This window comes from Trichococcus sp. (assembly GCF_049684335.1).
Lineage (GTDB): Bacteria > Bacillota > Bacilli > Lactobacillales > Aerococcaceae > Trichococcus.
The window spans coordinates 1-57,671 of the sequence record NZ_JBAVFV010000053.1; the positions used below are offsets into that span (position 1 = coordinate 1).

54 protein-coding genes, 1 tRNA gene and 4 riboswitches (1 of these 59 running past the window's edge) are annotated in these 57,671 nt (G+C 47.5%); of the genes, 48 read left to right on the forward strand and 7 right to left on the reverse strand.

All coding sequences use genetic code 11. The features are described 5' to 3' along the window. The first annotated feature begins 40 nt into the window (after positions 1-40). From WBM30_RS09525 to dhaM, 17 genes are all read left to right on the forward strand, one after another. A tRNA-Leu gene (locus WBM30_RS09525) sits at positions 41-124 on the forward strand. Positions 125-285: 161 nt separating this feature from the next. Next, entirely contained in the window at positions 286-624 is a 339-nt protein-coding gene (locus WBM30_RS09530) for a winged helix-turn-helix transcriptional regulator (protein ID WP_424900493.1), read from the forward strand. Positions 625-1,022: 398 nt separating this feature from the next. Continuing rightward, positions 1,023-1,313 carry a hypothetical protein gene (locus WBM30_RS09535; protein WP_424900494.1) on the forward strand — a complete coding sequence of 97 codons (291 nt, stop codon included), beginning with the start codon at positions 1,023-1,025 and terminating at the stop codon, positions 1,311-1,313. Between the two features lie 13 nt (positions 1,314-1,326). After that, positions 1,327-1,956, forward strand: coding sequence for an ABC transporter permease (locus WBM30_RS09540; protein ID WP_424900495.1), 630 nt, complete (start codon positions 1,327-1,329; stop codon positions 1,954-1,956). Continuing rightward, the gene (locus WBM30_RS09545; protein ID WP_424900496.1) at positions 1,957-2,856 is read left to right on the forward strand and encodes a glycine betaine ABC transporter substrate-binding protein; all 900 of its coding nucleotides are present in this window, start codon (positions 1,957-1,959) and stop codon (positions 2,854-2,856) included. It abuts the gene before it with no gap. 17 nt (positions 2,857-2,873) lie between these two features. Next, positions 2,874-3,647 (forward strand): ABC transporter ATP-binding protein, encoded by a 774-nt coding sequence (locus WBM30_RS09550; protein ID WP_424900497.1) that lies wholly within the window; start codon positions 2,874-2,876, stop codon positions 3,645-3,647. Then, positions 3,644-4,267: an ABC transporter permease gene (locus tag WBM30_RS09555; protein ID WP_424900498.1), complete on the forward strand. Its 624-nt coding sequence runs from the start codon at positions 3,644-3,646 to the stop codon at positions 4,265-4,267. The genes WBM30_RS09550 and WBM30_RS09555 overlap by 4 nt, the downstream gene beginning before the upstream one ends. A 21-nt stretch (positions 4,268-4,288) precedes the next feature. After that, positions 4,289-5,164: a DUF5131 family protein gene (locus WBM30_RS09560; RefSeq protein WP_424900499.1), complete on the forward strand. Its 876-nt coding sequence runs from the start codon at positions 4,289-4,291 to the stop codon at positions 5,162-5,164. Positions 5,165-5,187: 23 nt separating this feature from the next. After that, complete coding sequence (locus WBM30_RS09565; RefSeq protein ID WP_424900500.1) at positions 5,188-6,171, forward strand: zinc-binding dehydrogenase; 984 nt, start codon at positions 5,188-5,190, stop codon at positions 6,169-6,171. Positions 6,172-6,207: 36 nt separating this feature from the next. Next, positions 6,208-6,310, forward strand: a riboswitch (TPP riboswitch). A gap of 63 nt (positions 6,311-6,373) precedes the next feature. Then, a riboswitch (TPP riboswitch) is annotated at positions 6,374-6,475 on the forward strand. Between the two features lie 128 nt (positions 6,476-6,603). Then, a complete protein-coding gene (gene thiW, locus WBM30_RS09570) occupies positions 6,604-7,095 on the forward strand; it encodes an energy coupling factor transporter S component ThiW (protein ID WP_424900501.1) in 492 nt (163 codons plus the stop codon). Positions 7,096-7,449: 354 nt separating this feature from the next. Then, on the forward strand, positions 7,450-8,262 hold the full coding sequence (locus WBM30_RS09575) for a MurR/RpiR family transcriptional regulator (protein ID WP_424900502.1): 813 nt from the start codon (positions 7,450-7,452) through the stop codon (positions 8,260-8,262). A gap of 74 nt (positions 8,263-8,336) precedes the next feature. Continuing rightward, entirely contained in the window at positions 8,337-9,482 is a 1,146-nt protein-coding gene (gene nagA, locus WBM30_RS09580) for an N-acetylglucosamine-6-phosphate deacetylase (RefSeq protein ID WP_424900503.1), read from the forward strand. A gap of 10 nt (positions 9,483-9,492) precedes the next feature. Further along, positions 9,493-10,200 (forward strand): glucosamine-6-phosphate deaminase, encoded by a 708-nt coding sequence (nagB, locus tag WBM30_RS09585; RefSeq protein ID WP_424900504.1) that lies wholly within the window; start codon positions 9,493-9,495, stop codon positions 10,198-10,200. Between the two features lie 107 nt (positions 10,201-10,307). Next, a riboswitch (M-box (ykoK) riboswitch) is annotated at positions 10,308-10,468 on the forward strand. A 305-nt stretch (positions 10,469-10,773) separates the two neighbouring features. Next, positions 10,774-10,941: a hypothetical protein gene (locus WBM30_RS09590; protein WP_424900505.1), complete on the forward strand. Its 168-nt coding sequence runs from the start codon at positions 10,774-10,776 to the stop codon at positions 10,939-10,941. 57 nt (positions 10,942-10,998) lie between these two features. Further along, positions 10,999-11,946, forward strand: a complete 948-nt coding sequence (corA, locus tag WBM30_RS09595) for a magnesium/cobalt transporter CorA (protein ID WP_424900506.1) — start codon at positions 10,999-11,001, stop codon at positions 11,944-11,946. Positions 11,947-12,194: 248 nt separating this feature from the next. Continuing rightward, positions 12,195-12,782: a dihydroxyacetone kinase subunit DhaL gene (dhaL, locus tag WBM30_RS09600; RefSeq protein ID WP_424900507.1), complete on the forward strand. Its 588-nt coding sequence runs from the start codon at positions 12,195-12,197 to the stop codon at positions 12,780-12,782. Further along, positions 12,772-13,149: a dihydroxyacetone kinase phosphoryl donor subunit DhaM gene (gene dhaM, locus WBM30_RS09605; RefSeq protein ID WP_424900508.1), complete on the forward strand. Its 378-nt coding sequence runs from the start codon at positions 12,772-12,774 to the stop codon at positions 13,147-13,149. Before dhaL ends, dhaM begins: the two co-directional genes overlap by 11 nt. A 249-nt stretch (positions 13,150-13,398) precedes the next feature. Here the strand turns inward: dhaM and WBM30_RS09610 are convergent, their stop codons facing one another. After that, positions 13,399-14,175 (reverse strand): IclR family transcriptional regulator, encoded by a 777-nt coding sequence (locus tag WBM30_RS09610; protein ID WP_424900509.1) that lies wholly within the window; start codon positions 14,173-14,175, stop codon positions 13,399-13,401. A gap of 192 nt (positions 14,176-14,367) precedes the next feature. Here WBM30_RS09610 and WBM30_RS09615 point away from each other — a divergent pair, with 192 nt between their 5' ends. From WBM30_RS09615 to WBM30_RS09630, 4 genes are all read left to right on the forward strand, one after another. After that, complete coding sequence (locus tag WBM30_RS09615) at positions 14,368-16,035, forward strand: thiamine pyrophosphate-dependent enzyme (RefSeq protein WP_424900510.1); 1,668 nt, start codon at positions 14,368-14,370, stop codon at positions 16,033-16,035. A 112-nt stretch (positions 16,036-16,147) separates the two neighbouring features. Then, positions 16,148-17,059 carry a sugar phosphate isomerase/epimerase family protein gene (locus WBM30_RS09620; protein ID WP_424900511.1) on the forward strand — a complete coding sequence of 304 codons (912 nt, stop codon included), beginning with the start codon at positions 16,148-16,150 and terminating at the stop codon, positions 17,057-17,059. 17 nt (positions 17,060-17,076) lie between these two features. After that, a complete protein-coding gene (locus WBM30_RS09625; RefSeq protein WP_424900512.1) occupies positions 17,077-18,033 on the forward strand; it encodes a D-2-hydroxyacid dehydrogenase in 957 nt (318 codons plus the stop codon). A gap of 39 nt (positions 18,034-18,072) precedes the next feature. Beyond that, complete coding sequence (locus WBM30_RS09630; protein WP_424900513.1) at positions 18,073-19,329, forward strand: glycerate kinase type-2 family protein; 1,257 nt, start codon at positions 18,073-18,075, stop codon at positions 19,327-19,329. 63 nt (positions 19,330-19,392) lie between these two features. On the opposite strand, the gene WBM30_RS09635 is transcribed toward WBM30_RS09630, so the two are convergent. Then, the gene (locus WBM30_RS09635; protein WP_424900514.1) at positions 19,393-20,253 is read right to left on the reverse strand and encodes an alpha/beta hydrolase; all 861 of its coding nucleotides are present in this window, start codon (positions 20,251-20,253) and stop codon (positions 19,393-19,395) included. Positions 20,254-20,432: 179 nt separating this feature from the next. Between WBM30_RS09635 and allC the strand changes: the two genes are divergently transcribed. From allC to arcC, 7 genes are read left to right on the forward strand one after another with little or no spacing between them, the layout of a single operon-like run. Next, positions 20,433-21,659, forward strand: a complete 1,227-nt coding sequence (gene allC, locus WBM30_RS09640; protein WP_424900515.1) for an allantoate deiminase — start codon at positions 20,433-20,435, stop codon at positions 21,657-21,659. Positions 21,660-21,690: 31 nt separating this feature from the next. Next, entirely contained in the window at positions 21,691-22,476 is a 786-nt protein-coding gene (gene allE, locus WBM30_RS09645) for a (S)-ureidoglycine aminohydrolase (protein WP_424900516.1), read from the forward strand. Positions 22,477-22,494: 18 nt separating this feature from the next. Then, entirely contained in the window at positions 22,495-23,577 is a 1,083-nt protein-coding gene (allD, locus tag WBM30_RS09650; RefSeq protein WP_424900517.1) for an ureidoglycolate dehydrogenase, read from the forward strand. 58 nt (positions 23,578-23,635) lie between these two features. Continuing rightward, a complete protein-coding gene (gene fdrA, locus WBM30_RS09655; RefSeq protein ID WP_424900518.1) occupies positions 23,636-25,408 on the forward strand; it encodes an acyl-CoA synthetase FdrA in 1,773 nt (590 codons plus the stop codon). 16 nt (positions 25,409-25,424) lie between these two features. Next, the gene (locus WBM30_RS09660) at positions 25,425-26,690 is read left to right on the forward strand and encodes a DUF1116 domain-containing protein (RefSeq protein WP_424900519.1); all 1,266 of its coding nucleotides are present in this window, start codon (positions 25,425-25,427) and stop codon (positions 26,688-26,690) included. A gap of 18 nt (positions 26,691-26,708) precedes the next feature. Then, positions 26,709-27,608, forward strand: coding sequence for a DUF2877 domain-containing protein (locus WBM30_RS09665; protein WP_424900520.1), 900 nt, complete (start codon positions 26,709-26,711; stop codon positions 27,606-27,608). Next, positions 27,581-28,522: a carbamate kinase gene (gene arcC, locus WBM30_RS09670; RefSeq protein WP_424900521.1), complete on the forward strand. Its 942-nt coding sequence runs from the start codon at positions 27,581-27,583 to the stop codon at positions 28,520-28,522. Before WBM30_RS09665 ends, arcC begins: the two co-directional genes overlap by 28 nt. A gap of 176 nt (positions 28,523-28,698) precedes the next feature. On the opposite strand, the gene WBM30_RS09675 is transcribed toward arcC, so the two are convergent. Further along, complete coding sequence (locus tag WBM30_RS09675) at positions 28,699-30,330, reverse strand: PucR family transcriptional regulator (protein ID WP_424900522.1); 1,632 nt, start codon at positions 30,328-30,330, stop codon at positions 28,699-28,701. A 176-nt stretch (positions 30,331-30,506) separates the two neighbouring features. Between WBM30_RS09675 and WBM30_RS09680 the strand changes: the two genes are divergently transcribed. From WBM30_RS09680 to WBM30_RS09695, 4 genes are all read left to right on the forward strand, one after another. Then, a complete protein-coding gene (locus WBM30_RS09680; RefSeq protein WP_424900523.1) occupies positions 30,507-31,718 on the forward strand; it encodes a pyridoxal-phosphate-dependent aminotransferase family protein in 1,212 nt (403 codons plus the stop codon). Positions 31,719-31,979: 261 nt separating this feature from the next. Further along, entirely contained in the window at positions 31,980-33,437 is a 1,458-nt protein-coding gene (gene allW, locus WBM30_RS09685) for an allantoin permease (protein WP_424900550.1), read from the forward strand. 64 nt (positions 33,438-33,501) lie between these two features. Then, positions 33,502-34,872, forward strand: a complete 1,371-nt coding sequence (allB, locus tag WBM30_RS09690; RefSeq protein ID WP_424900524.1) for an allantoinase AllB — start codon at positions 33,502-33,504, stop codon at positions 34,870-34,872. Positions 34,873-35,137: 265 nt separating this feature from the next. After that, positions 35,138-36,397, forward strand: coding sequence for an MFS transporter (locus WBM30_RS09695; protein ID WP_424900525.1), 1,260 nt, complete (start codon positions 35,138-35,140; stop codon positions 36,395-36,397). Positions 36,398-36,562: 165 nt separating this feature from the next. Here the strand turns inward: WBM30_RS09695 and WBM30_RS09700 are convergent, their stop codons facing one another. Next, complete coding sequence (locus WBM30_RS09700; protein WP_424900526.1) at positions 36,563-36,976, reverse strand: cupin domain-containing protein; 414 nt, start codon at positions 36,974-36,976, stop codon at positions 36,563-36,565. Positions 36,977-37,506: 530 nt separating this feature from the next. Between WBM30_RS09700 and WBM30_RS09705 the strand changes: the two genes are divergently transcribed. The 7 genes from WBM30_RS09705 to WBM30_RS09735 all read left to right on the forward strand — a co-directional run bounded on the left by WBM30_RS09705 (position 37,507) and on the right by WBM30_RS09735 (position 44,509). After that, positions 37,507-38,886, forward strand: coding sequence for an oxaloacetate decarboxylase subunit alpha (locus WBM30_RS09705; protein ID WP_424900551.1), 1,380 nt, complete (start codon positions 37,507-37,509; stop codon positions 38,884-38,886). 18 nt (positions 38,887-38,904) lie between these two features. Next, complete coding sequence (locus tag WBM30_RS09710) at positions 38,905-39,201, forward strand: OadG family protein (RefSeq protein ID WP_424900527.1); 297 nt, start codon at positions 38,905-38,907, stop codon at positions 39,199-39,201. A 34-nt stretch (positions 39,202-39,235) separates the two neighbouring features. After that, complete coding sequence (locus WBM30_RS09715; protein ID WP_424900528.1) at positions 39,236-39,583, forward strand: biotin/lipoyl-containing protein; 348 nt, start codon at positions 39,236-39,238, stop codon at positions 39,581-39,583. A 16-nt stretch (positions 39,584-39,599) separates the two neighbouring features. After that, entirely contained in the window at positions 39,600-40,730 is a 1,131-nt protein-coding gene (locus tag WBM30_RS09720; protein WP_424900529.1) for a sodium ion-translocating decarboxylase subunit beta, read from the forward strand. A gap of 151 nt (positions 40,731-40,881) precedes the next feature. Continuing rightward, the gene (locus WBM30_RS09725) at positions 40,882-42,396 is read left to right on the forward strand and encodes a multicopper oxidase family protein (RefSeq protein ID WP_424900530.1); all 1,515 of its coding nucleotides are present in this window, start codon (positions 40,882-40,884) and stop codon (positions 42,394-42,396) included. 32 nt (positions 42,397-42,428) lie between these two features. Further along, positions 42,429-43,112, forward strand: a complete 684-nt coding sequence (locus WBM30_RS09730; protein ID WP_424900531.1) for a response regulator transcription factor — start codon at positions 42,429-42,431, stop codon at positions 43,110-43,112. After that, entirely contained in the window at positions 43,109-44,509 is a 1,401-nt protein-coding gene (locus WBM30_RS09735; protein WP_424900532.1) for a sensor histidine kinase, read from the forward strand. The genes WBM30_RS09730 and WBM30_RS09735 overlap by 4 nt, the downstream gene beginning before the upstream one ends. A 95-nt stretch (positions 44,510-44,604) precedes the next feature. Here the strand turns inward: WBM30_RS09735 and WBM30_RS09740 are convergent, their stop codons facing one another. Together WBM30_RS09740 and WBM30_RS09745 are read right to left on the reverse strand one after the other, a co-directional pair. Further along, positions 44,605-44,799, reverse strand: coding sequence for an SHOCT domain-containing protein (locus WBM30_RS09740; protein WP_424900533.1), 195 nt, complete (start codon positions 44,797-44,799; stop codon positions 44,605-44,607). 142 nt (positions 44,800-44,941) lie between these two features. Continuing rightward, on the reverse strand, positions 44,942-47,161 hold the full coding sequence (locus tag WBM30_RS09745; protein ID WP_424900534.1) for a copper-translocating P-type ATPase: 2,220 nt from the start codon (positions 47,159-47,161) through the stop codon (positions 44,942-44,944). Positions 47,162-47,345: 184 nt separating this feature from the next. On the opposite strand from WBM30_RS09745, the gene WBM30_RS09750 reads away from it, so the two are divergent. The 8 genes from WBM30_RS09750 to topB all read left to right on the forward strand — a co-directional run bounded on the left by WBM30_RS09750 (position 47,346) and on the right by topB (position 56,678). Further along, positions 47,346-47,441, forward strand: coding sequence for a family 1 glycosylhydrolase (locus tag WBM30_RS09750; RefSeq protein ID WP_424900535.1), 96 nt, complete (start codon positions 47,346-47,348; stop codon positions 47,439-47,441). A 115-nt stretch (positions 47,442-47,556) separates the two neighbouring features. Further along, a riboswitch (adenosylcobalamin (AdoCbl) riboswitch) is annotated at positions 47,557-47,713 on the forward strand. Positions 47,714-47,802: 89 nt separating this feature from the next. Beyond that, entirely contained in the window at positions 47,803-48,225 is a 423-nt protein-coding gene (locus WBM30_RS09755) for a DUF4430 domain-containing protein (RefSeq protein ID WP_424900536.1), read from the forward strand. Continuing rightward, the gene (locus WBM30_RS09760; protein WP_424900537.1) at positions 48,204-48,743 is read left to right on the forward strand and encodes an ECF transporter S component; all 540 of its coding nucleotides are present in this window, start codon (positions 48,204-48,206) and stop codon (positions 48,741-48,743) included. The genes WBM30_RS09755 and WBM30_RS09760 overlap by 22 nt, the downstream gene beginning before the upstream one ends. Positions 48,744-49,023: 280 nt before the next feature. Beyond that, positions 49,024-49,911 (forward strand): hypothetical protein, encoded by an 888-nt coding sequence (locus WBM30_RS09765; protein WP_424900538.1) that lies wholly within the window; start codon positions 49,024-49,026, stop codon positions 49,909-49,911. Between the two features lie 274 nt (positions 49,912-50,185). Next, positions 50,186-50,911 (forward strand): ABC transporter ATP-binding protein, encoded by a 726-nt coding sequence (locus WBM30_RS09770; protein ID WP_424900552.1) that lies wholly within the window; start codon positions 50,186-50,188, stop codon positions 50,909-50,911. Further along, the gene (locus tag WBM30_RS09775; protein ID WP_424900539.1) at positions 50,908-52,005 is read left to right on the forward strand and encodes an ABC transporter permease; all 1,098 of its coding nucleotides are present in this window, start codon (positions 50,908-50,910) and stop codon (positions 52,003-52,005) included. The genes WBM30_RS09770 and WBM30_RS09775 overlap by 4 nt, the downstream gene beginning before the upstream one ends. A 148-nt stretch (positions 52,006-52,153) precedes the next feature. Continuing rightward, complete coding sequence (locus tag WBM30_RS09780; RefSeq protein ID WP_424900540.1) at positions 52,154-54,349, forward strand: DNA topoisomerase III; 2,196 nt, start codon at positions 52,154-52,156, stop codon at positions 54,347-54,349. A 154-nt stretch (positions 54,350-54,503) separates the two neighbouring features. After that, positions 54,504-56,678, forward strand: coding sequence for a DNA topoisomerase III (gene topB, locus WBM30_RS09785; protein ID WP_424900541.1), 2,175 nt, complete (start codon positions 54,504-54,506; stop codon positions 56,676-56,678). 51 nt (positions 56,679-56,729) lie between these two features. Here topB and WBM30_RS09790 read toward each other — a convergent pair whose 3' ends face one another. Beyond that, complete coding sequence (locus tag WBM30_RS09790) at positions 56,730-57,071, reverse strand: heavy metal-binding domain-containing protein (RefSeq protein ID WP_086943839.1); 342 nt, start codon at positions 57,069-57,071, stop codon at positions 56,730-56,732. A gap of 220 nt (positions 57,072-57,291) precedes the next feature. On the opposite strand from WBM30_RS09790, the gene WBM30_RS09795 reads away from it, so the two are divergent. Beyond that, positions 57,292-57,671, forward strand: the 5' portion of a protein-coding gene (locus WBM30_RS09795; RefSeq protein ID WP_424900542.1) for a VOC family protein. Its footprint extends 1 nt past the window's final position; only the first 380 of its 381 coding nucleotides appear in the window; its start codon is at positions 57,292-57,294; its stop codon straddles the right edge of the window (only 2 of its three bases are visible, at positions 57,670-57,671).

Genomic DNA, 57,671 nt, shown 5'->3' on the forward strand with positions numbered 1-57,671 from the left:
TAAGTACAAGTAAGATGGAAAATTGCATTCTTCATATCATGCCGGCGTGGCGGAATTGGCAGACGCGCTGGACTCAAAATCCAGTGCCCGCAAGGGCGTGCCGGTTCGACCCCGGCCGCCGGTATCACATAAAATAGGCTCCTGACGATGACACCATCGTTGGGAGCCTGTTTTTTTTACATAGTTATTGACGAACCCGAAAGAAATATTTGAAATCAGCGCTTTTTAAGTATATAATTCGTGGTAACTTACAAAAAGAAACTTACTATCTATGAGGTGAAAAAGTTGCTGACCAAAGAAGAATTGCCATTTTGTCCGGTTGCGACAACCGTGGATCTGATCGGAAATAAATGGAAACTGCTGATAATGCGCGAACTGTTGACAGGAACCAAACGTTTTAACGAGATGCACCGATTGGTTGAGGGCATCAGCCAAAAAGTATTGACTGAAAATCTTCGGAAGATGGAGACTGATGGGATTGTGAAACGGGAAGTATTTCCTGAAGTGCCACCCAGAGTGGAATATTCATTAACCGATCTTGGCGATTCCCTAAGGCCGATCATCAACAGCATGAGTGATTGGGGAACGGATTATATCAAAAATAATCTCTTGGAACAAAAATAAACCTGGATAGGAAGTAGGAAGACGGATTACGAATCCGCTCTTTTCTGTGATCCGATACGGCTGCTAAAAGTTGTATCATTTTCATCCTCCCTTTTGAAGCGTTATAATGCTTCAAAAGGGAGTTTTTTTTGCGTCCCCTTGTTTAAGTATCCTTATAGCTGTAGCTTACAAAAAAGTAAGTACCTGATAAAAAAGTGCGTACTATTGTAAGACAAACTTTAAAGATATAGTAAGAGTATGGAGATCTATCCATAAGTATGGAAAGGGAGAAATATCAGTGACGTGTTAAGCAAATTAGTCTAGCACGAATGCCATTCATGACTATGTTGCTTGTGCGAAGAAGCTGTATCGGCGGTAATTTTCGGTGCGCATGTGTTGAAGGAGGTGGAACGCGGGTAATGATAGATCCTTTATTGGTATTTGCAACAATCTTTGATACGGACATTAAAATTACCATTATGTACCTGTTCCTTTACTATCCGACAATGAGCTGCAATGATATCGTCCGATTGACTGGCGAGAAAAAAGAAAATGTGGTCCGCAGTCTGTGGCGGCTGCAGGTAGACACAATCGTTGTCAATCAGATGGAGGGGGACAGACAGTGCTATTATTCCTTGACGAGTAGCGGCACCAACAGTTTGAAGATATTTAGCGAGGCGGCAAACGTTTCGTATCAATGTTTGAAGTGAAAGGAGGGCCAACATGCTAATTGATGACATACTGCAATACTTTCAAGAGAATTTTGGTCAATATTTGATTTACGTTTATCAGCACCTTGGATTGAGTATCCAAGCGATCGGCATTTCTTGTATGATTGGCATTCCGCTTGGATACATCAGCCACAAGCACCGGAAACTCAGCCAGATGATTACACTCAGTTCCCAAGCCTTGCGGATTATCCCCAGCTTGGCAGTCCTCTTTTTGTTGATCTCCTTCATAGGCGTCGGTAGGGCTCCAGCGTTGATTGCATTGGTGTTGTTGGGTATTCCACCGATATTGGTCAATACAACGGTCGGATTCCTGGAGGTTCCCGCTGTGATGATCGAAACGGGTAAGGGTTTGGGTATGACTGATCGAGAGCTTCTGAAAAGGGTGAAGATTCCACTGGCCTTTCCTTTTGTGATGACCGGTGTGAAGCTCGCGTTGGTGGAAATCATTTCGAGTGCGACGTTGGCTACATACATTGGTGCTGGTGGTTTGGGAACATTGATTTTTACGGGATTGGGTTTGAATAGGATGGATCTGCTTCTCATTGGAGGGGGATCGGTAGCGATGATTGCTTTCACGACAAGCGTCTTTCTTGATTACATAATTAAAAGGAGCTTAAATTAAATGAAAAAAAAGAATATTATCAGTACGATTGCGATGTTGGCTGTAACACTTATCGTCTCGGGTTGTTCAAGTTTGGGTGGCGGAAGCACGGAAGATACAGTCATCCGAGTGGGTTCTAAGGATTTTACCGAAAATTTGGTGGTTTCGGAAATTTATGCGTTGGCTTTGGAAGATGCCGGTTATGAAGTTGAAAGAATCCCGAATATCGCCAGCTCGGTCGTTCACACATCGATCACCAATGATGAAATCGATCTTTATCCGGAGTATACAGGTACAGGTCTGTTGGTAATATTGGAAATGAAGATGGAAACCGACCCACAGAAAGTTTATGACACAATCAAAGCAGAATACGATAAGCAGTTTGATTTGACTTGGTTGGATTATGCGGAAGCCAATGATAGCGCCGGGCTGGTCATCAAAACGAGCGTAGCCGACAAATACGGTATTGAGACCATTTCTGATCTGCAGGAACATGCTACAGAGTTGCGCTTTGCTTCTCAAGGTGAATTCGATCAGCGGGAAGATGGCCTTCCTGGTTTGACGAAAGCATACGGCGAATTCAACTGGAAGAGCTCGACAGTCTACGACAACAGTTTGAAATACGAAGTTTTGAAAAATGATGAAGCGGATGTTGCACCGGCGTATACGACTGAAGGACAACTGACCAATAAAGAAGAATTCACGGTTTTGGTGGATGACAAGAAATTCTGGCCTCCTTACAATTTGGCTCCAGTAATCCGGAATGAAGTACTGGAAGAAAATCCTGAGATTGCAGAAATTTTGAATAATATCAGCAGCACGCTGGATACAGAAACAGTGACCGGATTGAATGCCAAAGTGGATGTCGATGGAGAAGAATATGAAGCGGTAGCGAAAGAGTACTTTGATTCGATAAAATAAGGAGGCGTGGAGGCTGCATGCTGCAAACCGCGATAGAATTCAAAAATGTGACGAAGCTCTACGGAGAAGGGGCCACGAAGGCAGTCGATGATATCTCTTTCGAAATTAAGGAGGGCGAGTTTATCACTGTCCTGGGCTCTTCCGGCTCCGGAAAAACGACCACTTTAAAAATGATCAACCGCTTGATCCGTGAAGATGAAGGACATATCACCTTCTTTGGAGAAGACATCAGTGAAATGAATGAAGTGGATCTTAGGCGGAAAATCGGCTATGTCGTCCAACAGATTGGCCTTTTTCCGCATATGACAGTTGCCCAAAACATTGCGACAGTTCCGGAACTGCTGAAGTGGGATAAGAAGGATATCCAATCCCGCATCAAAGAATTACTGGAACTTGTCCAACTGGATCCGGAAGTGTTTGCCGACAGAAAGCCGAAACAATTATCCGGCGGGCAGCAACAGCGGGTTGGCGTTGCGAGGGCGCTTGCCGCCAATCCGAAAGTGATGCTGTTGGATGAACCGTTTGGAGCGGTTGATGCGATTACGCGTCTGCAGCTGCAAAATGAACTGCAAAAGATCCACAAAGAATTAGGCGACAAAACTTTTGTGCTGGTTACACACGACATCAATGAGGCATTTAAGCTGGGGACGAGAGTGCTGATAATGGACAAAGGCAAGATTTGTCAATTTGATACGTCGCGGGAAATCATGCGCAATCCGAAAACAGAGTTTGTTGCGGATTTGATTGCCACCGTAAAGGAACAAGAGGCATTTTGGAGTGAGCTGAAATGATTGCATACTGGAATACTTACCATGAAAAATTGCTTACCGCCACGATGCAGCATATCGAATTAGTGGGGACGACGCTGATGATCGCCATCCTCATCGCCAGTGGCATCATCCTGGCCTGCATGCATCAGGAACGCGTGATGAACGGCTTGATCTACCTGACTTCCTTGCTTTATTCGATCCCAAGCCTAGCTCTGTTTGCTATCTTGATTCCGTTGACGGGACTGGGAAGGAACACGGCCATCATCGTTTTGGTGATTTATTGCCAATATGTCCTGTTGCGCAGTTTTTCTGCAGGAATCAAGGAAATCGATCCGACAATCATCGAAGCCGCTGTCGGGATGGGCATGACGAGGAATCAAATGTTCAGGAAAGTCCAGCTTCCGTTGGCAATGTCATCCATCATCGCAGGGATACGAATCGCCGCGACCTCCACAATCGGCATCGCAACCATCGCCGCAACGATCAATGCCGGCGGGTTGGGAACCGTCCTTTTCGATGGCTTGCGGACATTCAGCGTCGTAAAACTTTTGTGGGGCACTGTGCTGTCGATGTTGTTGTGTCTGCTTGTTAATGTCGTCTTGTACTTTCTTGAGAATGCATTGCGGCGGAGATACGCTTGATTTTTTCAAAGGAGTGATCGCTTGAGTGATATCTGGAACCCGTGGCATGGCTGCAAAAAGGTCAGCCCGGGATGCCAAAATTGTTATATGTTTCATTTGGACAGTCAACGAGGAAAAGATGGCGCGCTGATTTATAAAGTCCAAAGCAGCTTCGATCGCCCTCTGAAAAGGAACCGGCGCGGCGACTACGTCATACCGCCCGGTTCCACGATACGCGTCTGCATGACTTCGGACTTCTTTTTGGAGGAAGCGGACGAGTGGCGAGGCGAAGTCTGGAAGATGATCGAGAAGCGGTCGGATGTGCTGTTCTACTTGTTGACGAAAAGAATCGAACGCGTGAAAGATTGCCTACCTGAAAATTGGGGAGACGGTTGGGAAAACGTGTGGATGAATGTCTCTGCCGAAAACCAGAAGATGGCCGACAGGCGGATCCCGGTACTCCTGGATCTGCCTTTCAAACACCGAGGCATCATGGCCGCACCGCTGATCGGCGAAATCGACTTGACGCAGCATTTGTCTTCCGGAAAAATCGAACGCGTCATCGTCGGCGGGGAAAACTATGATGGGGCAAGGGAATGCCATTATGAATGGGTGCAGAGGATGCACCAAGATTGCGTGGACCATGGTGTGAACTTCGAATTCATCGAAACCGGGAATCATTTTGTGAAGAACGGACGGAAGTATGAAATTTTGGACAAAAGAAAGCAGCAGGAGCAGGCAAAGAAATCCGGCCTGTTTTATGAAGGGCGTGCGGTTTCGGTACACCTGACGGAAGTTGCTCAGGGCGAATCGGTGCCGCTTTTTCAAACCGATGCCGTCATTTTGTGCGAGTCCTGTGCCTACAAGAAATTTTGCGGTACGCAATCGGGAAGACCCAGCTGCATGCTGACGCTATGAAAACTAGAAAGGATGTCGGAGAAATGAAGGCAGTCGTAGTGCACGAAGCGGGTGGACCGGAAAAACTGGTGCATCAGGAAGTTCCTCTTCCGGAAATGCGGGAAGGATGGTCGCTCGTGAAGGTCATGGGCTTCGGCATCAACCATTCGGAAATCTTTACGCGTGAGGGGAAATCTCCCTCGGTCACGTTTCCCCGTATTTTAGGGATTGAATGTGTAGGGATAGTGGGGCGGACGAGCGATGAGGAGAAATTGCCGCTTGGCCAAAAAGTTGTGTCGATCATGGGCGAGATGGGGAGAGCATTCGACGGGAGTTATGCGGAATATGTTCTGTTGCCGAATGACCAAATCTACCCCATCCACACCGATTTGCCTTGGTCCCAACTGGCGGCCATTCCGGAAACCTACTATACGGCTTTCGGTTCCATGAAGAATCTGCGGATCCAAGCATCCGATCAAATTTTGGTTCGGGGGGCAACGAGCGGTGTGGGGGTTGCCTTTGCCAAGTTGGTCAGGGCCCAATTCCCGGATATTCGAATTTACGGGAGCACGCGGAAAGTCGAAAAGGGCGAGAGATTGAAGAAAGCCGGCTTCACCGACTACGTTGAAGACCGCAACGGCGTGTTGGAGACGGAAGAGACTTTCGACAAGATTCTGGAATTGATCGGTCCTGCGACGATCAAGGACAGCCTTTCCCATATCAACGAGGGCAGCATCGTTTGCAGCACCGGCCAACTGGGCGGGAAATGGTTCCTGGAGGATTTCGATCCCATCATGGAATTGAAGCACAACAGCTACTTGACTACTTTCCATTCGAGTGAAGTATCCGGCGAAAAGTTGAATGAACTGCTGGCTTACATTGAAGGGAAAGGCGTTGCTGTGGAGCCCGAGAAAGTCTTCACGCTCGAAGAGGTTGCGCATGCCCATGCCTTTTTGCAGAGCCAGGACAGTTTCGGAAAAGTCATCGTGCTGGATTCGAGCGTTGTGGGACAGCAAACTTCAGAATAGGGTTGCGTTTCTGCGAATTATTGGTTAGAATCAAATGAGAAACACTGGGGGTGCGCAACTGCGCTGAGACCGACACTGTCGGAACTCTTTGTACCTGATCTAGTTCATGCTAGCGTAGGGAATGTGGCGTTTGACTATTCGCATAAATAGACATCTAAACGTTATATTTTCTGATTTTCGCATCAGATCATATAGCGTTTTTTATTTTCAGTAGGGGTGCGCAACTGCGCTGAGACCGACCGTATCGGAACCCTTCAAACCTGATCCAGTTCGTACTGGCGGAGGGAACTGAGCTTGGTCTGGAGTCCGTACGTATATCCAAGACATCTCAGGGGAGGTGTCTTTTTATTTTCGATCAATTCTGGGAGGGGGAACGGTTCGGAACGATCAGGCTTCAAAAGGAATCAATCAAACTGAAAAGGGGAAAACATTATGAACACAAAAAAATTAGTCACCACTGCCTTGATCATCGCCATGGGGGTGGTCAGCAATAGCATCTTCGTCATTCCAATCGGCATTGCAAAAGTAGCGCCGGTACAGCATCTTTTGAACGTATTGACCGCTGTCTGGTTAGGACCGGGGTATGCCGTACTGCAGGCTTTCAGCGTTTCCTTGCTGCGTAATCTTTTGGGTACAGGAACCGTCTTTGCCTTTCCTGGCAGCATGATCGGGGCTATTTGCGCAGGCCTATTCTATGCCAGAACGCAAAAAATCGGTTACGCGGCACTGGGTGAATGGATAGGCACGGGAATATTTGGCTCATTGGTGAGCACTCTGGTGGCGCAGTTCTTTATGGGCATGAAAGCGGCACTTATGCTCTTCCTGCCGAGTTTTGCAATCAGTTCCGCCATAGGAGCGGGAATGGCATATTTCATCATCCTAGAAATGGAAAAAAGAAGCGTATTGGACCGGAACATAACGTAAGAAAAGGCTGTTATATTAATTAACGAAGAAACAACCGGAAAGCGACCCGGTTGTTTTTTTGCCGTTCTCCAGCGAACGGAGGCTTCGCCGGAGTTAAGCCTGATTGTTACCTGTGTTCTCCGAGCTATAGACGCTTACCGGAGCGGACCACCATTTCCGCTGATCTCCTCCGGTAAGCGGGTGCACACAAAAGCAGGATATCTGAAAAAAATGGTAGAGAAAATAATTTTCATGAAATATTAATTGAAAAAACTATTTTCATGTGTTATTCTATCAGCATAGAGGAAAAGGCGAAGGCAAAAAATGTGGAGCGCGCTTTTGGCGGTTGCGCAAAACAGGAGGAGGTAACGAAAAATGACAATCATCGAAGAAATCCAAAATCAGTATTCCGCTTTTTCCGGGAACGAGAAAAAAATCGCGGATTACATACTGCGGAACAAAGCATCCATCAAAAATATGAACATCAAGGATTTGGCAGCGAATGTGGATACCTCGACGTCCAGCATCACCCGTTTCTGTAAACGCATCAACATCGATGGGTTTGTGGATATGAAGATTGCGTTGCGTTCAGTGACGAACGATCATACGTTAAAAAAAATGCCGACCGTCTATGACGATATTTACGGCTATTATACGCAAGTCATCGATGAAACCAATCAGATGATCGAGGATCAGGCAATCGAAACGGTTGTCGATTGGATCAAAAATGCAAACAAAATAGTCATCTACGGCATTGGCAGTTCCGGATTCACGGCTGCCGAATTGGCGCAACGCCTGATCCGGATGGGGCTGAATGTCACGGGGGTCACGGATTCCCATTTGATGATCATCACCAGCTCGATCATCAAGGAGGACGAGTTGGTGATCGCCATTTCAAATTCGGGCGAAACGCCGGAATTGATTGCATCCTTGGAAATCGCGAAAAAGAAAAAAGCGAAGATCATCGCCCTGACGAGCTTCAAAAACAGTTCGTTGACGAAACTGGCGGACGTCACTTGCTTCGGTTATCACTCGCGTTTCGTCAACAACACGGTGTTCGTCAACACGCAGTTCGGGATGATGTACCTGATCGATGTGATTTCGACTTTCCTGTTGCAGGACGAGGATTTCCAATACAACATGGATCTGACGAGAGCAAATGTGCAGGGTTATTCAAAAAAATCGTAATAACGGGATGTGCCGACTGAATCATGTAAGTGCACAATGAAAATAAAGGTCAGTAATAAAGAGGGGAAACGCAAATGAAAAAAGTGATTATCCATGCGGAAGTGTATACGGGAGAAAACGTCATCGCCGACGGGTATGTCCGGTTCGGAAAAGAAATCAACGCGGTCGGGAACATGTCGGAGTACATTGCCGAACCGGACGAGGAAGTGATCGATGCGGCCGGAAGCAGACTGGTGCCTGGTTTCATTGATGTCCACAGCCATGGCGGCTACGGAATGGACAATATGGACGGCGACGCAGATGGCATCAACAGGATGATTGCGGCGATGCACCGAGAAGGGATCACCAGCTATTTTCCGACGACGATGACGCAATCGACAGAGAGTATCGAAAAGGCGTTGACCGGCATCCGCAAGGCTGCGGAAAATAATCCAGTCATCCAAGGTATCCACCTCGAAGGGCCATTCATTTCCGCAGTATTTAAGGGAGCGCAACCGGAAGAGCACATCAAACTGCCGGATGCATCATTGATGCGCAGGTGGCAGGAGCTGAGCGGCGGGTTGATCCGCTTGGTCACTTATGCGCCTGAGACGAGTGATGCGACTGCTTTCGAAAAGTATTGCCTAGATAGCCGCATCGTGCTTTCGGTAGGGCATTCAAATGCGGTTCGAAGCCAATTGCAACAATCCAAAGCAACGCACATAACTCATCTCTTCAATGCGCAAAGGGGACTTCATCACCGTGAGCCGGGTGTAACCGGACATGCGTTCCTGGAGGAGAATATCTACGTGGAAATGATTGTCGATGGCCTGCATATCAATCCGGAAATGGTGAAGATCGCATTCAAACAAAAAGGCGCAGACCGCATCGAATTGATTACCGATGCTATGCGTGCCAAAGGGATGGGCGATGGCATCAGTGAATTGGGCGGACAGAAAGTCATCGTCAAAGATGGACAAGCCCGTCTGGAAAGCGGAAATCTGGCAGGAAGCGTGCTGGGATTCCAGGAAGCCTTCAGGAACATCATCGTCTTTACCGGCTGCAGCATCTTGGATGCGGTAAAGATGAGCTCGGTCAATCAGGCCCGTGAATTCGATCTGGTACGAAAAGGGGGCATCGCTCCTGGAAAAGATGCCGATATGGTCCTGCTTTCGGAGTCATTTGCGGTCGAGCGGACAATCAGTTATGGACAGACAGTATACAAAAATAACAGAAAGTAGGTTACAGATCATGGAAATAATCATTAAAGCGACTCCTGAAGAGGCAAGCCGTTGCGCATTCGAAAAAATCAGGGAGCAAATGGAAAGCGGGGCGAAAGTGCTGGGGTTGGCAACCGGCAGCACGCCGGTCAGACTGTACCGGATCATGCGGGAAAGTGAGCTTGATTTCTCGGGAATGACATCGATCAACCTGGATGAATACATGGGATTGTCCGAGGACAGTCCGCACAGCTACCATCATTTTATGCATGAACAATTATTCGATGCAAAACCATTCAAGAAAAACTATCTGCTGGATGGAATGGCGGATGAAGTGGAAGAGTGCGCGCAATTCGAAGCCATCATCGCAGCGAATCCAATCGATGTACAGATCCTCGGCATCGGCACGAACGGGCACATCGGTTTCAACGAGCCCGGCACATCCTTTGATTCACGGACCCAGAAAGTGGCGCTATGGCAGTCCACCATCGATTCCAACAAACGTTACTTTGCTGATGAAAAAGATGTCCCACGTTTCGCCTATTCGATGGGGATCCAATCAATCCTCTCGTCAAAACAGATCATCCTGATGGCTTTCGGAAAAGAAAAAGCCGCTGCCGTCAAAGCCGCGCTGGAAGGTCCAATTACGGAAGATATGCCGGCGAGTGTTCTGCAGACCCATAAGCATGTGACTGTGATACTCGATGAAGAAGCGGCACAAATGCTCAGCAAAAAATAGTGAGCCCAACAATCCGGATTATTTTCGCTTTTCTAATCACCAGCAGTCCCTGCCAGATAAAAAAACGATTGACAGTTTAGTATATTAGGAGTACCTTAATGGTAACTGAATATTTCCGGTAGGTAAGGCTACTACAGGGATACGGATTGCTGCCGCGAAATGGTGGAGACACCATGAGAAGGTTTGAACAGGCGATATCGAAACCAAGGTATCATCTAATGCAATTTCATCGCCCTGCAGAGTTAAAGCTCAAACGGTGGCGTCAGTGCAATGAAAAATTTGTGCTGTGTATTTTTATGGATATATCATCCCATACCACTGTTTGCACTTTGGTATGGGATTTTTTATTGTGGAAATATTAAGTGTAATCGAAATAGCGAGGTGAGAAGAATGGATGCGGGAAGTAGTACGGACATAGGGCCGAAAGGGCGAAGTAGAAACAGAAGACACTCGCAGGCAAACTGCATCTGTTCTTCTGACTAAAAACTGAATAGTTAACTGGCTTTGCTCTTTCAACCATGTCTTATCATCCCTAATTGTCTAATCGACAAACAAATATAGGAGGTAAAGACCGTGTTGAAAATGAGAAAACGTGTTCCAAACAAAATGTCTGCCAACAAAACGGCAGAAGCAGATAAAGGGAATAAAGCGATTTACAGAGAAAATAGCGTTATAAAAGTAGATAAGAAGTACCTTTTCAAAAGAATTACAGAACCATCCTATTCTTTTGTGCAGACATAAATCAATAATAAGCTAGATCTTATGTTATTGAAAATACTGCTAAGAAGGTGCTACACTATGATAAAAATTATTGGAATTACGGATGAAAATAAAGTAGATACAGATATTGCTATAAATAATGCGAATTTTGCACAATACAAATGGTTTTGGGTTGACTTTAATGAACCAACGGCTGAAGAAGTGAAACATTTGACCGATACTTTTCACTTTCATCCTCTGGCTGTTGAAGACTGTGTTCAGACACTTCAGCGGCCGAAACTTGATTATTACGATGATTATACATTTTATGTTACTCACAAAATAAGTGAAACAGCAGATGAGGTCATTAAAGAAGAATTGGATTCTTTTGTTGGGGATAATTTTATCGTAACTTTCCATCTTTCCGCCTCAAAGGAAGTGGATCAAATCCGGAATAGGTTATTGTACTGTAAGAACATTGAAGAATGGGACAGCTATTATATACTCTATGAAATTTTAGACAAAATCGTAGATAATTACTTCCCGCTCATCAATAAAATTGAGGATGAGTTATTGGAAATTGAAGATGTTATACAGAACGATTCGACGGATGATGTCATCGACCATTTATTTGATATAAGACATCGGTTGTTGCTCTTCAGGCAAACGGTTAATCCGATGCGGGATTTGCTTTATCGGATGTTGAATTCCCGACATTTGGGTGGCATAAAAAGCAGGAGAGAATATTTTTCCGATATTCATGACAATTTACTGAAGGTAACGGAGTTGATCACATCTAATCGAGAAGTCACCACCGATATGAGGGACAGTTACCTTTCGATGGTGTCGCATCAATCAAACAATTTGATGAAAACTCTCACGATCATGACTTCTATTTTTTCTCCATTAACATTGATTTCCGGGATATACGGAATGAATTTTAAGCATATGGCGATATTGCAATGGGAATATGGTTATTATGCTGTGATGGGATTGATGCTGATTATTGGGGTATTGATGTATCTTTGGATAAAGAGAAAAGATTAAGGTAATAATCAATACCTGTATGAAAGATACGTAACCTATTTGCAGTACAAAATACAAAACTTTTAAACTGGTGCAATAAGATAGATCAGTTTAAAAGTTTTTTTCCGATTTTTCCGAATTGGCGGGTGCAACATGTTTTGTTGACACTTCGAAAGTCTCCGGATTGTCGTTTTTTGTTAAAACGTTTACAATGGAGGCAGAGGAAGCATGGAAAGCATGTGATCCAGGAATCCAAGGCGGTGATGGAAATGTTGACTGTCGAGACGGCCAGAACATGGTTGAGTCTGTTTATCGAAAAGTTGGAAACAAACGAAAACTATCTGAATATGCTGGATGAATCGATTGGTGACGGTGACCACGGGGCCAATATGCTTCGGGGAGCCAAAGACCTGAAGGCAAAATTAGCGGAAGGGTTTCAGACAGGGGCGTCAGATCTTTTCAAAATGGCGGGGATGTCTTTCATCCAGAAAACGGGTGGGGCAGCTGGACTCCTTTATGGACAAGTCTTTCTGCATATGTCGGAGGCTTTTAAAGAAGACGCCATTCTGCTGGACAGCCTTGCAAGCGGGCTTGAAGGCATCCAAACTTTCGGCCCTACAGAACTGAAGGAAAAGACCTTAGTGGATGTTTGGATTCCGGTCATGGAAGACATCCGGAATAGGCGCCTAACGTTGGAAAAAATCAATGGTTATGTCATAAGCACGAAGGATTTTCAGGCGAAAAAGGGACGCGCGGCGTATGTGTCGGAACAGCTCAATGGCCATGTCGATCCGGGAGCTGCATCATGCGGTTATTTCTTTGAGGCTATGCTGGAAGCGGGTGTGTATGATGAGTGAACAGTACGGGATCTTATTGGTTTCGCATGTTGCAGAGCTCGCTGAGGGGCTGGCCCGTTTGCTGAAACAGGTAGCGAAGGACGTTACCGTGAAAGCGGTCGGGGGAGCGGAAGACGGTGGCATCGGTACGAGTTTTGATAAAGTCACGGCGGCTCTCAATGAAATGTCAGAGCCTAACATATTGGCCTTTTATGATTTGGGCAGCGCCAAGATGAATCTTGAGTTGGTGAGCGAAATGACCGAAAGAAATCTGCTCATTTGCGATGCGGCATTTGTGGAGGGAGCGTATCTGACAGCGGCCTTACTGCAGGCGGATACACCCTTTGAAAAAATCCGTGAACAGTTGCAGGAGCTGTACGTAAAATAAAATATTGAAACCAAAAGAAACCCATGAGGTTTTCCTTTTCAAAAGGAGAATCTCATGGGTTATTTTTTTGTGAAGAATATCTAGCTTACTAAATGCTCATCCTCTGAACGTGAATCATCACGCTCTCTCTAGACGCGTTCTGAATCCCAGAAATCTGTGCCTAAGCTGACTACCACACACGGACAAAAAGCGTCCGCTTTGTGTTAGTCCTCTTAGTGCTCAATTTCTACCCGGGATTCATCACGCTCTTTATTTTGTATAGGCGAGTTTTTTTGAGATTTCTTTCGACATACGCAGCATGTATTCTTTTATTTTCTCCACTTTTTCATCAGTCATACGGAATACGGGGCCGCTGATGCTGATGGCTGCTACGACTTTTCCGGTGTAATCGATAAGCGGTACTGAAATACATTTGGCTCCAATCTCGCACTCTTCGTTATCCATCGCCACACCTGTTTCTTGGACAGTTTCCAACTCTTTAAAAAGAGCATCAGGTGATGTGAGGGTTTTAGCGGTCAATGCTGGCATTCCTTTTTCTTTCAGGATGTCCTCGATTTCCTTCTCCGTGTAGTTCTGAAGAATATTTTTTCCGACGCTGGTCGCATGTAACGGAGCTCTTTTTCCGATGCGTTGCATCGTCTTCAGCATGTTGTCAGGCCCGTTGATGACATCGATGTAAACCACTTCATGATCTTCTTCAATAGCCAAACATGAGGATTCCTGGAATTCCTTCGATAGCGCGACCAGATCGTCATGGACCAAATCACGGATATCATATTGCCCGCTCACTAGGCTGCCTAGTTGGGCCAATTTCAAGGTAAGTGCATATTTGGATGAGTCGGCGTTTTGGTAAACATATCCGAAGGAACTCAACGTGCTTAAATAACGCAATACAGTGCTGCTGGGTGAATTCACTTGATCAGCGATGTCCTGTAGCCGCATTTCACCACCTTGAGATACCAGTAATTCGATTATTTGCAATACTTTTTCGACCGATTGATTTTTTTTGACTTTTTTTTCAATCACTTTTTTTCCCCCTTCGTAAAAGGTTTTCTCTTGATTGCAGTTTACCATATCCAACATAATTACTCAATTTATATTTCACTAAGAGAAATTATGTTTCAAAAGTTGTTGACAGTGAAAAACGCCTCTGGTAAACTGTGGTTACACAAAAGTAAAAAACGATTTCACAGAGTGAAACAACTTGGAGGGAACGATATGTTAGTAGCAGAAGCGATTGTACAAATTTTGGAAAAAGAAGGAATTGAAGACGTTTTCGGAATCCCAGGCGCAGGCATCAACCCAGTATACAAATATTTGGAGAAATCTGATTCCATCAAACACATGGTCATGAGACACGAAGAAGCTTGCACCCACGCAGCAGATGGCTATTACCGTTCCAGCGGAAAAATGGCAATGGCTACCTGTACAGCCGGTCCTGGCGCGACGAATTTTATAACTGGAATTTATACTGCGAACATCGATTCCATTCCGTTTTTGGCATTGACAGGGCAATCCGCAAGAGCGCAACTGAACAAGGATGCTTTCCAGTCTGTCGATATTGTGTCAATCGCTAAACCGATCGCAAAAGGCGCATGGTGCGTCATGGATCCGAATGACACCGTCGAAATTTTCCGCGAAGGATTCCGGATTGCGCGCGAAGGCAAACCAGGCCCGATCCTAATTGATTTGCCGCTGGATGTGCAGATGGCCGATATTGACTTTGACATCGACAGCTACATTCCTTACGAAATCGAAAGACCTGCTCCAGAAATAGACAAAATCAAAGAAGCTTTACGCCTGATTTCGGAAGCAAAAGCGCCTGTCATGATCATGGGCGGTGGAGTCATCCTTTCCGAAGCAACAAAAGAATGCGTTGAGCTGGCTGAAATGCTGCATCTGCCGGTCATCACTACCTACATGGCTAAAGGCGGAATCCCGGTCAATCATCCATTGAACGCAGGCCATGCCGGTATCCAAGTCGGCGGACCTCTTGGGAACAAAGTTTTGAGCGAAGCGGATGTCGTTTTGGGGATCGGTTGCCGCTTCACGGACCGCCATACTGGAGACATCAACGTTTATTCGGAAGGCCGCAAATTCATCCATATTGATATCGAACCGAGTCAGATCGGTAAAATCATTCCGGCTGAGATCGGTATTGTAGCGGATGCAAAAATGGCGATCGAAGCGATGCTGGCTGAAGCAAAACAAATGGGAACATTCGGAGCGAAAGGGCTTGTGTCGGAATTGCCGCAGTTGAGCATCGACATGAAACGGAAAACCGACTATGACAGCAGACCGATCAAACCGCACCGTGTATTCCAAGAGATGAATGCAGTGTTCGGTGATGAAGTGATGTACACTACCGGTTGCGGATTGACGCAGATCTGGTCAGGACAACTGCAGGACATCAACCGTCCAAGAAAATACTTGCCATCAGGCGGCGCAGGCACATTAGGATTTGATATCCCAGGCGCAATCGGAGCTTCCGTTGGGGCACCGGGAATCAAAACCGTCTCCGTTTTGGGTGACTTTGGGTTCACTTTCATGGTTGAGGAAATCGCTGTTGCTGCAGTCAATGACATTCCATTGGTTGTCGTCATCGTCAACAACGCCTACTTGGGACTGATCCGCCAAAACCAAAATTATGGCTATGGTTTTGATTACGCTGTCCGTATGGCGGAAAACCAAGGCGTGATGGATTACGTTAAGGTCGCGGAAGGATTCGGCTGCGAAGCGGAACGCGTCTTCAATCCAGAGGACATCAAGCCAGCATTGGAACGTGCTTATGCATCGAACAGACCTTACGTCATCGATATCGTATGTGAAGAAGCGACAGACTGCTCAATGGGACCAAGCATCACAGCCGTAAGAGAATTCGTATAGATAGGCCCAAGAAAGGAGGCAGCACTCTTGTTTGCGAAACTCCGCAATCGGAATGCTGCCATCTTTATCGGGAAATCGGGAACTAACCAAAACAGTAAAGGCAGGGAAAACCATGATAGAACCAATGAATAAATATCTGCAGATAGGACTGATTCATTTTATGGCCTATCCGCAGGCGATGAACTGGAAGGATCAAGGGAACATAGTAGAAACTGTGAAAAAAATAGTGGTGGATGACTACTTTGATGCCATCGAGGTTTCACATATCGAGAAGGATGAAGACCGTGCGGCAATTAAAAAAATGCTGGATTCCAGCCACATGAAAGTCTGTTACGGGGCCCAGCCGCGGTTATTGACGGCTGGGTTGAATCCGAATGCCATCGATGAAACGGAAAGACTGAAGGCGGAAGCCATTCTGATCGACTCGATCGATGAAGCAGAATACCTCGGTGCAAAGGGGATCGCGTTCCTTTCCGGTAAATATGAGGAGGCTACGAAGGCAGATGCTTTCCGTCAATTGGTTAAGACGACAAAAGCTATCTGCGAATACGCAGCCAAGAAGGACATGACGATCACTCTGGAAGTCTTTGATTACGATCTCGATAAAAAATCCTTGATCGGTCCAGCACCGTACGCTGCAACCTTTGCCGCTGAGATGCGCAGTCTGGTTGAGAATTTCGGATTGATGATGGACCTGTCCCATATTCCACAAACGCACGAGACCTCAAAATATGCTATCCAGGTCACTAAGCCTTATATCACACATCTGCATATGGGCAATGGCGTCGTGAAAGAAGGCGCGGAAGCTTTCGGAGATACGCATCCACGCTTCGGTTTTCCGAACAGCGCAAATGATGTACCGGAATTGTTGGACTTTTTGAGGGTTCTTCAAACAGAGGGATTCTTTGACAGCGTGAACCCGCCAGTGCTATCCTTCGAAGTGAAGCCGTGGCAAGATGAAGATCCGGACATCGTCATCGCAAACGCCAAAAGGACATTGAATCGTGCGTGGAGCCTGTTATGACACAAGGAGGAAACGAAATGAAGATAGTTGTATTGGATGGCTATACGTTGAACCCGGGAGATCTTTCCTGGGAACGTCTGGAAAAGTTAGGGGAATGTGCCATTTATGATCGCACGCCTAAAGATGAAGTTATCTCGCGGATCGGGGATGCTTCAATCGTATTCACAAATAAAACCTCTTTGACGGCTGAAATATTCGCGGCTTGCCCGAATATCCGCTATGTCGGCGTTTTGGCAACAGGGTACAACGTTGTTGACACAGACGCGGCCAAAGAGCACGGCATCACTGTAACGAACATTCCGACTTACGGGACCGCATCGGTGGCCCAATTCACTTTCGCTTTGCTGTTGGAAGTGTGCCACCATGTAGGCGAGCACGATAAAGCGGTCAAGCAAGGCCGTTGGCAGGAGTCAGGGGATTTTTGCTTCTGGGATTATCCGTTGATTGAATTGGCCGGCAAGAAGATGGGCATCATCGGCTTCGGCCGGATTGGGCAGGCCGTGGCAAAAATCGCGATTGCATTCGGAATGGATGTGTTGGCATATGATCACTTTGCTGACAAAGGGTTGGAGAACGAGCACACGAAACTCGTCAAGTTGGATGAGCTGTTGGAGAACTCCGATGTCGTATCCCTTCACTGTCCATTATTCCCAGAAACCGAAGGAATCATCAATGCTGCTGCATTGGCGAAAATGAAGTCAAGTGCCATTTTGATCAACACGTCTCGCGGACCGTTGATCGTCGAGGAAGACTTGGCAGCGGCTTTGAATGCCGGCAAGTTGCATGGAGCGGCAGTGGATGTCGTTTCGACAGAACCGGTAACCGAAGCAAACCCGTTGTTCACTGCGAAAAATTGCCTGATCACACCGCATATCGCCTGGGCACCGATTGAAGCCAGACAGCGTTTGTTGGATGTTGCGATCGATAATGCTGAAGCCTTCTTGGAAGGAAAGTCAGTGAATCGCGTTTCCTGATGAACTGAAATTGCAATGATTGTAAAAAGGAGAACAGACATGAAACTGAGAGATGATGCAATGTATATCATAAATCAATCGATTCAGGCGGTATTACCGGATAAAGCCGTCACAAATGCCTTAAAGAAAATGGATATAGATGGCAACATCCATATCATCGCAATTGGAAAAGCGGCTTGGCGCATGACGAAAGCAGCGGTGGATTGTCTGGGACAGCAATTCAAAGGCGGTATAGTCTTGACCAAATACGAGCACTCCCTTGGCGAAATCGAACGGGTAACCATTTTCGAGGCAGGACATCCGATACCGGATCAGGCATCCATCGATGCAACCACCGAAATTTTGCAGTACGTATCCGATATGCCTGAAGAAGACACAATCATATTTTTGATTTCCGGGGGCGGTTCAGCGCTGTTTGAAAAAACGCGTAATCAGATCGCATTGGCTGAATTGGAGGATATCAACAAGCAACTTTTGAACAGTGGAGCGAACATCGTCGAAATCAATACGATCCGAAAGCATCTCTCGGAAGTAAAGGGCGGCCAATTTGCCCAGTTGTGTTCTCCTCGTCAAATACACGCCATTATCCTGTCCGATGTTCTGGGTGACCGGTTGGATACGATCGCATCCGGTCCGGCTTACCCTGATTTTTCGACGAGTGCAGAGGCGCAGAAAATTGTCGAGAAATATGATTTGAAATTGTCGGAAAATGCACGAGAAGCCTTGTTGAAGGAAACGCCAAAATATTTGGATAACGTAAACAATACCTTGATCGGGAGTGTGGATATTTTATGCCGCGAGGCGGTAACACATGCGCAAGCGCGCGGCTACCATACTTGTCTTATGTCGACTGCCATTGAAGAAGAAGCTTCATCGGTCGGAGAACGCCTTGGGCAACTCGCCAGAAAAATAGTCTCCGGGCAAGAAGATGCGCAGCTTCCGTGTGCCATAATTGCTGGCGGGGAGCCAGTCGTCACCATCAAGGGAGATGGGTTAGGGGGCAGAAACCAAGAGCTAGCGTTGGCTGCAGCTTTTCAGATCTCCGGATTACCGCAGGTGGTCTTGGCATCGGTCGGATCGGACGGAACGGATGGACCTACGGATGCGGCGGGAGGACTGGTTGATGGCGCCAGCATAGCGCGCATGAGACGAAACTACACGGATGTGGAAGGTTTGTTGGCGAACAATGATTCCAATAAAGCCCTCGAAAGCAGTGGGGATCTGATCGTTACGGGCCCTACCGGCACAAACGTGAATGACTTGATCATTTTACTGATCGAGAAAACTCCTTCCTAATGGAAGTTGTCATGAAAAAGATAAAGAAGGCCCGGGAAAAATTCTCGGGCCTTCTTTATCTTTTTATTTATCGCATAAACCATCAAGCCAGCGGATAAGCTGTTCATACGTGCGCCGCCCTAAAGGGTTTTTCAGATCAGTATCGAAGTCGTGCGGCATTCCCAGGACAGGATGAAGGGCAGCAACGGGTATCAGTTGAGCTGCTTGTTGGGTGAATAGATAAGGCACATCCTTGTCTGCTGTGCTGGCAGTGAGAAAAGTAGGCGGTAACGATTGCAGCTCTGCTGAGGTCAGACTGAAGGCTGCTATTTTTGATTTGTCCTCAAGGAACAGCGGAACCCATTTTCCGGTCTGACGGGCATGGAGGTATAACGGAAATCTTTCTGTAACTGCTCCTACAGCAAGCGGCTGCTTCTGGATAAGTTGTTTCAGATACGCCACAGGCACCTTAGGAAATGTGTTGTAGTAGGTGCTGGGAATATGGAAAGAGGACTCATCCAGCGAATAGTAGCCATAAAAACTGGCTAGTCCTTTCAAACAAGGGTCCGTCGAGCGGGCTGCCAAGAGAAAGACAAGGTAGGCGCCAGCCGAACGACCGAAAAGCACATAATCCGCTGAACCCAAGTTGAACAATTTTTTCCCTTCCTTTCTGAACCAAACCAAGGCTTGCTGAAGGCAAAGTATAATTTGGGGCAATTGGGCTTCCGGTGCCAACGGATAATCAATCGCCAGCAACGCATATCCGGCATCCGACAGCATCTTCTTATACTTATCGGGAAGGTCATTTCGGTCTCCGAATACCAGCCCACCCCCATGCAAGTAGAGAAGTGTCAACGGTTTAGGTAATTCTGTTGCAGCTGGATAAAACGTCGCCTGCAGCGGCAAACCTTCATATACAAAGTAAGTTTCGGTTGAATCATTCATTCTTTTATCATTCCTTTCTCTGAATTCCCTTCCACTTTATCACAATCGCCTTCATTTAAAATGGCTCGATGTGTACACTTGGCACAAAAATATATCCGATTTTGTGTATTATGTTAATGATAAGGTATCAAGAAGCGCTTACAATATGAGTATGATATTTCGGAGGAGGAAACGGAAAAATGGACTGGTTTAAGACAATTCAAGAGAATGTTGATTTATTATCGGGTATCGGCAGCGATCCAACGGGCGGTATGACGCGCTTGCTTTACTCCGATTCTTGGTTGGAAGCTCAGAATGCCGTAAAAAATAAACTGGAAGAAATCGGAATGGAAACACATTTCGATGAAATCGGCAATCTTTTCGGAAGAATGGAAGGTTCGGAATACCCGAATGAAACCATCATGTCCGGGTCCCATATAGACACCGTCATAAATGGCGGCAATTTGGATGGTCAATTTGGTGTGATAGCAGCTTATGTAGCCATGGCATACTTAAAAGAGACATACGGACAGCCACTGCGATCGCTGGAAGTCATCTCGATGGCTGAGGAAGAGGGCAGCCGTTTCCCAACTGTGTTCTGGGGAAGTAAAAACTTTGTGAATGAAGCCAAAATAGAGGACGTCGAGTCGATCAGCGACTTTGAAGGCATCAAATTTGTGGATGCGATGCATCAAGCTGGATTCGACTTCAAGAAGGGTGAACAAAAAAGAAGGGATGACATCAAAGCCTTCGTGGAGCTGCATATCGAGCAAGGAAATGTTCTTGAAAACGAAGGGCTCCAAATCGGCGTCGTCAACAGCATCGCTGGTCAGCGCCGTTATACTGTTGTTCTGAAAGGGCAAGCCAACCACGCAGGCACAACGCCAATGGGTTACCGCCGCGATGCAGTCTACGCTTTCAGCCGGATCTGCTCTGAGGAGATCGATAAGGCAAAATCAGTTGGGGATCCGTTGGTGTTGACTTTCGGAAAAGTAGAACCAAAACCGAATACGGTAAATGTAGTGCCGGGAGAAGTTCTGTTCACAATCGACTGCCGCCATACGGACAGCAACGTGCTGATCGATTTCACCCAAAAATTAGAACAACGCATCAAAGAAATCGCTAACGAAATGGACATCGAAGCAACCATCGATCTTTGGATGGACGAGGCGCCCGTTCCTATGGATGCAGACATCGTATCGATTCTCGAAGAAGCAGCTAAAAAAGCAAATATGAAATACCGTGTGATGCACAGTGGAGCCGGACATGACTCCCAAATCATCGCACCACATTATCCGACTGCCATGATTTTTGTTCCGAGCATCGGGGGTATCAGCCACAACCCGGCTGAAGCAACCAAGCTGGAAGATTTGGTGGAAGGCGTCAAGATGATGGCAAGTGCACTTTATGAATTAGCATATAAATAGAACGATACTAGAGAGATAGGATGGAGAGAGAATGGGTTACAAAAACAATAATACAGGCTACAGAAACGGACTATTGGAGTCAAGAGCCGTAATAAAGAGACACAACTATGCGTTACTTCCGCATGATGGATTGGTGAAAAACACTGTTCCTGGATTTGAAAATTGCGATGTCACCATTTTGGCTTCCCAAAAACTGGGAGCTGGCTTTGTGGACTACATCATTACGATGCAGGCCGAGGGAAAAAATGTACAAGGCTTCGGTGCGGAAGGCGTCGAGACATTCGTTTATGTTGTAAACGGAAAACTGAAAGTAAGTGACGGAACAGAAAGTCATTTACTCGAGACAGGTGGCTATGTTTACTTGCCGGCTGGTGTGCTTATGTATTTGGAAAATAACCAGGAAGATGCTACGGAAATCTTCCTGTACAAGAAACGCTACGAACCCCTTGAAGGCTACGAAGCGCGTAAAGTCGTGGGCAACAGCAATGATTTGGTTCCTGTCGAATATGAAGGGATGAAAGATGTGTTGGTGTGGGACTTATTGCCGACAGATTTTGGATTTGATATGAATTTCCACATCCTTTCGTTCGAACCGGGCGCAAGCCATGGCTATATCGAAACCCATGTACAGGAACACGGAGCCTACATTTTGTCGGGTCAAGGGATGTACAACTTGGACAATGACTGGATGCCTGTAGAGAAAGGCGATTATATCTTCATGGGTGCATATGTGCCGCAAGCCGCATACGCAGTCGGCAGAGGTGAGCCGTTGCGTTACGTCTATTCGAAGGACTGTAATCGCGATCCTAAAATTTGAGGACAAGGAGCATAACAAATGGAAGGCACAGGAATAGAAGTTGAGGCGAAAATAGTGACGGTAATGCCTGATGAACTTCATCGACTGATCAAAAAAAAATTAGAGGGTGCAGGACTGTACCCTGAGCAAGCAAATGAGGTAGCCAATCACTTGGTGTTTGCGGATTCTTCCGGAATCCATTCCCATGGTGCCGTACGCGTCGATTACTATGCTGAAAGGATTTCCAAGGGTGGATTGACGCTTAATCCCGATGTTTCTTTCGAAAGGACAGGAGAAAGCACTGGGATTTTTCATGGCGACAACGGAATCGGCCAGTATGTCGCGAACATGGGCTTGAAGGAAGCTATTGCAATGGCTAAGGAAGCGGGTGTAGCGGTTGTGGGCATTTCCAAAATGAGTCACAGCGGTGCCCTGTCCTACTATGTAAAACAAGCGGCAGAGCAAGACCTGATTGCGATTGCCATGTGCCAATCCGATCCGATGGTTGTACCTTTCGGAGGTTCAGAAATTTATTATGGAACAAATCCGATTGCCTTTTCGGCGCCAAGGAAAAATGGTCCTCCGATCGTCTTCGATATGGCAACGACTGTGCAGGCATGGGGGAAAATCCTCGATGCCCGTGCAAAAAATAAAGCCATACCGGATACTTGGGCAGTTGATAAAGAAGGAAAACCGACAACAAATCCACATGACGTGCACGGTCTGTTGCCGATTTCGGGTCCAAAAGGCTACGGACTGATGATGATGATAGACATTTTATCAGGAGTATTATTGGGGCTTCCTTTTGGGAAGCATGTGTCCTCCATGTATGACCAAATTTCTGAAGGACGCAACCTAGGGCAATTATATATCATCATCGATCCAAAAAAATTCACAGATATAGACAGTTTCAAAGAAAAAATTGAGACGACAGTGGCGGAATTGCATGAAGTCAAGCCGGCAGCAGGTTTCAGTCAAGTCTATTATCCAGGCGAAATCAATCAATTGAATTATGAAAAGCACCAGCAGGAAGGCATTCCCGTTGAAGAGAGCATTTATGCTTATCTGAAAAGCGATCTGATTCATTTTGATCAATACGGCGGCAAGGGAGCTTTTGCGTAATTAAAACTAGATAGAAGCACTTAAAAAGAAACGGGAAACCGGGGGAGAGAGGCAATCAATGTTACACACAATCATCAAATCAAACAGCTACCAGGATTCCATCGTTTTGATGCTGTTGACGAATAAAATCAATACGGTTGCAGGAGTCACAAAAGTTTCCATCATGATGGGTACGCCTGCCAACAAAGATATCTTCAAAACGGGAGGGCTGTACACGCCGGAATTGGAGAAAGCATCATCGAATGATATGGCAGTCGTCCTGGAAGTGGGGGATGAAGAGGTCATCGCTAACGTCATGGAAGAAATCGATCTTTTCCTGGAGGAACAGGCCAAAGGAAACAGCGGCGCTTCAGTAGAAGAGACCGCCCGTACGTGGGATAAAGCCTTGGAAATGGCAAAGGATGCTCAAGTCGCACTCTTTTCCATTCCTGGTACACATGCAGCACTTGAAATCGAGCGCGCATTGGATGCTGGTAAACATGTCTTCTGTTTCAGCGATAATGTTTCGGTAGAAGATGAAAAACGCCTGAAAATGAAGGCGCATGAAAAAGGTCTACTTTTGATGGGGCCGGATTGTGGAACAGGAATCATCAACGGCATCCCATTGGCATTCACTAATGTCATCAGACCAGGGAAAATCGGTATCGTCGGTGCTTCCGGAACAGGGATCCAGGAAGTTACCACGCTTATCCATAAATTGGGAGGCGGCGTGACGACCGCGATCGGAACCGGAGGACGCGACCTGAAGGAAGCTATCGGCGGTATCACGTTGATGGATGGTATCGTCACTTTGGAACAGGATCCGAACACGGAAGTGATCGTTGTCATCTCCAAACCACCTGCAGCGATTGTCAGGGATAGGGTTTTGGCTTTATTAAGAAAGATTTCCAAGCCAGCCGTAACCATTTTCCTGGGCGAAAAACCGACGTATCATGAACCGGATCTTTACCATGCCTATACATTGGAGGAAGCGGCTGAGCTGGCTGTCAAATTAGTGAACAAAGAAACGATAGGCTCAGACACCGATGCAATCGAAGTGCCTACCGTCAAGTTCTCTGCTAATCAAAAATATATCAAGGGCTATTATTCCGGTGGTACTTTAGCTAATGAAGCGGCCATGTTGATCAAAGATGGCCTTAGTTTGACTGGGGATACCGAGAAAAAAGAAGGCTACATCCTTAAAAATGAGGGCTATGAAGTCCTGGATCTGGGGGATGATATATATACACAAGGCAAACCGCACCCAATGATCGACCCTGAAAAACGCATCGAAATGATCAGACAAGCCGCGGATGATGCTGAAACAGCCGTCATCTTATTGGATATTGTTTTGGGCTACGGCTCACACATGGATATGGCCAGCGAATTGGTGCCGGCCATCAAGGAAGCGAAAGCGAAAGCCGCTTCGGCAGGCAGAGAGCTTGTGTTCGTTGCGACGATCGTAGGGACTGACGCTGATCCTCAAGATGGTCAAGCCCAACAAAAGGTATTGGAAGATGCCGGAGTCATTATCCGGATGAGCAACAACCAAGCGGTCCGCACGGCTTTGGCGATGTTGGGCATCCATATTCAGGACAACAAAAAGGACCTGAAAAAAATTGATGCGCCTGCTTTCACAGAAGAATTAGCGCCTTCACAAGCCATGTTGGATCTTCTGCATGCGAAAGAATTTTTGAATATCGGCCTACGCAGTTTCTCCGATACCATCCGTGAAAACGGTGGGAAAGTGACGCAATTCGATTGGCGTCCAGTTGCGGGTGGCAACGTCACCTTGCAGAAAGCTTTGTATTACTTGAATAATTACAAAACTGAACAAACAGATAGCATATAAGGGAGGAGAAACAAGGATGCATTATCAAACGATTGATGAAGCTAATCAAGCAGTAGCGGCTAAAATTGTCGCTGGATCCCCTTTCTTAGTGGATGTTGTACCAGCTAAATCAGTGATTAAAGAATTTAACGAAGGGAAGGTCCTGCTCCATGCAGGTCCACCCATCAAATATGAGCAAATGGTCGACCCTATCCAAGGGGCCTGCGTGGGAGCAGCCCTTTTTGAAGGCTGGGCGGAAAACGAAGCGGATGCCAGAAAGTTATTGGAATCCGGAGAGGTTACCTTGATCCCTTGTCATCATGTCAATGCGGTCGGTCCAATGGGCGGGATCACTTCGGCAAATATGGCAGTTCTGATTGTGGAAAACAGGACGGATGGGAACCGTGCTTTCTGTACGATGAATGAAGGGATTGGCGCAGTGCTGCGTTTCGGAGCTTATTCCGATGAAGTAGTCACTCGTTTGCGCTGGATGCGCGATGTCTTGGGCCCGACCTTAAGCAAAGCGCTGCAAACCAAGTCTGGTGGACTGAACGTGAACGTACTGGTCGCTAAAGCAATCGCGATGGGGGATGAATTCCACCAAAGAAACATCGCCGCTTCATTGGCCTTTTTGAAGGAAATGGCGCCAATCATCGTAGGATTGGATATGGATCAAAAAGAAAAAGAACAGGTCATGCAATTTTTGGCTGATACGGACCAATTCTTCCTGAACATCATGATGGCAGCAGCCAAAGCTGTTCTGGATGGCGCAAGGACTATCCAAGAGGGCACGATCGTCACCGCAATGTGCCGTAATGGCTATGAATTCGGTATCCGTATCGCCGGAATGGGGGATGAATGGTTCACGGGGCCGGTCAACACTCCGCAAGGCCTTTATTTCTCAGGCTTCAGTGAAGACGATGCCGCTCCGGATATGGGGGACAGTGCCATCACCGAGACATTTGGTGTCGGTGGCATGGCGATGATTGCAGCTCCTGCAGTTACGCGCTTTGTAGGCAGCGGTGGGTTCCAGGACGCACTACAGACAAGCAATGAAATGCGCGAAATCTGTATCGACCAGAATCCGAACTTCTCCGTACCGACATGGGATTTCCAAGGCATCTGCCTTGGCATCGATGCCCGTAAGGTGGTTGAAACTGGCATCACACCAGTCATCAATACCGGCATCGCCAACAAGAAGGCCGGTTTGGGCCAAATCGGAGCGGGAACGGTACATCCACCGATTGAATGTTTCGAAAAAGCTGTATTGGCTTATGCCAAAAAATTGGGTTTCCAGGAATAACAAAGGGGGATGGTCGCAGTGTTCATAAAGGCAGCGTACCATGATGAACGCTTGACGGACACGCTGCAAAATGAGAGCACTTGGCGCGTCCATAGCCTATTCAATAAAAGTTTGAACATTCAAAGCACTGATCAGGAAAATCTGATGCTGATAGCAGGTACAGCATCACCGCGGTTGCCGAAAGCGCTGTATCTTCCGGATGACATGTTGGGGAAACTGGTCGGAATCGTTCAACCCGGCCAACCCGTTTCCATCTCGGACGGTAGGCTAATTTTCGACGGATGCACCATTGTTGTTGATGGGACACCGCATTATCAGTCCCGCTATGCAACGGAACAAGGTTTGCATCAGGGAAGTTTGCGACATTATGTGGCATCGATGGCAAAAATCAAAAAAATGAACGGTTTTGATTTCATGATGGCGGACTTGACGCGGGATTCATTTTTAGCAAATACCCCGGAAGGCAATCATATCCTGAGGCTGTATTCGGGTGACGCGGGCAAAAGAAGTGAGGCGATAAGCTACTTCATCGGCAGAGGCAAGGGATTGACGCCGTCCGGTGACGATCTTCTGGTGGGCGCTTTGGCAGCCGATCAGCTTCTGGGGATGCTCCCGGCGGATACGGCAGGCTTCATCAGGAAGCGTTTGTCGCAAACTCCGAAGCCGACTACGACAGTAAGTGAACATTATCTGGCGTGCGCCTTGGATGGTCTTTACAACGAACCCATCCATCGTTTGCTGCATGTTTTGCGGCAGGAAAGTGAAGAAAAAGCCATAGAAGAATGCATCAAACATATAATGGCTATCGGCCATACATCCGGAATGGATATGTTGACAGGCCTTACGGGTGCCCTGTTAGTGTGGAACAGATTTGAAGGAGGATACAATCAATGGCAAAAAGAGTTGTCATCGCTTTAGGTGGGAATGCGATTCTGCGCCCGAACCAAGAAGCGACGTTCGATAATCAGATGCACAACATCAAGCTGAGTGCGGAACTGATCGCAAAAATAGAAAAATTGGATTATGAAATCGTAGTGACGCACGGAAATGGCCCGCAGGTAGGGAACATACTGCGCCAAAATGAGGAAGCAAAGGATGTCGTCCCGCAGATGCCGTTGGATGTCTGCAGCGCGGAATCGCAAGGCTTCATCGGGTATATGATGGAACAATCTTTGAAGAATGCTTTGAATGAGGAAGAATTGACGAGTGGCGTATTGACTTTATTGACGCAAACAGAGGTATCACCGGATGATCCTGCGTTCGATAATCCTACAAAACCGATCGGGGTCTTCTATTCTGAAAAAGAAGCCGAGCAATTGTCGGAAGAGAAGGGGTGGGTCATGATGGAAGATGCCGGAAGAGGCTACCGTAGGGTTGTCCCTTCCCCACAACCGCAAAAAATCCATGGCGTGGAGTCTATCTTGAAGTTATTGAAACAGAATACGATCGTAATCGCAGGCGGCGGCGGGGGGATTCCTGTAGTCCGCAATAAAATCGGGCAAATATCCGGGATCGAAGCCGTTATCGACAAAGATCGCACGGGCAAAAAGTTGGCGGAGCAGCTAGATGCCGATGTATTCATGATGCTGACGGATGTCAGCAATGTCTACATCAATTACGGGAAATCGAACCAAGAAAAACTTGAAGAAATATCCGTGTTGAAAGCGAAACAATATTTAGATGAAGGCCAGTTCGCAGACGGCAGCATGGGACCCAAAATGGAAGCAGCCATCGACTTCGCCATGCAAGGGAAAAAATCAATTATCTGTTCATTGGATCAGGCAGCTGAAGCCTTATCCGGTTTTGCGGGTACACGCATCGTCAACAGTTAATAAGAATCTAAAAGAGGAGGTTGTCTCATTCCGAGGCAACCTCCCCTTTTTGTTGTGCGATCAACATGGCGAAATAACAATAACCCGCCAAAATATTTTTGGCGGGCTGAAATACAGCGATTTACACAGACTAGCCTCCTGTTTGTGCTCGATTTCTAACCGGGATTCATCACACTCTATTCGCTGTCTTGGGATAATTCCAGGGCCAGTCTTAAGTTGAGACTGAAGTTTGAGTCATCGATCGGTGATCCGAGTATCTCTTCGCAATGGTTGATTCGGTACTTCACTGTATTACGGTGAATGAACATTGCTTTTGATGTGCGTGTTATTTCACATTGGTAGTCAAGGTAGGTCTTCAGCGTCCGTCGCAATTCGATCAAGGCATCTTCTTCAGGATAAGCCAGTTCGTGGAGTACCGATTGGCAGAAGTATTTGATTTCGTCCGTCTGCATCCTTTCGAACAGGCTGAGCATTCCTTGCGGGCGATAATAGCTGATGCGCGGCTGTGGATTTTTGGCGAAACCTTCATCGAAAGCTATCTTGGCTTCGATGTAGGAGTTGGCGATCATATCGATTTTTTCATAAGGATGGCCATAGGAGAATGCCAAGGAAATCGGAAGGACCCTCTCTAGGGCCTCTGCAGTTGTTCGCAAGATATCATCTATCGACTCATTTTTGGACTGCAGCAAAAGAAGCAGGTGGTTTGTGTTTTTCATCGGAAACAGCAAGGCGTCATGGTAGTGAAAAGCCAACGCATCCGTCAGCCATTGGTTGACCAATTGGATTTTCTCTCGACTCAGCTTATCTTTGAAGACCGAACCCTTTTCATTCTGAAAATTGATGTAGATCACCTGATAATGATGAGAATTGACGATACCGAAACTCTGGCCCAGGTCGAGCCAATTTTTTTGTTTAAGTGTTGGAGACTGCTGATTCTCTATCAATTGTTTGAAATAATCACTGCGTATATCTTGCTTGGATTCCTCCACTTTCAGATTTTTGTAGATGACGAACGACAAAACCATGGAGGCTTGATCAACCGCAAATTCTGATACGGGATAAGGGATCTGTTCCGGCCTTAAAATAATCAGGTAGTAAGGGAAATAGTTATTCGCGCGGATCGGATAGATGGAAACTTGCATCTCTTGATTGTCCATATCGGTTATCAGAAAAGAGTCTGTTGTGTCTTGGGAAAGCTGCGGTTTCTTCTCGTGCACTTGCCCCACATAATATTCAGCAGGCTTGCTGGATTGGGTAAAATGCTTGGAATGGGCGATTACTTGCCTGAAAGGATTCAGCAGGATGACCGGCGTTTTGATCATTTTGCCGAAATCAGAAATGAAGCGCGCTATGCTCGCATCGTTCATCAAAAGGTTCGAGAAACGCTTTTGGATATCCAAAGCATAGCTCATCTGTTCCGTTTTTTGGTTCCATAAGTAGTTCAGCATTTGATGGGATAGTGTCCCGAGTGTTGTCGTACTTGGGATTTGGATCAAAGGGAAGCGCACGGAATTGGCATAATTTATGATGGCCTGATCGATTTCCGGGAGGAAGCGGCCGACTTTTATTCCCAGGCCAGCGGCATTCACACGCATCAAAGAATCGATCAAAGAGATTAACCCTTGCTGGGCATTTTTGTAGCTCATGGCAGTCGTCAGCAAAAAAACGTCCTTTGGTATAAAGAAAGCAACGTCAGGCGTTTCGGATATTTCTATGCTTGTCACTGCATGGGACAGATCTGCTCCGGCATTAAGCACCTTTAGATCGGAGAAGCGGGGCAAATCCAACAGTTCTTTCATTGTAGTCATTAAAAACCCTCCTAATGGCTATATTTTAAATGAAACCGCCATCATCAGCAAGAGTTTATTTGGGCATAAACCACAAATTTCATATTATTTTGTTCATAACAAACAATGACATTTTTGCTGAGAGTGGTAGGATGTAAGTAAATTATCAGACCAATACTCAATCTGGAGGAATAGTAATGTTCAAAGAAATCATCATACCTATACGCACCATCATGACACCCGGTCCTGTAGAAGCTCATCCGAATGTACTTCGTGTGATGAGCACGCCTATTTTGGGACAGTTCGATCCAGCCTTTTTATCCATCATGGATGAAGTGAAAGAAATGATCAAAATTCCGTTCGGAACAAAAAACGAGCAAGCTTTTGCAATCGACGGCACATCGCGTTCAGGGCTGGAAGCTGCGCTTATCGGGCTGATTGAACCCGGTGATAAAGTACTGATCCCTGCGTACGGGCGCTTCGCGTACTTATTGGGTGAAATTTGTGAACGCGCGAAAGCGCAAGTGACTTACTTGGAAAAAGAATGGGACAGTGTCTTCGAACAAGATGTGATCATCGCGGAAATAAAAAGGGTCAATCCTAAAATAGTCGCACTCGTACATGGAGAAACAGCGAACGGCCAGATGCAGCCGTTGGAAAAAATTGGCAAATTCTGCCAAGAGAACGACGTTTTTTTTGTGGTCGATACAGTCGCCACTTATGGTGGAGCACCTGTAAAGGTGGATGAATGGGGGATTGATGTCGCTATCGCAGGTACCCAGAAATGCGTAAGCGTGCCATCGGGATTGTCATTGATCACCTATAACGATCGCGTTGAACAGGTGTTGACAGCGCGTTATCAGAAAGAGCTTGGCCTGAGCAAGGATTTCCGTAATGAGCGCCACATCAGCAGCAATTATCTGGACTTAAGCCAACTGCAACGCTACTGGAACAAAGAACGCATCAACCATCACACCGAAGCAACCAGTATGATTTATGCACTGCACGAAGGGTTACGGATGATGATCCAGGAAGGTATCGAGAACGGCTATGAGCGCCACAGCCAAAACGACCGAGCCATTCAGGCTGGTATAGAAGCGATGGGCTTGGCCATTTTCGGTAACCGCACAACGAAAATGCCGACTGTTACGCCTATTCTGATTCCTGAAGGTGTCGACGGCGATGCGGTACGCAACACATTGCTCCATGACTTCGGTGTCGAAATTGCTTCTTCATTTGGTCCGTTGCAAGGGAAAGTCTGGAGAATCGGCAATATGGGATTCAGCAGCCGGAAAGAAAATGTATTGCACGTCCTGGCTGCATTCGAAGCAGCACTCCTGTTCCATGGGGCAGACATCAACCGCGGGGAAGCCGTCTTAGCTGCACTGCGTGAGTATAACCAAAAATAGATAGGGATAAATGTTATATGGAAGGAACGCTCAGGGAAATAATGCCACCTAGGGCGTTCCTTGCATTATTTTAGGGATTTTGAAAGGTTAGTAGACTCCATAATAAATGTTGTCCGTTGTGCACAAGCACAAAAATCACTTTGTACATCTCTTCTGATGTAAACGTTTTAGAGCCCATGTACAATAAGCTTATCAGTAATTGATAGCGATTACAAAGATTGGGAGGGTTATTACATGCAAGCAAGCAATGAAGAAGTGAAAATGCACGAAACGGATCTGTTTGTCAGTGATGCACAAGTCGAAGATTTAAAGAAACGCGGTTACAATGAAGACGTCGTACCGAAAACGGCAGAAAAAAGGAATATGAACGTAAAGAACTATTTCACCTTATGGATGGGATCGGTTCATAATATTCCGAACTATACGGCTGTAGGGGGATTCTTATTCCTGGGTCTGTCGCCGATCAATGTTATGTTAGCTCTTATCATCAGTTCTTTGGCAGTCAGTGCCTTTATGGTTTACAACGGCAGAGCGGGATCAAAATATGGGATACCGTTTGCGATGCACTTGCGTTCGACCTATGGGGATTTAGGAGCCAAACTTCCTGGATTCTTGAGAGGTGGAGTAGCTGCCATCGCTTGGTTCGGACTTCAAAATTATGCAGGATCGTTGGCACTGCTGATTTTGATAAGCAAATTCTGGCCGGGCTTTTTGACTATCGGCGGAGATTTCAATTTCTTCGGAATTGATCTGCCTGGCTTGATCACCTTTACTATCTTCTGGGCAATCAACGTACTGATCGGCCTTGGTGGTGGAGGGGTACTGAACAAATTCACAGCCATCCTGAATCCGTTGATCTACATCGTGTTCGGCGGCATGGCAATCTGGGCAATCAAGGTAGGTGGCGGCATGGGCAACATCTTGGCCTATACACCTTCCGGTGACAGTGTCCAAGGCTATGCACCAATACTGGCCTATTTCATCATCATCAATTCCGTCATGTCGGTTTGGGCCGCTCCAGGGGCAAGCGTATCCGACTTTACGCAAAACGCCACTTCAACACGTGAACAGACGATCGGACAAATTGCCAGCCTTGTGGTTGCTTACGTGATTTTCGCCTTTTCCAGTGTCGCCATTTTGATTGGTGGATCCATCCACTTCGGGGTACAGGAATGGAATGTATTGAACATCGTGAACAAGTGGGACAGTGTCCCTGCTGCGGCCTTGGCTGTAGTTGTATTCCTGATGACTACCGTCTCCACAAATGCAACCGGTAACATCATTCCGGCCGCTTATCAATTGTCGGCTTTGTTCCCTAAGACTGTTGACTACAAGAAGGGCGTACTGATCGCTTCCGTCATCAGTTATGTCATCATGCCATGGAAATTGATGGAAAATGCTGCAAGTATTTTCGCTTTCCTGAACATCATTGGTGCAGTTTTGGGTCCAGTAGCGGGTGTCATGTTGGCGCATTATTATTTCGTCAAGAAACAAAAAATCGATATAGACGCTCTATACATGGATTTCAGTAAAGATAATTCGGAAAATCCGTATAAGGGCATAAACATAGAAGCCTACATCGCCACAATCGCAGCATTGTTGATTTCCGTGAGCGGACAGGTCATCCCTGCCCTGCAGATGGTATCAAATCTGTCTTGGTTGATTGGAGCAGCATTGGCCTTCGTTATTTACCTAATGCTGAAGCGGGGCAAAAAATAGTTTTATCTGACACTTGGCTTCAAAAAAATTTACATAAAATCATTTATTATTAGGAGGAAGAAAAATGAATTACGATTTACTGATCAAAAATGGTTTGGTTATCCTGGATAATGGTGAAATTGAAACTGATGTAGCCATCAAAGATGGTAAAATAGCAGCTATCGGCAGCGGCTTGGGTGAAGCAACTGAAGTCATCGATGCAAAAGGTCTTGTTGTCAGTCCTGGTATGGTGGATGCTCACGTGCATATCACAGATCCAGGCGGTAGCTACCGTGATGAGTGGGAAGGCTATCTGACAGGGACAAAAGCTTGTGCCAAAGGCGGCGTAACATCCTTCATGGAAATGCCGTTGAACCAAGTCCCAGCGACAGTGGATGCCAAAACATTGCAAATCAAAGTGGATGCTGGCCAAAACAAACTGACAGCGGACGTAGCTTCTTTCGGCGGATTGGTTCCTTTCAACATCGAAGGCGGAATCCAAGAGTTGGATGAAGGCGGAGTTGCAGCTTATAAATGCTTCATGGCTACATGTGGCGATCGTTCGATCGAGGGCGACTTCATGAATGCGGACGATTACACGCTATATGAAGGAATGAGACAGATTGCCAAAACCGGTAAAGTGTTGGCGATCCACGCTGAAAATGCTACTATCACAGATAAATTGGGCGAAATCGCCTATAAAAATGGCGAAACAACGCTGGCAGCTTATGTAGCAACCCGCCCAGTATTCACTGAAGTAGAACCGATCAGACGTGCTATCCTGTTCGCTAAAGAAACAGGCTGCCGCATCCACATTTGTCACGTAGCTTGCCCAGAAGGCGTTGAAGAAGTAACCAGAGCCCGCAATGAAGGCGTTGATGTGACTTGTGAAACGTGCACACACTACCTGTACTTCGATACTTCCGAGTTGGATGCAATCGGACCAGTTGTTAAGTGTTCCCCTCCAATCCGTGATAAAGAAAACCAAAACGGCATGTGGGAAAAATTGTTGGCAGGCGAAATCGCCTTCGTTACTTCAGATCATTCACCATGTACGCCTGATTTGAAAGACAAAGAGAATGCCTTTGAGGCTTGGGGTGGGATTCCAGGCGTTCAGAACAACGTCGATGTGTTGTTTGATGAAGGCGTTCAAAAACGTGGCATGTCCTTAAGACTATTTGCCGACATCATCGCTGCAAATCCGGCAGAACGCTACAACTTGAGTTCAAAAGGCAACATTGCGATCGGTAAAGATGCTGACATCGTTCTGATCAAACCGAATGCACCTTATACATTAACAGCAGAAGATTTAGAGTATAAGAACAAAATCAGCCCATACATCGGACGCGAAATCGGAGCGCAAGTAGCAAGAACGATTCTGCGCGGTGAAACGGTCTACAGTCTGGAAGATGGCGTTTCGGATACTCGTTCGGGAGAATTCGTCTTCGTCAAATAATATAACAAATAAGGAGGATCCAGTTTTGTACCTGGATTCTTTTTTTGTGTTGTCAAGGAGTGCCTGACGCGCCATCCACTTGGTCAATCTAAACAAAATAGCGCACATTATTGTATGGAATGTACAGGGTTAGTCCGGCCGTAAATGATTATAATGGAAACAGTCAGAGATGAAATGGAAGGGCTTACGGTTATGTTTGGGGGAGTATCTTGGAAGTCGTGCCCATAATCAAGAGATGTAATAATAAGTGATGGAGGAGAATCATATGAGTGAGACTCAAGCGACAAAAGAAGTAGAAGTAGTACCAGAAAAAAAAGTGGATTACTGGAAACAAATCATTTATGTTATGACGGCCGGTTGGATAGCAATCTGGGTCTATCGCACAGCCTTGGCGCCTATTTATCCTGAAATCAGCGCTTATTTTGGAGGTGCAACGGATTCCCAACTCGGATCCATCTCCAGTTTTTATTTTCTGGGTTACGTTTTGATGCAGATCCCTTCCGGTCTATTGGTGGATAGATTCGGTAAGAAGACCATCCTGATCCCAGGGTTCCTGCTGTTCGGAATGGGAACCATGGTAGTGGGCATGGCGGATACCTTATTGGTCGTGTACATCGGAAGTGTATTGGCGGGAGTCGGGTGCGGTACCTATTATGGTGTGGCCTATTCCTTGACAGCAGAACATGTACCAAGTTCAAGGAAAAGTTTGGCTACCGCCATCGTGAACAGCGGTACGGCTGTAGGCAGCGGAATCGGTATGATCTCCTCCAGTTACTTCGTCGCACAATTAGGATTGCCGTGGCAATACATGCTGTTCTTCACGTTCTTCCTGATCATCACGATGATTTTCATCTTCTGGAAATTCATCAAGGGAAATAAAGAAAGTGAAGCAATCATTTCGCAAACAAAAATGATCACGGAAACTCCACAAGAAAAAACGTCGTTGAAAGCTTTGATGCGTCCTCAGATGTTGGGAGCGTACTGTCTTTACTTTGCGACCTGCTATGCTTATTACCTTACGGATACATGGCTGCCTAACTTCTTGTCGACTGAAAGAGGTTTTGAGGGAGCAACGATCGGACTGGCATCATCCATGGTGTTTTTCGCGGCTATCCCGGGTGCCTTGTTCTTCAGTCGGATCGCGGATAAATTCAGTCATAAAAAAATCAGTTTGATCATCTTTTTGGAAATAGTCGCAGCCATCATGCTTTTCTTGGCAGTTCAGGCACCGAATCAACTTTTATTGATGGTCGGACTGATCTCCTATGGTTTTTTCGGTAAACTGGCGGTTGAGCCTATCATCATTTCGTGGTTAGGCGAGCATGCACCTAAACGAGGCATCGCTACGACGCTTGGGTTCTTTAATTTCTTTGGGATGAGTTCTTCGGTAATCGTTCCATCCCTTACCGGTGCCATCTCCGATGCGACCGGTTCAAAGGTCTATGCCTTCTACTTGTCCGTCATCATCATCCTTGTAGGGACAGCAATCTTCTACTTCGTGAACGGAAGGACAAAGAAAACCTAAAATAATAAAAGAAAGGTCTGTGGTATGAGCGAGCTTGCTCAATAACACAGACCTTTTTTTGCATATATTTGAACTTGGCGGGAGAATTTCAGTGTACGGATGTTCCGGATAGTTGTCCAAATTTAAGGGCAGCCTCAATTCGAGGCTGCCCCTGTTCAAGCATTTTTATTCATGGGAAATGAAATCCATCGGCATCGGACCTGCGACACCAACAAAAACAAACCGTTCATTACCGGTGTTGACCATACCATGTTGTTGTCCCCGCTCAGAGAAAATGATGTCACCCTTTGTGATTTCCACAGCTTCTCCAAATCCTGGGTAAAAAGTACCCGCTCCTTCCATGCAAATCCAGATGTCATCAGAAGTAGAGTGCGAATGATTCACAACTTTTTGACCGGGTTCCAAGCACCAGACAGCCCCTGCCATGAAATCTGTTTCATAAAAGATAGTCTTTTTTCCGGCATCGGAATCGAATTGAACGATCTCATCCAGTTTGAACAACCGCTCCTTGATCTTTGATTGATTTAATTGTTCTACCTCAATCGCTTCTGCTTCAGAAATGCTTCCTTTTGTTTCCATATTAACCGCTCCTTGTCTGTAAGGTATATTGGGATAACCGATTCAATCCCACTGTGTTCAGATAATCACAAATGAAATATGACCTTAGTATAACAAGGGGATAAAGCGCTAACAATGCAGTGTTTTCATAAAAAATAAAATAACTTAGTCATTATGCACAAAGGAATCCGATATAGATTGTGGATTATTAATAAGGTGTGCGAGGATTCGGCGAATGTGGACAAAAATAGTCATTTTTACGGTTGTTCAAGCTGGATTGACGCATTGTTATTTCTAATAATTAATATCTACAGATTGAAATATTGGTCAATTTAGTGTAAGCTAACCTTATGGAAAACGCTTACAAATCGTGGAGATTCAGAAATCTCTGATAATTGAGGAGGATTTCAAAAGATTTGGATTGATAAAAAAATCACGAAAAACATTTTGCAACGTCGGTACCAAAGAAAAGAATGGATGTGATCGGATTGGAAAAGGGAAAGAAAGTGCTTTTTACTGAGACCGTTCTGCGTGATGCGCATCAAAGCTTGATGGCGACACGCATGTCTACGGACGACATGCTTCCTATTGTAGAGAAAATGGATGAAGCCGGGTATTACGCGCTCGAGTGCTGGGGCGGGGCAACCTATGATGCGGCTATCCGTTTCCTGCATGAGGATCCGTGGGAAAGACTGCGGCAAATCCGTAAGCGCGCCCCGCATGCGAAGCTGCAGATGCTGCTTCGGGGACAGAACCTAATCGGGTACCGCCATTATGCGGATGATATCGTGGATCGGTTCGTCGGCAAAGCTGTCGAAAATGGAATCGATATTTTTCGGATTTTTGATGCCTTAAATGATACGAGAAACTTGAAAGCATCACTGGAAGCTGTCAAAAAATATGGCGCCCACGCACAACTGACGATCTGTTACACCATCAGTGATGTCCACACCATCCCGTTTTACACCGAATTGGCCAAGGAATTGATCGAAATGGGAGCGGACTCGATCTGCATCAAAGACATGGCGGGTATATTGACGCCGAAAGTGGCCAAAGAGCTTATCCCGGCCATCAAAGCTGTGATCGATGTGCCATTGAACATCCATACGCATGCCACCAGCGGCGTTTCGCAGATGACCTATATGGCCGCCATCGAAGCGGGTGCGGACATCATCGATTGTGCTATTTCCCCTTTTGCGGAAGGAACGAGTCAACCGCCTACCGAATCGATGGCGCTTGTGTTGGAGGAACTAGGATACAGCACGGGGTTAGACATCGCCAAATTGGAAGAAATCGCGGATTATTTCAAACCGATCCGCGATAAGTACATCGCTTCGGGCGTGCTCGATCCGAAAATGCTGTCGGTCGATCCCAAAGCACTCATCTATCAAGTTCCGGGAGGGATGTTGTCGAATTTGAATTCGCAACTCAAGCAGGCAAAAGCCAGTGATAAGTACGAGGCCGTGTTACGGGAAGTGCCCCGTGTCAGAGCGGACTTAGGCTTTCCGCCGTTGGTCACTCCAATGAGCCAAATGGTCGGGACGCAGGCTGTTTTCAATGTCCTGACGGGGGAACGCTACAAGATGGTCCCGAATGAAGTGAAGGACTACCTGCACGGGAAATACGGAAAGACACCGGTGCCGGTGGATGACGCGTTCAGACGCAGCATCATCGGGGATGATGCCGTTATCACGGATCGCCCGGCGGATCATCTGGAGCCGGAGTTCGCAAGATTAAAGGCGGAGTTGGGTGACTTGGCGCGCACTGACGAAGACGTGTTGACTTATGCATTGTTCCCTCAGGTCGGAAAAGCTTATCTGCAAGAAGTCTACTATCCAACCATCCCTGAGGAAAAAGCCGACAAAAAGGCACAATCTTCAGACGAAACGCCGGAAGCAGTGATTCGGATCCAAGCCCGATATCGCAGTTAAAAGGAAGAGGTGAAAGAAATGGAAACATTCAATTTAGGAGATGGTCTGATTGTCACCGTTGTTGCGATGATTGTTGTTTTTGCCGTATTGTCTTGCCTTTGGTTCTTGGTTGAACTGGTCCATAAGCTTGTTGGGGGACCTGCACAGGAAGTTCCAGTACTGGGGCACCGAGAAAAAAATTTGCAGCCTGTTCAGCAAAATCCAGGGGTAGATGAGCAACGAGCCAAAGCTGCGGCGATAATGGCATTGGTCGCCGCCTATGAGGCACATCCGTCCAAGAAGTTTGAAATCATCGATGTAACGCGTATCAAGTGAATGCCATCTGCTGATCTTAAAGGGAGGTCTTTTTATGAAAAAGTATGAAATCGAAATTGACGGACAAGTTTACCATGTCAAAGTGAAAGAGTTGCCGGATGACGCGGTCATGACGGAGCAACCTAAGGCGGACAGCGCCAGAAGCACTGCGGATGCTGCGCCCCAAACAGAAGGAAAAACAATGTTGGCTCCTATGGCGGGCACCATCTTGCGCATCCTCGTCAAAGAGGGGCAACGGGTCAAAAAAGGGGAAAACCTTATCGTCCTCGAAGCCATGAAGATGGAGAATGAAATCGTTGCGGATGAGGATGGCATCATCCGAAGTATTTTGGTGAAAGCCAATGAAATTGTCGAATCCGACCAACCGTTGTTGATTCTCTAGAAGGGAAGGGATTCTTATGGTACAAGCTTTGACAGATCTGATCCGGATGTCCGGATTGGCTAATGTTACGTATAAAGAAATCATTATGATCATCATTGCCTGCATTTTCCTTTATTTAGCCATCAAGAAAGGGTATGAGCCCTATTTGTTGCTCCCGATTGCGTTCGGCATCCTGTTGGTCAATCTTCCGTTGGCCGGATTGATGACGCCGCCTACCGAAAGCGAACCGGGAGGACTGATTTATTACCTCTACCAAGGGACTAATTTGGGCATCTATCCGCCGTTGATCTTCCTCTGTCTGGGGGCAGCGACCGATTTTGGGCCGCTCATCGCCAATCCGAAGACGCTTTTGCTGGGCGGGGCAGCGCAGTTCGGCATATTTGCGGCATTCTTTGGGGCCTTGGCTTTGGGGATGACGCCCCAGGAAGCAGCATCCGTCGGCATCATCGGTGGGGCGGACGGACCGACTGCCATCTATTTGACGACAAAATTAGCCAACCATCTCTTATCGGTTATCGCTCTGGCGGCTTATTCCTATATGGCCTTGGTTCCCCTTATCCAGCCGCCGATCATGCGCCTGTTGACGACCGAAAAAGAGCGGCAGACGGTCATGAAGCAGATGCGTGTCGTGTCCAAAAACGAGCGCATCCTGTTCCCAATAGTCACCACGATCTTCGTCAGCTTGGTCGTCCCATCGGCCACTGCGCTTGTGGGGATGCTGATGCTGGGTAATCTGATCCGGGAAAGCGGTCAGGTTCCGAAACTGACGGAAACGCTGCAGAACGCCATGATGTACACTATCACCGTCATCCTGGGCGTAACCGTCGGAGCCAAGGCGAATGGCGAGCTCTTCCTTTCACTGATCACGATAAAAATCATCATATTGGGGCTGTTCGCCTTTGCGGTAGGGACTGCAGCCGGTGTACTGATGGGAAAACTGATGTACAAACTGACGAACGGAAAAGTGAACCCTTTGATCGGTGCCGCCGGTGTATCGGCCGTTCCGATGGCTGCGCGGGTCGTGCAGAAGGAAGGCATCAAATACAACCCTTCCAACTATTTGCTGATGCATGCGATGGGCCCGAATGTGGCAGGCGTCATCGGATCAGCTGTCGCGGCCGGTGTCTTGCTGGCTTTCTTCGGCTGAATAGGAATTACGAATTATCTCCTTCTGATTTTATGTCAGAGGGAGATTTTTTGATGTTTCAAGGCTATCCGGTTGCAAATCCATCTGTTCTACACATGGAGGATGTATAATGAAGGCAACAAAAGAGTCAGAAAGGGAAGGATGGATTAATATGAGTAGAAGAACCTCGTTGATTGTAGCTTTGGTTGCTGCGCTGGCGTTGTTGCTGTTTGTATCAGCCAATCTTTTTTCGACGTTTTTCAACAGCGGGGAGAGCCGGACGACAGTGACAACGGCAGATCCGAATTCGAGTAACTCGGGTAATTTTAACGGGATGGGGCAAATGATGGGTGGAGACCAGTCTGTCGTACTGGATGAGAGCGGGCAGAAAATGACCGCACTGCGGTTGCCGGAACTGTTGGAGCCGGATTCCGAATCCGATAGCGAAATCAGTTATACGGTCACAGCGCAAGCTGGGAAGACAGCCTTCTTGAAAGGAAAAGCGACGCAGACAATTGGATACAACGGTTCCTATCTTGGACCGGTTTTGGTCGTGCATGAAGGCCAAGAGGTACATATCAAGACCGAAAATCAGTTGTCCGAAGCCACTTCTTTCCATTGGCACGGCGTGAAGTTGCCTTCTGATATGGATGGCGGGCCGCAACATCCGGTGGGACCGAATGAAACGATGCAAGTGGATTTCACGGTAAAACAAGAGGCAGCGACTTTGTGGTTCCATCCGCATGCTTTGGGGACGACGGCTGAACAAGTGTATGCCGGTTTGGCCGGGTTGATTTTTGTCGAGGACGATAACTCCGAGCAGCTTGATTTGCCGAAGGACTATGGGGTGAATGACTTTCCGTTGATTATCCAGGACAGGACCTTCGATGCGAACAACCAATTCGATTATGAAGGGACTTACAATCCCGATGGCACCTACGGAGACACCTTGCTGGTGAACGGGACCATCAAGCCCTATGTGGATGTCAAAAATGAGCAGATTCGCCTGCGTTTGGTGAATGGCTCGAATGCTCGCAATTACACGTTTGGATTGGAAAATGCAGCCGTGTTCCATCAGATCGCCAGCGATGGCGGGTTCTTGGAGCAGCCGGTTGCGTTGACGTCTGTGACCTTGATGCCGGGTGAACGGGCAGAAATCATCGTCGACCTGAGCGAATACGCTAAGGGGGATACCTTGAAACTGATGGATGGGAACGTAACAGTCCTTTCTCTGAATGTCGCGGAAGAGACGGACGTACATACCGCGCTTCCGGAAATTTTGAACGAAATACCGGAACCAACGGTGGAAGGGGCGGCCGTCCAACAGTTCACGCTGAGCGGCATGTCCTTCATGGTCAACATCAATGGCAACCAGTTTGATATGGACCGGATTGATGTCGAACAGCGCCTGAATGAAACAGTTATCTGGGAAGTCCGTAATGCGCAGGATATGATGGGCAGCATGGTCCATCCTTTCCATATTCATGGCGTCCAATTCCAGGTGCTCTCGCGTGACGGAGCGGAACCGCCGCAGAATGAACAAGGATGGAAGGACACGGTCGCCGTTTATCCCGGCGAAACGGTCCGGCTGGCGGTGACTTTTTCTGAGAAGGGAGCCTTCATGTACCATTGCCACATTTTGGAGCATGAGGACAATGGCATGATGGCTCAGGTCAGTGTACAATAAAAATCAGGGAAATAAGATGGAGGTGGATGCCCATGAAGGTTTTGATCGTAGATGATGAACCAAATATCTTGGATATCGTGGAGGCCTATCTGGCTGCAAAAAAATATCAGGTATACCGTGCCGAAACTGGTGTGGAGGCATTGGAGAAATTTGCTGCGTTCCATCCCGATCTGATCGTTTTGGATTTGATGTTGCCGGATATGGCAGGTGGAGATATCTGTGCCAAAATCCGCGAAGAATCCAACGTGCCCATCATCATGCTGACGGCGAGGTCATCCGAAAAGGATATCTTGAGCGGCTTGCGGACCGGCGCGGATGATTATATGGTCAAACCATTCAGCCCCAAGGAACTGGTGGCGCGGGTCGAGGCTGTGCTGAGGCGCGCTGCCCCGGCTGATGCCGAGGAAAAATGGAGCTTCGATGGCGGCGAATTAGTCATTCATCCCAAAACAAAGCAAGTTTTCGCGCGCCAACAGGAAATCGCGTTGACGGCTACCGAATATGACCTGTTGATTTTGCTGGCCAAGAATCCGAGCCGGCTATTCACGAGGGAAGAATTGTTGGAGAGCGTAAAAGGGTTGGACTTTGAAGGTTTGGACAGGGTGATCGACACGCATATCAAAAACATCAGACAAAAGATAGAGCCGGAACCGAAGCAACCCATCTATATTCTGACTGTCCGGGGAAGCGGCTACCGGTTTGGTGGGAAACGATGAGGCGGACAATCAGTCGGCAGCTGATTTTTTCCTTTCTGCTCTTTTCGATCGTCATCATCGGGCTGTTCGGCTGGTTCAGCGTACGCTTATTGGACAGCCACTTCTCGGAATATGTCAGCGAACGGCGCACGCAAGAAATAACCGGTTTTGCGGATGAAATCGAAGCGGTCTATGCGCAAGTAGGCGGTTGGGACGAGGAGTCCGTAGCGGTCATCGGCAGACAGGCACTGCAGGCCGACATCATCCTGAAAGTCTATGATAGCCAAGGGAAACTGATTTGGACCCCCACTGCGATGGAGGAACAGGAGAACCGCCAAATGATGTCCAGCCATATGTCGCAGATGAACGAGATGATGGGCGGGACAGAGAGCGAATATACGGTGACCACTGTGGAGCTTAATGATGATGCCCGGACAATCGGAAGCCTGGCAATCGGAACGATGGGGACGTACTTCTACACGGAACATGATGTCTCATTCATGCGCGATATCCGCAACAATCTGCTGATTGTGGCGCTGCTGGCTTTCGCTTTATCGCTTTTCTTCGCGGTCTGGATCGCCAGAAAGTTGAGCGTGCCGGTCTTTGCGGTGAACCGCTTCACCGGTGAAATCGCCAAAGGCAACTATACGGAACAGCCGCCGAAGGAAACGAACATCGTCGAAATCGATGCGCTGATCCGTTCGGTGGACAGCCTTTCCCGTCAACTGGATAGCCAACAGGAAATCCGGAACCGCCTTTCTTCCGACATTGCGCATGAAATCCGGACCCCACTTACGACATTGAAGGGCAATCTGGAAGCGATGCTGGACGGCATCTGGGAGCCAAGTAGCGAGCGTTTGAAGATCTGTTATGACGAAGTGAACCGGATTTCCCGCCTGATCGGGAATATCGACAAAATCAACGAAATGGAAAGCAACCACGAAAAATTGGAATTCAGCCGTTTTGACCTGCAGGCTTTGAGCAAAAAAGTCGCGACGAATTTCACGGCTGCGGCCGCCAAAAAGAATATCATCTTGGCGGTAACCGGGGATCCGCTGATGATAACAGCGGATCAGGACAAAATCAGTCAAGTACTGACGAACCTTTTGGCCAATGCCATCAAGTTCACGCCGAAGCAAGGGAATATCCGTATCGAAATTCATCAAGAAGGGAACCGGGCAGTACTGAAAGTATCCGATGACGGCATCGGCATCGATCCGGAAGACCAGGAAAAAATTTTCGAACGCTTCTATATGACGGAGCCGTCGCGCAACAGCAAACCAGGTGGGCAAGGGCTTGGCTTGGCCATCGTCAAAAGCATCATCAGGAAGCACAACGGGACCGTGCGGGTTGTCAGCAATATCGGCAAGGGAGCTACGTTCACGGTTTCGATTCCGTTGGAGCAGGAGCGGATATGAATGGGGAATTTTTCCACATAAACCGACATATAAATAAGACAAAACGAGGGACAGCCACAAAATGTGACTGTCCCTCGTTTTGTATTCATGCTGGATTACAACAGTTTTTTCTTGCGATCGAACTCTTCCTCTGTGATGTTCCCTTTAGCCAGTTCCTTCTTCAGGATATCCAAAGCGGATTCTTCGGTTGAAACTTTACCTGATCTATCGTTTAAAAGCCTAGTTGCCAAGTAAATGACTAGTATGATCAGAGCAATCCAGAAAATCCCCATAAACATCATGCCGCCCATACCAAAACCTCCAAAATATTGTAGGCATCTGCCAAACATGCAAATTCCCCCATTTCTTTTCTTATGCAATCATTGTACAACGATAGTGTGTAGATTGGATGTAGTTTTTTTGTCAGTTGTGGTGATCATTTGAAATGCGTGCTCAATCTATATTGAGCAGACGGGCATTGACCGCGCAGATGATGGTGCTGATTGACATGACGGCTGCCCCGATGGCAGGTGTGATAAGGAAGCCTTGATTGGCCAATACGCCTGCAGCCAGCGGGATGGCGATCACGTTATAGCCGACAGCCCAAATCAGATTCTCGACCATCTTGCGGTAAGTGGCTTTCGAAAGGGCAATGATGGTCAATACGTCTTTCGGATTGCTGTCCACCAGGATGACGTCGGCTGTTTCGATTGCAACGTCCGTACCGGCCCCGATGGCGATGCCGAGGTCAGCCTCCGCCAAAGCGGGGGCATCATTGACTCCATCCCCAACCATCGCGACTTTTTTATTCCCGGACTTCAGCGCGGCGATGTGCTTCGATTTCTCGGCAGGCAGAACTTCCGCAAATACCTGAACCAGCCCCAACTGATCACCTACGTAATGTGCTGCGCGGCTGTTGTCGCCTGTAAGCATGAAGGATTCGATGCCTTGCTCCTTCAGGGCAGCTACGACTTCGTGCGATGACGAACGGATGATATCGGCGCTGGCAATCATTCCCTGCAGGATGCCTTCTTTCAGGACGAAGACAACGTTTTTACCTTGCTGGGCCAAGTTGGCGAATGTTTCTTTGTCGTATGCTATGCCACGCTCGTCCATAGTGCCGGGGCTGACGACAGCGACCTGCATGCCATTCACAGTGACCTGCAGACCTTGACCGGTAATGTTTTGATAAGCTGTTACAGGTAAAAGGGCAACAGATTCTTCCTCCCCTTTGCGGACAATCCCTTTTGCAATCGGGTGTTCAGATTGACTCTCGGCAGAATAGGCCAACGTAAGCAAACCCGTCTCGGAGACCCCGGCCGCGGGAAGGAGGTCGGTGACGCCGAAGTTGCCTTCCGTCAAGGTGCCGGTCTTATCGAATACGATCCGATCGACGTTGCGCGCCTCTTCGAACTGTGTCCGGTTGCGGATCAGCAAACCGTTTCTGGCTGCAAGCGAAGTGGATACTGCATTCACCAAAGGGACAGCCAACCCGAGTGCATGGGGACATGCGATGACAAGGACCGTCACCATCCGCTCCAAGGCGAAGGGCAGGTCGGCTGCGAAGATCCAATAAAGGAAAGTCAGGGCGCCGGCGATGACAGCGATATAGAATAGCCAGCCAGCCGCTTTGTCGGCCAAACCCTGCGACTTGGATTTCTGTTGCTGGGCTTCCTGAACCATGTTGATGACCTGAGCCAAATAGGTTTCATTCCCCACTTTTTCCACAGTCAGCTTCAGGACGCCGGACCCGTTGATGGAGCCACCGATAGCCTGCATGCCCGGTTGTTTTTCGACAGGCACAGATTCGCCTGTCAGCATCGATTCATCAACCGTTGATAGACCTTCGTAGATTTTACCGTCCAAAGGGATCTTTTCGCCTGGCTTGACGAGGATGCGCTCACCCGGAACGAGAGCTTCGATCGACACTTCTTCGACATTGCCGGCCGCATCCAACCGGTGGGCAACTTTGGGCATCAGTTTGATGAGTTCTTCCAGCGCTTTGGATGCCCCCATCTGGGATTTCATTTCGATCCAATGCCCGAGCAGCATAATCAGGATCAAGGTCGCCAATTCGAAATAAAAGTCCGAGCCTTCTATTAAGAAGGCGGTGAAGGTACTGTAGATATAGGCAGAAACGATCGCCAATGAGATCAGCATCATCATGCCGAGCGACCGGTTCTTCCATTCCTCCCAAGCGCCTTCCAGGAATGGTTTGCCGCCGTAGAAGAAAATGACGGTGGATAAGCCAAAGACGATAAAATTTGCTCCCGGAAATTCGAAATGGTAACCGAATAGCATCATGATCATGGGGGACAACAAGGTGACTGGAATTGTCAGCAGCAAGACAATCCAAAATCGTTTCCTGTATTCGGCCACCATCTGTTCATGATGGCCTGCATGAACAGCGGCGCCATGCCCGGCCGGAGCGTGCGCCAGGTGCTGTTCATGTTTTTCGTGACCTTGGGAAGCGGCCTGTATCGGTTCGTGTGCCTGTTTCCCGCCGTGGTGATCATGTTCTGCATGTTTTTCTGACTGGGGTTCGGCAACAACCGGCTGTGGTGGGGCCATATGATGACCCGAATGGTCGTGCCCGGCGTGCGGATCGATTGTCTTTGGGACCTCCGGAGTGTGGTCTGTGTGCGTATGCCCCGTATGTTTGTGTTCATCCATTTTGCCATTCCTCCTTTGTTTCAAAACGTCCAAACAATAAGGTCTATAAAAATGACTGCAGTTTCTCATGCTCATCATAGCAGAATTTGATGCTTGGATGGTAACAGTTTCATTTGTGCAGACGTTCAGGTGAAATTGAGGTTGTAAAACGTTATCATGAAAGGGATGAAGGACTTGGACAGAATTGAGATTTCCAGAAAACTTCCTATGGGGTGGCACAACAGCCGCCAATCAATACGAAGGATCTTATGATGCGGACGACGAAAGCTTGAAGGCGTAACAAAGAATCAAAGATTGACTTGACACACTTATCATCAATCGCAAGACCAGGATGCACTGAAAAGCGCAACGGGTCTTGTATTTTTTTCTCCTTTGAGTAAAATGGAAGGGATAGGAAAACCATTCAAAGACACTTGGAATTTGGAAGTTTGGTGAAAATCCAACGCGGTCCCGCCACTGTGATGACGTCCCGGAACGTCTAAGTCAGGTCTTCATTCCAAGCTGCTATTTTTTGCAAGCGTGCCGTTTCGAGGTAAAACGGTTCCGTTACTTGTCTATGCGATGGCGCATGGGCTTTTTTTTTGCATGATCCCGGCCGTTGGCGATGCATCCCCTGTCGAATACAGATTAGGAGTGGTAAAATGAAAAAATTGTTGTTGGCCTTATCGTTGAGTTTGGTATTATTCGGGTGCGCCCCGACGGAAGAAGCGGAAACAAGTTCCGTCCTGCATGAGTCGACTGTTGCGGTCAGTTCCGAAGCAGCGGAGACAGTCAGTGTAACAATCTCTTTGACGGATGGCGGTACGGTCATCGCAGGATCAGAAAAGACGCTTGAGGTCGAAGCGGGCATGAACTTGTTGGCTGTCATGAAAGAAAACTACACTATCGAAGAAGCAGACGGCTTCATCACAGCCATCGATGGGCAGGCACAAGCGGAAGAGACAGCCGAAACGAAAGCCAAATATTGGCTGTTTGATGTAAACGGCGAGCCTTCGATGGTCGGAGCCGCTGATGTGGCGCTCCAAGAAGGAGACGTAATCGTGTGGAACCTGACAGAAATGTAAAGAAGACTGTGGGCTTCGGGGTGAGGCGACTGGCACTGCTGTCGATCTTGACGGCGTTGTGCTATGTCGGGAGGATGATGTTCCAGTTCATCCCGAATGTCCAGCCGGTGACAGCCGTGCTGATCATCCTGACGCTGACATTGGGCATGACGGACGGCTTCATTGTGGCCATCCTGTCGATTGTTTTGACCAATTTCCTGCTGGGAATGGGGCCGTGGACGATTGCCCAGATCGCCAGTTTCGGCGTTCTGATCGTGGTCACGGGCCTGGTCATGAAGCCCTTTTACAAAAAGGTGCACAAAGCTTATTTTGTAGGTTTTTCCTTCCTTGGAGGGATACTCTATGGGTTCATCATTTCCTTGCTCACAGTGAAAATGATGGGTATCAACAGTTTCTGGGCATATTATGCTGCGGGGATTCCCTTTGATCTGCTTCATGGCCTGGGGAATGCCGGATTCTACCTGATTCTGGAACCGATCCTGGAGCCATTGTTGGTAGCGCAGCTGAAAAAAAGGTGAATAAAAGCCATATGGAACGCTCTTGTTGAAGAGCGCATTCCATATGGTTTATTTTTTTATAATGCAATTTTTCTTTGGATTTTTGCCCGAGAAAATCTATCACGTATTCCGGATAATCCATGGGCACGCGTATCATAAGCTGGCTATCAATGGAAATAGCTTGTGTGCTCCAGTATAATGGGTTGCGTAGGTACGATTCGCGGTCATGCTTAACGGTTTATTCGCTGAGAAAGAGGGTAAGGTTGATGATTTTATCTAAAATTTACGTGGCACTGTGGTTATGAGAAACATAAAAAATATAGTCCTCATTCTTTTTCCGGTACTTGCCAGTATTGGCTTTGCTGTGGGCGGTCTCCAAGGGCTCCTTGTGACGATACTGGTGTTGCTGTTTGCAATGGGTTCCTACTTGGCCTTTCTTATGTCCTCAAAAATGTCAGGATCTGAAGTTGATTACTTCAGCTTTACCAGGATGCGTTCGTTTTTGGAATCTTCGTGGGAAGGCCCTCAGCTCGCGGAACTCAGCGAAGCGATGCCCGCTGTTTCGACAAACGATTTTATCCGGGTGGATTATAGCTTATTTGCTGCTTTCCGTAGATACTTCGATCTCGGGTCGACTGATGTCCAAAAAGAAGACAGGCTGCTTGTCAACTATGGCACTGCAGTAGTTCATGTGGACGGTGCCATCCGAGGATTCACCTATAAGTTTGAACATGAAAAAAACGATGGCGATAAAAGCGGGATAGAGCGTTGCTATGCCGTGCATAAAGATTTTATCCAAGAAACACTCTTGCGCTATTACCTGGAAAAATATCGAAAGGCTTTCTTTCTTTTGCAAAGGGACGCCCTGTGGTCAAGCTATTTGAGACCGAAGAATGTGCTCGATTGGAAAAAAATATCCAAAGAAAACCGAGAACTGGCTGTCGGTCTTGCCGAACGTGCCGAAAGCTGGGCGAAGGAACAGTATCAAAATTATTTGAAGATGGGGGAACGAACCCGCTTGCCTTTTGATTTCGGAAGCCTGAATGCAGCGTTCAGACAAGAACTGTACGAATTCATCAAACGCTATCGGTTGATGATCGATAAAGATGAAGTCGAGAAAAAATTGGCAAAAGAAGTATCTCAAAGCAGAGTAGATTTAGAAAATTGTTTGCGTTATTTGACTTCATGAAGCATACCGGCAAAAATAAATAGGCAAGAAGCCCCGCAGATTCGAGAAGTGCATCTGCGGGGCTTTACTCGTTTCGGAGTCCGTTCGCTCAAATGAAACTAGTGTCCGGTACCGATGAGGACTATAATGTAAAAATACGGGGGCCTTTTCAATCGATAAGCATATTCGGGACTTATCGGACGGAACCATCCCATTCAGGCTTGGAATGAGGCAACAAGCATTTGACCTGATCTTTTCAAGCCAGCAAAAAAATCTGATTCGGGCAACGGGGGATATGCTTATGCATGTGATCGAGGTGCAACACGTTTCAAAAAAATTCAAGCAACAGAGCGTTTTGGAAGATATTCATTTTACAATCGAAGCTGGCGAAATCGTCGGAATCATCGGGCCTTCAGGTACAGGGAAGACAACCTTGATCAAGCTGATGCTGGGGATGGAGAGCTTGGATATTGGGCAAACGAAAATTTCCGATCATCTGATGCCCAATTTTTCTGTATTGAATAAAGTGGGATATATGGCCCAATCGGATGCCTTGTACGAAGAATTGACAGGCAAAGAGAACTTGACTTTTTTCGGTAAATTGTATGGTTTGAAGAAAGAGGCTCTTCAGCAAAGGCTGGATTATGTGGCGCAGGTGACGAATTTGACGAAAGATTTATCCAAACGCGTATCAAGCTATTCCGGGGGGATGAAGCGGCGTTTGTCTTTGGCGATAGCGTTGCTGCACAATCCAGATATTCTTATTTTGGATGAGCCGACTGTCGGAGTCGATCCGATTTTGCGGCAAGGCATCTGGCATGAACTGAATGACATCCGGGACCAAGGAAAAACGATTGTGGTCACAACCCACGCCATGGACGAAGCACTACGCTGCGACAAGCTGGTTCTGCTGAACCATGGCCGATTGATCGCTTTGGGGACCGCTGAAGAAATGACCAAGAAATTCAACGTGCATACCATTGAGGAAGTCTTTTTGGCGGCAGGAGGTGAGGAAGAATGATCGCATTTGCTATCGCCAAACGGATTTTCATCCAAATGTTCCGGGATAAGCGGACGCTGGCCTTGATGTGGTTCGCGCCTTTATTGCTGTTTACGTTGATGTATTTTTTACTTACTTCCTCGGGGACGGACACAACCTACAAAGTGGGAGTCTACAACCTGAATCCGGAAATAGTCAAAAATCTGGAAGATAATCACATCAACGCCACCGTTTTTTCGAGTGGAGAGCACGTGGAGGAAAGCATCAAAAATAATCAGTTGGTGGCTTTTATCATCCAAAATGATACCACCCATATTGAAATTACTTACGAAAACAGCGCACCTGCCAAGCGTGCAGTCGTCAGAGCAAAACTTCAAGGAGCCCTGATTAAACTGCAATTGGGTGCACTTACATCGCTTGGGCAGGAAGCGGTAATGGCAAACCCAAGCCTTGCTCAAGCTATTCCAAAACAGCCGACAATCAATGAGCAGTATCTTTACGGTGAAGCCGATTCAGATTATTTCACGATCATCAGCCCGGTATTACTAGGTTTTTTTGTTTTTTTCTTGGTTTTCTTGATTTCGGGAATGGCACTTTTGCGGGAACGGACAACCGGGACGCTGGATAAGGTATTGGCGGCGCCGGTCCGGAGGTGGGAAATCATTGCCGGCTATCTCATGGGGTACGGCTTTTTTGCATTTATCCAAACCTTGTTTCTGGTGGAGTTTGTTGTTCATGTTTTGCATGTTACAGTAGCCGGAAGCCTGGCGTTGGTGATGGTGATCACCTTCCTGTCGGCACTGTTGGCTTTATCTTTAGGGGTGTTATTATCGACTTTCGCTGCATCGGAATTCCAAATGGTGCAATTCATTCCAGTTGTGATCATTCCGCAAATTTTCTTTTCAGGAATCATCGAGGTGGACACCTTGGCGGAATGGCTACAATTTTTGGCTAAATTCATGCCGCTGTATTACATCGGGAATGCTCTGCAAAGTGTCATGATCAAAGGGGGCACGCTGGGGGACATCGGCAATGATTTGCTGGCTATTTTGCTGTTCATCAGTCTTCTTACAGTTTTTAATGTTTTGGGTTTGAAACGCTACCGCAAAATATAGGCCGGATTATTGAAGGTGCGGAAGTCACGATCAAGCCTGATTTTTGAACAGGAGCATCAGGGGGAAAGCAAAAAGATGGCATTCGCATAAAACTTCTGTGATATAGTAAGACTGACGAATCAAGAAATAAGGAAGTAGGAAATAGAGTATGGGAAAGAGTCTAGTATTAGCTGAAAAACCATCGGTGGCGCGCGATATCGCCCGCGTGCTGCAGTGCGAGAAACAGGGTCAAGGGTACCTGGAAGGGAAAGACTACATCGTCACTTGGGCCTTGGGTCATCTTGTGACGTTGGCCGATCCGGAAGCCTATGATGTGAAATATAAAAATTGGAACTTGGCTGATCTTCCGATGCTTCCGCAAAACATGAAGCTGACGGTGATCAAGCAGTCTGGGAAACAATATAATGCCGTCAAGTCCCAACTGGTGCGGAATGATGTTTCCGACATCATCATCGCAACGGATGCCGGCCGCGAGGGCGAACTGGTCGCCCGCTGGATCATCGAAAAAGCGAAAGTCAATAAACCCGTCAAACGGCTATGGATTTCATCCGTGACGGATAAGGCCATCAAAGACGGCTTCCAGAACCTGAAGCCGGGCAAGGACTATGAAAACTTGTATCAGTCGGCTGTGGCCCGTTCGGAAGCAGATTGGTACATCGGCCTGAATGCGACCCGCGCGCTGACGACAAAATTCAACGCCCAATTGAACTGCGGCCGCGTCCAGACGCCAGTTGTCGCCATCATTGCCAGACGCGAAGAAGAAATCAAAAAATTCCAGCCGAAGACCTATTACGGCATCGAGGCACAGACAGATACGAAGCTGAAGCTGATTTGGCAGGACGAGAAAACGAACGACACGAAGAGTTTCGAGCGCGACAAGGTTACCGCCATCGTCAAAAAGTTGGATAAGCAGCAGGCAACCGTAGTGGCTGTCGACCGCAAACCGAAAAAAGCCTATGCACCCGGCCTGTATGACCTGACCGAACTGCAACGCGACGCCAATAAGCTTTTTGGCTATTCCGCCAAAGAGACGCTGAATATCATGCAGAAACTCTATGAACAGCATAAATTATTGACTTATCCGCGTACGGATTCCCGCTACCTGTCGAACGACATCGTCGCCACGCTGCCGGATAGACTGAAAGCCTGCGCCATCAAGGAATACCGATCGCTCGTGAACAAGGTATTGGCGAAACCGATCAAGGCGAACAAGTCGTTCGTCGACGACAGCAAAGTTTCCGATCACCATGCCATCATCCCGACGGAACAAGTCGTCCAAATAGGGAAGCTGTCGGCACAGGAGCTCAAGATCTATGACCTGGTCGTGAAACGCTTCTTGGCTGTGCTTTTCCCGGCTTATGAATATGAGCAGCTGACTTTGCGCGCAGAAATCGGGGGCGAGCGCTTCGTGGCCCGCGGCAAGACGGTCATCGCTGCCGGCTGGAAAGAAGTATACAGCAATCGCACGGAGGATGAGGAGACGGAAGACGGTCTCCAGGAGCAACTGTTGCCGAAAATCGAGGCAGGCGATGTGTTGGCTGTCCGTTACGTGAGCGAGACATCCGGACAGACGAAGCCGCCTGCCTACTTCAATGAAGGAACGCTATTGACGGCGATGGAAAATCCGGCAAAATATATGGAGACGACGGACAAGGATTTGGCGCAGATGCTGAAGGAAACGGGCGGGTTGGGAACTGTGGCTACGCGTGCCGATATCATCGAGAAGCTCTTCAATTCCTTCCTGATCGAAAGACGTGGACAGGAAATCCATATCACTTCAAAAGGCAAGCAACTGTTGGAGCTGGTTCCGGAAGAGTTGAAATCCCCGGCCCTGACTGGTGAGTGGGAGCGGAAGCTCGAGCAGATCGCTGCCGGCAAGCTGAAGAAGGACACATTCATTAATGAAATGAAGACCTATACGCAAGAAATCGTTTCGGAAATCAAGATGAGCGACGGCAAGTTCAAGCACGAAAACATCTCCACCAAGACCTGCCCAGAATGCGGCAAACCGATGCTGGAAGTGAACGGTAAAAAAGGCAAGATGCTTGTTTGCCAGGACCGCGATTGCGGGTACCGCAAGAATGTGGCGCGTGTCACGAACGCCCGTTGTCCGCAATGCATGAAGAAAATGGAGCTGCACGGCGAAGGCGACGGACAGATCTTCACCTGCAAATGCGGTTACCGCGAAAAACTTTCGGCCTTCAACGAACGACGCAAAAAAGGCTCCGGCGGAAAAGCCGCGAAGCAGGACGTCCAAAAATATCTGAAGAAACAGAATCAAGAGGAAGAGCCGGTTAATTCCGCCTTGTTCGAGGCGCTGAAGAAACTCAAGCTGGACGATTAAGAACAATCAGGCCGAAAAGGACTGCAACGGCGCTTTTGTGCCTGTCGCAGTCCTTTTTCGATCAGGTTTCGGGAATGCGCGTATGTTATAATTGTAGGGTATCGATTGCCTTAAAAGTGTCAAACGGCAATCCTGTCAGGGAGGAAATTTCAGAATGAAAACAGTCATTTTAGCCGAAAAATCATCGCAGGCAGCTGCCTACGCGAGCTCTTTCCAAAAGAAGGCGACGGTTGCCGGGAACTACGTGATCCAGGACAGCCTGTTCGATGGCGAAACGGTCATCGTTCATGCATCCGGTCATCTGTTGGGCTTGTTGCAGCCGGAAGAATATGATCCGAAGTGGAAAAAATGGAGCCTGGTTCACTTGCCGATTTTCCCGGAAAACTACAAATACAAGATCCAATACGGAAAAGGCAAACAGATGGCGAACATCAAACAGCAGCTCAAGGAAGCGGACCGCATCATCATCGCCACCGACTCGGACCGCGAAGGGGAAAATATAGCCCGCTCAATCATCCGGCACGCCGGCGCAGAAAAGAAGGAAATGAAGCGCCTCTGGATCAACAGCCTGGAGTCCAATGAGATCCGCCGCGGGTTCAGCGAATTGCTGGACGGGAAGGACACGTATCCATCCTACATCGAGGCTCAAAGTCGGGAAATCGCCGACTGGCTGGTTGGGATGAACCTGAGCCGCTTGTACACCATTGCGCTCCAGAAAGCCGGCATCAAAGAGGGTGCCTTTTCGGTCGGACGCGTGCAGACACCGACGCTCTTCATGATCTATAAGCGCATGAAGGAAATCGCTGCCTTCCAGCAAGAGACGCATTACGAGTGTTTGGCACGGATCACGGTCACGAACGGCACGTTTGAAGCGAAGTATCAGCATGAATTTGAGTCCAAGCAGGAAATGAAAACCTTCATCTCGGCGCACGGTTTGGCGGCTGAAATGCTTGCCGTCATCAAACGCTTCGAAGCCAACGAGAATAAGCGGGAGTTTGCGCCGCGTCTTTATTCCCTCAGCGATCTGCAACGGGCAGCCAACGCCAAATTCAAGATGGGCGCGAAAGATACATTGGCAACTGTGCAGTCGTTGTACGAAGCAAAACTGCTTTCCTATCCGCGGACGGACGCGACGGTCATCACCAAAAATGAATTTGCCTATCTGAAGGATAATCTTTCCGGCTATTTGGGCATCTTGGGACATACCATCGACAAGCCGAATCTGACTCCGCGCAAAAAATACGTCGATGATGCCAAAGTGCAGGAGCATTATGCCATTATCCCGACGAAAAAAGTGCCGGATCAGGTCCGGATCGCGAAACTGAATGCGAACCAGCAGAAAATCTATGATCTCGTCCTGCGCCGGACCTTGGCGATGTTTGAAGAAGACTTCATTTACGATGAACCGACAATCATTACCGATATAGGCGGACTGGACTTTGTGGCTTCCGGTAAGATCATCAAGAATCTGGGATGGAAGAAACTGGAAGGCAACACAAGGAAAAAAGGTGAGCCGGAGGATAAAATCCTGCCGATGGTTACGGTGGGAGAAACTGGAACAGCTGCCTTGGCCACGAAGGAGAAGAAGACCACTCCTCCGAAGCCTTACACGGAAGGTACGCTAATCGCAGCCATGAAGAACGCTGGCAAAGAACTGGATGATGCCGAAGACAAGGCGATCCTGAAGGAAACGCACGGCATCGGAACGGAAGCGACCCGCGCCGGTGTCATCGAAAACCTGAAGGACAGGGGCTACATAACGGCCTCTAAAAACCAACTAGCGATCACCGAAAAGGGAACCCTGCTTTGTGAGGCCGTGGCCGGCAACAAGATGAGCGATGTCGCCTTCACAGCTGAATGGGAAAAGTACCTGGCAAAAATCCATCAAGGCGAGGGTGATCAGGACTATTTCCTGGATAATATCAAAAATTTCGTCATGGAAATCCTCGGCACGAAGAACGAGATGCTGCAGTCGGAAGGAATCGCGGAGCGCATCGATGCTGCAGGCGATGGTGCGGTCGTCGGTGTTTGTCCGGTCTGCGGGAAAGAAGCAATCATAAAGGGGAGTTATCTCCAATGCCAGGACTACAGCCAGGCCTGTTCGTTCCGAATTTCCCGCTATATCGCCCGCCGCTATCTGTCCCCGGAGGAAGCCAAAGAACTTTTGGCCCGAAAAGAAACGAAGCGCCTGTCCGGTTTCAAGAAAAAAGACGGCAAGAGCTTTTCGACGGCTTTGCTGCTGGGGAAAGACGAAGCAGGCAATTATGCCGTTTCCTTCAAACCGTTCGCTCCAAGCAAGAAAAAAACGGTGCACAAAAAAACACAATGAACAGAAAAAAGGTATCCGGAAAGCAATTTCCCGGATACCTTTTCTGATTTCTTAGCCTAAATATTCTGATTCGTCCATCAATTTTACGGCGGTGCCACTGCAAGTGACCATCAGCATGCCGTTATCGGCTCCCAGCACTTCATAGTCCATCTTCATGCCGACGATGGCGTTTGCGCCTTTTGCCGCTGCACGATCTTGCATTTCTGACAAGGCGTTTTCGCGTGCCACAGTCAATTCATCCTCGTAGCTCTTTGAACGTCCGCCAACGATATTGCGGATGCCGGCTCCGAAATCCTTGAACACGTTGATGCCTGTGATGACTTCTCCGAAAACGATGCCTTGATAGGCAGTGATTTTTTTGCCCTCGATATGGGCTGTGGTTGTAATAATCATGTGACTTACCATCCTTTCTCCTAACGGTGAAACAATCAGTTCAACAAATCGATTATAACTTTTTGGTGATACTCACATTATATCAAAAGTCCGGCCTGAAAAGATACAGAAACCTGTCATCTTGGTGGCCGCTGGGCAGAAAAATGTTACAGGCAAGAGTATACAGATTGTTCGTTAATGGTAAAATTACGGAAGACTCGAAACAGAAGGGACTGTTACTATGAAATTTGAAAAAATTCACCATGTGGCGATCATCGCCTCCGATTATGAGGCTTCCAAAGCTTTCTACACTGAGGTGCTGGAATTGCCGATCATACGCGAAAATTACCGGGCCGAAAGGGACTCATATAAGCTCGATCTTCAGCTGGGGGAGAGCGAGATCGAACTGTTCTCTTTTCCTAATCCGCCTGAGCGCCCCAGCGGTCAGGAATCAGTCGGCCTCCGCCATCTTTGCTTCTATGTGGAGGATGTCGAGGCAACTGTGGCTGAATTGAACCGTAAGGGCGTGGCGACCGAGCCGATCCGGCTGGATGACTACACGAATAAGAAATTCACTTTTTTCAAAGATCCGGACGGCTTGCCGTTGGAACTGCATGAATA

What these genes read in the sequence shown, in the direction of transcription:
- WBM30_RS09535 (WP_424900494.1), top strand. Translation starts at nt 1,023, where the DNA reads ATGATAGATCCTTTATTGGTATTTGCAACAATCTTTGATACGGACATT.
- WBM30_RS09540 (WP_424900495.1), top strand. Translation starts at nt 1,327, where the DNA reads ATGCTAATTGATGACATACTGCAATACTTTCAAGAGAATTTTGGTCAA.
- WBM30_RS09545 (WP_424900496.1), top strand. Translation starts at nt 1,957, where the DNA reads ATGAAAAAAAAGAATATTATCAGTACGATTGCGATGTTGGCTGTAACA.
- WBM30_RS09550 (WP_424900497.1), top strand. Translation starts at nt 2,874, where the DNA reads ATGCTGCAAACCGCGATAGAATTCAAAAATGTGACGAAGCTCTACGGA.
- WBM30_RS09555 (WP_424900498.1), top strand. Translation starts at nt 3,644, where the DNA reads ATGATTGCATACTGGAATACTTACCATGAAAAATTGCTTACCGCCACG.
- WBM30_RS09565 (WP_424900500.1), top strand. Translation starts at nt 5,188, where the DNA reads ATGAAGGCAGTCGTAGTGCACGAAGCGGGTGGACCGGAAAAACTGGTG.
- thiW (WP_424900501.1), top strand. Translation starts at nt 6,604, where the DNA reads ATGAACACAAAAAAATTAGTCACCACTGCCTTGATCATCGCCATGGGG.
- WBM30_RS09575 (WP_424900502.1), top strand. Translation starts at nt 7,450, where the DNA reads ATGACAATCATCGAAGAAATCCAAAATCAGTATTCCGCTTTTTCCGGG.
- nagA (WP_424900503.1), top strand. Translation starts at nt 8,337, where the DNA reads ATGAAAAAAGTGATTATCCATGCGGAAGTGTATACGGGAGAAAACGTC.
- nagB (WP_424900504.1), top strand. Translation starts at nt 9,493, where the DNA reads ATGGAAATAATCATTAAAGCGACTCCTGAAGAGGCAAGCCGTTGCGCA.
- corA (WP_424900506.1), top strand. Translation starts at nt 10,999, where the DNA reads ATGATAAAAATTATTGGAATTACGGATGAAAATAAAGTAGATACAGAT.
- dhaL (WP_424900507.1), top strand. Translation starts at nt 12,195, where the DNA reads ATGTTGACTGTCGAGACGGCCAGAACATGGTTGAGTCTGTTTATCGAA.
- dhaM (WP_424900508.1), top strand. Translation starts at nt 12,772, where the DNA reads ATGATGAGTGAACAGTACGGGATCTTATTGGTTTCGCATGTTGCAGAG.
- WBM30_RS09615 (WP_424900510.1), top strand. Translation starts at nt 14,368, where the DNA reads ATGTTAGTAGCAGAAGCGATTGTACAAATTTTGGAAAAAGAAGGAATT.
- WBM30_RS09620 (WP_424900511.1), top strand. Translation starts at nt 16,148, where the DNA reads ATGATAGAACCAATGAATAAATATCTGCAGATAGGACTGATTCATTTT.
- WBM30_RS09625 (WP_424900512.1), top strand. Translation starts at nt 17,077, where the DNA reads ATGAAGATAGTTGTATTGGATGGCTATACGTTGAACCCGGGAGATCTT.
- WBM30_RS09630 (WP_424900513.1), top strand. Translation starts at nt 18,073, where the DNA reads ATGAAACTGAGAGATGATGCAATGTATATCATAAATCAATCGATTCAG.
- WBM30_RS09635 (WP_424900514.1), bottom strand. Translation starts at nt 20,253, where the DNA reads ATGAATGATTCAACCGAAACTTACTTTGTATATGAAGGTTTGCCGCTG.
- allC (WP_424900515.1), top strand. Translation starts at nt 20,433, where the DNA reads ATGGACTGGTTTAAGACAATTCAAGAGAATGTTGATTTATTATCGGGT.
- allE (WP_424900516.1), top strand. Translation starts at nt 21,691, where the DNA reads ATGGGTTACAAAAACAATAATACAGGCTACAGAAACGGACTATTGGAG.
- allD (WP_424900517.1), top strand. Translation starts at nt 22,495, where the DNA reads ATGGAAGGCACAGGAATAGAAGTTGAGGCGAAAATAGTGACGGTAATG.
- fdrA (WP_424900518.1), top strand. Translation starts at nt 23,636, where the DNA reads ATGTTACACACAATCATCAAATCAAACAGCTACCAGGATTCCATCGTT.
- WBM30_RS09660 (WP_424900519.1), top strand. Translation starts at nt 25,425, where the DNA reads ATGCATTATCAAACGATTGATGAAGCTAATCAAGCAGTAGCGGCTAAA.
- arcC (WP_424900521.1), top strand. Translation starts at nt 27,581, where the DNA reads ATGGCAAAAAGAGTTGTCATCGCTTTAGGTGGGAATGCGATTCTGCGC.
- WBM30_RS09675 (WP_424900522.1), bottom strand. Translation starts at nt 30,330, where the DNA reads ATGACTACAATGAAAGAACTGTTGGATTTGCCCCGCTTCTCCGATCTA.
- WBM30_RS09680 (WP_424900523.1), top strand. Translation starts at nt 30,507, where the DNA reads ATGTTCAAAGAAATCATCATACCTATACGCACCATCATGACACCCGGT.
- allW (WP_424900550.1), top strand. Translation starts at nt 31,980, where the DNA reads ATGCACGAAACGGATCTGTTTGTCAGTGATGCACAAGTCGAAGATTTA.
- allB (WP_424900524.1), top strand. Translation starts at nt 33,502, where the DNA reads ATGAATTACGATTTACTGATCAAAAATGGTTTGGTTATCCTGGATAAT.
- WBM30_RS09695 (WP_424900525.1), top strand. Translation starts at nt 35,138, where the DNA reads ATGAGTGAGACTCAAGCGACAAAAGAAGTAGAAGTAGTACCAGAAAAA.
- WBM30_RS09700 (WP_424900526.1), bottom strand. Translation starts at nt 36,976, where the DNA reads ATGGAAACAAAAGGAAGCATTTCTGAAGCAGAAGCGATTGAGGTAGAA.
- WBM30_RS09705 (WP_424900551.1), top strand. Translation starts at nt 37,507, where the DNA reads ATGGCGACACGCATGTCTACGGACGACATGCTTCCTATTGTAGAGAAA.
- WBM30_RS09710 (WP_424900527.1), top strand. Translation starts at nt 38,905, where the DNA reads ATGGAAACATTCAATTTAGGAGATGGTCTGATTGTCACCGTTGTTGCG.
- WBM30_RS09715 (WP_424900528.1), top strand. Translation starts at nt 39,236, where the DNA reads ATGAAAAAGTATGAAATCGAAATTGACGGACAAGTTTACCATGTCAAA.
- WBM30_RS09720 (WP_424900529.1), top strand. Translation starts at nt 39,600, where the DNA reads ATGGTACAAGCTTTGACAGATCTGATCCGGATGTCCGGATTGGCTAAT.
- WBM30_RS09725 (WP_424900530.1), top strand. Translation starts at nt 40,882, where the DNA reads ATGAGTAGAAGAACCTCGTTGATTGTAGCTTTGGTTGCTGCGCTGGCG.
- WBM30_RS09730 (WP_424900531.1), top strand. Translation starts at nt 42,429, where the DNA reads ATGAAGGTTTTGATCGTAGATGATGAACCAAATATCTTGGATATCGTG.
- WBM30_RS09735 (WP_424900532.1), top strand. Translation starts at nt 43,109, where the DNA reads ATGAGGCGGACAATCAGTCGGCAGCTGATTTTTTCCTTTCTGCTCTTT.
- WBM30_RS09740 (WP_424900533.1), bottom strand. Translation starts at nt 44,799, where the DNA reads ATGGGCGGCATGATGTTTATGGGGATTTTCTGGATTGCTCTGATCATA.
- WBM30_RS09745 (WP_424900534.1), bottom strand. Translation starts at nt 47,161, where the DNA reads ATGGATGAACACAAACATACGGGGCATACGCACACAGACCACACTCCG.
- WBM30_RS09755 (WP_424900536.1), top strand. Translation starts at nt 47,803, where the DNA reads ATGAAAAAATTGTTGTTGGCCTTATCGTTGAGTTTGGTATTATTCGGG.
- WBM30_RS09765 (WP_424900538.1), top strand. Translation starts at nt 49,024, where the DNA reads ATGAGAAACATAAAAAATATAGTCCTCATTCTTTTTCCGGTACTTGCC.
- WBM30_RS09770 (WP_424900552.1), top strand. Translation starts at nt 50,186, where the DNA reads ATGCTTATGCATGTGATCGAGGTGCAACACGTTTCAAAAAAATTCAAG.
- WBM30_RS09775 (WP_424900539.1), top strand. Translation starts at nt 50,908, where the DNA reads ATGATCGCATTTGCTATCGCCAAACGGATTTTCATCCAAATGTTCCGG.
- WBM30_RS09780 (WP_424900540.1), top strand. Translation starts at nt 52,154, where the DNA reads ATGGGAAAGAGTCTAGTATTAGCTGAAAAACCATCGGTGGCGCGCGAT.
- topB (WP_424900541.1), top strand. Translation starts at nt 54,504, where the DNA reads ATGAAAACAGTCATTTTAGCCGAAAAATCATCGCAGGCAGCTGCCTAC.
- WBM30_RS09790 (WP_086943839.1), bottom strand. Translation starts at nt 57,071, where the DNA reads ATGATTATTACAACCACAGCCCATATCGAGGGCAAAAAAATCACTGCC.